This window comes from Dyella tabacisoli (assembly GCF_003350925.1).
Taxonomy (GTDB): domain Bacteria; phylum Pseudomonadota; class Gammaproteobacteria; order Xanthomonadales; family Rhodanobacteraceae; genus Dyella_C; species Dyella_C tabacisoli.
In genome coordinates, this window is sequence record NZ_KZ857185.1 from 57,429 (window position 1) to 115,099 (window position 57,671).

The 57,671-nt window shown below is 59.3% G+C and carries 45 protein-coding genes and 1 tRNA gene (2 of these 46 cut by a window edge); 25 read left to right on the top strand and 21 right to left on the bottom strand.

Translation table 11 applies throughout. The annotated features are described in order from the left end of the window. The 3 genes from DVJ77_RS19940 to uvrA all read right to left on the bottom strand — a co-directional run. Positions 1-972: the 5' portion of a DUF4139 domain-containing protein gene (locus tag DVJ77_RS19940; RefSeq protein ID WP_380038185.1), read on the bottom strand. The gene continues 489 nt to the left of window position 1, outside the view; 972 of the gene's 1,461 nt are visible here — the first part of the coding sequence; the start codon lies at positions 970-972; its stop codon lies beyond the left edge, outside the window. Positions 973-1,134: 162 nt separating this feature from the next. After that, on the bottom strand, positions 1,135-1,599 hold the full coding sequence (locus DVJ77_RS19945) for an acyl-CoA thioesterase (protein ID WP_114847289.1): 465 nt from the start codon (positions 1,597-1,599) through the stop codon (positions 1,135-1,137). Next, entirely contained in the window at positions 1,596-4,520 is a 2,925-nt protein-coding gene (gene uvrA / locus DVJ77_RS19950; RefSeq protein ID WP_114847290.1) for an excinuclease ABC subunit UvrA, read from the bottom strand. The genes DVJ77_RS19945 and uvrA overlap by 4 nt, the downstream gene beginning before the upstream one ends. Before the next feature lie 139 nt (positions 4,521-4,659). Here uvrA and DVJ77_RS19955 point away from each other — a divergent pair, with 139 nt between their 5' ends. The 4 genes from DVJ77_RS19955 to cgtA all read left to right on the top strand — a co-directional run bounded on the left by DVJ77_RS19955 (position 4,660) and on the right by cgtA (position 7,205). Then, positions 4,660-5,190 (top strand): DUF2059 domain-containing protein, encoded by a 531-nt coding sequence (locus DVJ77_RS19955; RefSeq protein ID WP_114847291.1) that lies wholly within the window; start codon positions 4,660-4,662, stop codon positions 5,188-5,190. Positions 5,191-5,356: 166 nt separating this feature from the next. Then, the gene (gene rplU / locus DVJ77_RS19960) at positions 5,357-5,671 is read left to right on the top strand and encodes a 50S ribosomal protein L21 (protein ID WP_114847292.1); all 315 of its coding nucleotides are present in this window, start codon (positions 5,357-5,359) and stop codon (positions 5,669-5,671) included. Positions 5,672-5,690: 19 nt separating this feature from the next. Beyond that, positions 5,691-5,948 carry a 50S ribosomal protein L27 gene (gene rpmA / locus DVJ77_RS19965; protein ID WP_114847293.1) on the top strand — a complete coding sequence of 86 codons (258 nt, stop codon included), beginning with the start codon at positions 5,691-5,693 and terminating at the stop codon, positions 5,946-5,948. A 177-nt stretch (positions 5,949-6,125) separates the two neighbouring features. After that, positions 6,126-7,205, top strand: a complete 1,080-nt coding sequence (gene cgtA, locus DVJ77_RS19970) for an Obg family GTPase CgtA (protein ID WP_114847294.1) — start codon at positions 6,126-6,128, stop codon at positions 7,203-7,205. 69 nt (positions 7,206-7,274) lie between these two features. Here the strand turns inward: cgtA and DVJ77_RS19975 are convergent, their stop codons facing one another. The 3 genes from DVJ77_RS19975 to rpsT all read right to left on the bottom strand — a co-directional run bounded on the left by DVJ77_RS19975 (position 7,275) and on the right by rpsT (position 13,263). Next, positions 7,275-10,259 (bottom strand): TonB-dependent receptor, encoded by a 2,985-nt coding sequence (locus DVJ77_RS19975; protein WP_162791604.1) that lies wholly within the window; start codon positions 10,257-10,259, stop codon positions 7,275-7,277. 251 nt (positions 10,260-10,510) lie between these two features. Continuing rightward, positions 10,511-12,748 carry a glycoside hydrolase family 20 protein gene (locus tag DVJ77_RS19980; protein ID WP_162791605.1) on the bottom strand — a complete coding sequence of 746 codons (2,238 nt, stop codon included), beginning with the start codon at positions 12,746-12,748 and terminating at the stop codon, positions 10,511-10,513. Positions 12,749-12,999: 251 nt separating this feature from the next. Next, positions 13,000-13,263: a 30S ribosomal protein S20 gene (gene rpsT, locus DVJ77_RS19985; protein ID WP_114847297.1), complete on the bottom strand. Its 264-nt coding sequence runs from the start codon at positions 13,261-13,263 to the stop codon at positions 13,000-13,002. A gap of 546 nt (positions 13,264-13,809) precedes the next feature. On the opposite strand from rpsT, the gene murJ reads away from it, so the two are divergent. From murJ to ispH, 5 genes are all read left to right on the top strand, one after another. After that, a complete protein-coding gene (gene murJ / locus DVJ77_RS19990; RefSeq protein WP_114847298.1) occupies positions 13,810-15,417 on the top strand; it encodes a murein biosynthesis integral membrane protein MurJ in 1,608 nt (535 codons plus the stop codon). A gap of 106 nt (positions 15,418-15,523) precedes the next feature. Continuing rightward, positions 15,524-16,477, top strand: coding sequence for a bifunctional riboflavin kinase/FAD synthetase (locus DVJ77_RS19995; RefSeq protein ID WP_114847299.1), 954 nt, complete (start codon positions 15,524-15,526; stop codon positions 16,475-16,477). A gap of 86 nt (positions 16,478-16,563) precedes the next feature. Further along, positions 16,564-19,419, top strand: coding sequence for an isoleucine--tRNA ligase (ileS, locus tag DVJ77_RS20000; RefSeq protein ID WP_114847300.1), 2,856 nt, complete (start codon positions 16,564-16,566; stop codon positions 19,417-19,419). A 135-nt stretch (positions 19,420-19,554) separates the two neighbouring features. Next, on the top strand, positions 19,555-20,055 hold the full coding sequence (gene lspA, locus DVJ77_RS20005) for a signal peptidase II (RefSeq protein ID WP_114847301.1): 501 nt from the start codon (positions 19,555-19,557) through the stop codon (positions 20,053-20,055). 123 nt (positions 20,056-20,178) lie between these two features. Further along, the gene (gene ispH / locus DVJ77_RS20010; protein ID WP_114847302.1) at positions 20,179-21,138 is read left to right on the top strand and encodes a 4-hydroxy-3-methylbut-2-enyl diphosphate reductase; all 960 of its coding nucleotides are present in this window, start codon (positions 20,179-20,181) and stop codon (positions 21,136-21,138) included. A gap of 432 nt (positions 21,139-21,570) precedes the next feature. Here the strand turns inward: ispH and DVJ77_RS20015 are convergent, their stop codons facing one another. The 12 genes from DVJ77_RS20015 to DVJ77_RS20070 all read right to left on the bottom strand — a co-directional run bounded on the left by DVJ77_RS20015 (position 21,571) and on the right by DVJ77_RS20070 (position 35,951). Beyond that, complete coding sequence (locus DVJ77_RS20015; protein ID WP_162791606.1) at positions 21,571-21,840, bottom strand: hypothetical protein; 270 nt, start codon at positions 21,838-21,840, stop codon at positions 21,571-21,573. 487 nt (positions 21,841-22,327) lie between these two features. After that, the gene (locus DVJ77_RS20020) at positions 22,328-23,803 is read right to left on the bottom strand and encodes a proprotein convertase P-domain-containing protein (RefSeq protein ID WP_162791607.1); all 1,476 of its coding nucleotides are present in this window, start codon (positions 23,801-23,803) and stop codon (positions 22,328-22,330) included. 352 nt (positions 23,804-24,155) lie between these two features. Further along, positions 24,156-25,979, bottom strand: a complete 1,824-nt coding sequence (locus tag DVJ77_RS20025) for a nickel-dependent hydrogenase large subunit (RefSeq protein ID WP_114847305.1) — start codon at positions 25,977-25,979, stop codon at positions 24,156-24,158. Then, on the bottom strand, positions 25,976-26,812 hold the full coding sequence (locus DVJ77_RS20030) for a M15 family metallopeptidase (protein ID WP_114847306.1): 837 nt from the start codon (positions 26,810-26,812) through the stop codon (positions 25,976-25,978). The genes DVJ77_RS20025 and DVJ77_RS20030 overlap by 4 nt, the downstream gene beginning before the upstream one ends. Before the next feature lie 16 nt (positions 26,813-26,828). Then, positions 26,829-27,725 (bottom strand): phosphoribosyltransferase family protein, encoded by an 897-nt coding sequence (locus DVJ77_RS20035; RefSeq protein ID WP_114847307.1) that lies wholly within the window; start codon positions 27,723-27,725, stop codon positions 26,829-26,831. Beyond that, positions 27,722-28,333 (bottom strand): hypothetical protein, encoded by a 612-nt coding sequence (locus DVJ77_RS20040; RefSeq protein ID WP_114847308.1) that lies wholly within the window; start codon positions 28,331-28,333, stop codon positions 27,722-27,724. The genes DVJ77_RS20035 and DVJ77_RS20040 overlap by 4 nt, the downstream gene beginning before the upstream one ends. A gap of 32 nt (positions 28,334-28,365) precedes the next feature. Next, positions 28,366-29,472, bottom strand: coding sequence for a hydrogenase expression/formation protein HypE (gene hypE, locus DVJ77_RS20045; RefSeq protein WP_114847309.1), 1,107 nt, complete (start codon positions 29,470-29,472; stop codon positions 28,366-28,368). Beyond that, positions 29,469-30,614: a hydrogenase formation protein HypD gene (hypD, locus tag DVJ77_RS20050; protein WP_263853837.1), complete on the bottom strand. Its 1,146-nt coding sequence runs from the start codon at positions 30,612-30,614 to the stop codon at positions 29,469-29,471. Before hypD ends, hypE begins: the two co-directional genes overlap by 4 nt. Continuing rightward, entirely contained in the window at positions 30,607-31,332 is a 726-nt protein-coding gene (locus tag DVJ77_RS20055) for a D-sedoheptulose-7-phosphate isomerase (RefSeq protein ID WP_114847311.1), read from the bottom strand. The genes hypD and DVJ77_RS20055 overlap by 8 nt, the downstream gene beginning before the upstream one ends. Next, the gene (locus tag DVJ77_RS20060; RefSeq protein ID WP_114847312.1) at positions 31,329-31,607 is read right to left on the bottom strand and encodes a HypC/HybG/HupF family hydrogenase formation chaperone; all 279 of its coding nucleotides are present in this window, start codon (positions 31,605-31,607) and stop codon (positions 31,329-31,331) included. The genes DVJ77_RS20055 and DVJ77_RS20060 overlap by 4 nt, the downstream gene beginning before the upstream one ends. A gap of 18 nt (positions 31,608-31,625) precedes the next feature. Further along, positions 31,626-34,055, bottom strand: coding sequence for a carbamoyltransferase HypF (gene hypF, locus DVJ77_RS20065; protein WP_114847313.1), 2,430 nt, complete (start codon positions 34,053-34,055; stop codon positions 31,626-31,628). Positions 34,056-34,151: 96 nt separating this feature from the next. Further along, the gene (locus DVJ77_RS20070; RefSeq protein ID WP_114847314.1) at positions 34,152-35,951 is read right to left on the bottom strand and encodes a hypothetical protein; all 1,800 of its coding nucleotides are present in this window, start codon (positions 35,949-35,951) and stop codon (positions 34,152-34,154) included. 484 nt (positions 35,952-36,435) lie between these two features. Here DVJ77_RS20070 and DVJ77_RS20075 point away from each other — a divergent pair, with 484 nt between their 5' ends. The 4 genes from DVJ77_RS20075 (at position 36,436) to DVJ77_RS21735 (ending at position 38,435) form a co-directional block, all read left to right on the top strand. Continuing rightward, positions 36,436-36,966 (top strand): hypothetical protein, encoded by a 531-nt coding sequence (locus DVJ77_RS20075; protein ID WP_162791608.1) that lies wholly within the window; start codon positions 36,436-36,438, stop codon positions 36,964-36,966. Between the two features lie 247 nt (positions 36,967-37,213). Then, positions 37,214-37,411, top strand: a complete 198-nt coding sequence (locus DVJ77_RS21255) for a hypothetical protein (protein WP_162791609.1) — start codon at positions 37,214-37,216, stop codon at positions 37,409-37,411. After that, positions 37,374-38,168, top strand: a complete 795-nt coding sequence (locus DVJ77_RS20080; protein ID WP_114847316.1) for a DUF6414 family protein — start codon at positions 37,374-37,376, stop codon at positions 38,166-38,168. The genes DVJ77_RS21255 and DVJ77_RS20080 overlap by 38 nt, the downstream gene beginning before the upstream one ends. Before the next feature lie 132 nt (positions 38,169-38,300). Next, complete coding sequence (locus DVJ77_RS21735; protein ID WP_380038166.1) at positions 38,301-38,435, top strand: glycoside hydrolase family protein; 135 nt, start codon at positions 38,301-38,303, stop codon at positions 38,433-38,435. A gap of 435 nt (positions 38,436-38,870) precedes the next feature. Here DVJ77_RS21735 and DVJ77_RS20090 read toward each other — a convergent pair. Beyond that, a tRNA-Thr gene (locus DVJ77_RS20090) sits at positions 38,871-38,946 on the bottom strand. A 230-nt stretch (positions 38,947-39,176) separates the two neighbouring features. Between DVJ77_RS20090 and pilV (DVJ77_RS20095) the strand changes: the two genes are divergently transcribed. The 12 genes from pilV (DVJ77_RS20095) (at position 39,177) to DVJ77_RS20150 (ending at position 54,541) form a co-directional block, all read left to right on the top strand. After that, complete coding sequence (gene pilV, locus DVJ77_RS20095) at positions 39,177-39,704, top strand: type IV pilus modification protein PilV (RefSeq protein ID WP_114847317.1); 528 nt, start codon at positions 39,177-39,179, stop codon at positions 39,702-39,704. Further along, positions 39,701-41,014, top strand: coding sequence for a PilW family protein (locus tag DVJ77_RS20100; RefSeq protein WP_162791610.1), 1,314 nt, complete (start codon positions 39,701-39,703; stop codon positions 41,012-41,014). The genes pilV (DVJ77_RS20095) and DVJ77_RS20100 overlap by 4 nt, the downstream gene beginning before the upstream one ends. A gap of 53 nt (positions 41,015-41,067) precedes the next feature. Beyond that, positions 41,068-41,724 (top strand): pilus assembly PilX family protein, encoded by a 657-nt coding sequence (locus DVJ77_RS21260; protein ID WP_162791611.1) that lies wholly within the window; start codon positions 41,068-41,070, stop codon positions 41,722-41,724. A gap of 522 nt (positions 41,725-42,246) precedes the next feature. Next, entirely contained in the window at positions 42,247-45,423 is a 3,177-nt protein-coding gene (locus DVJ77_RS20110; protein ID WP_162791612.1) for a pilus assembly protein, read from the top strand. 16 nt (positions 45,424-45,439) lie between these two features. After that, on the top strand, positions 45,440-45,847 hold the full coding sequence (locus tag DVJ77_RS21560) for a type IV pilin protein (RefSeq protein WP_162791613.1): 408 nt from the start codon (positions 45,440-45,442) through the stop codon (positions 45,845-45,847). Continuing rightward, complete coding sequence (locus DVJ77_RS20120; RefSeq protein ID WP_114847320.1) at positions 45,844-46,431, top strand: GspH/FimT family pseudopilin; 588 nt, start codon at positions 45,844-45,846, stop codon at positions 46,429-46,431. The genes DVJ77_RS21560 and DVJ77_RS20120 overlap by 4 nt, the downstream gene beginning before the upstream one ends. Positions 46,432-46,701: 270 nt before the next feature. Next, a complete protein-coding gene (gene pilV / locus DVJ77_RS20125) occupies positions 46,702-47,250 on the top strand; it encodes a type IV pilus modification protein PilV (protein ID WP_162791614.1) in 549 nt (182 codons plus the stop codon). Continuing rightward, the gene (locus tag DVJ77_RS20130) at positions 47,247-48,602 is read left to right on the top strand and encodes a PilW family protein (RefSeq protein ID WP_114847337.1); all 1,356 of its coding nucleotides are present in this window, start codon (positions 47,247-47,249) and stop codon (positions 48,600-48,602) included. The genes pilV (DVJ77_RS20125) and DVJ77_RS20130 overlap by 4 nt, the downstream gene beginning before the upstream one ends. A gap of 54 nt (positions 48,603-48,656) precedes the next feature. Further along, the gene (locus tag DVJ77_RS20135) at positions 48,657-49,313 is read left to right on the top strand and encodes a pilus assembly PilX family protein (RefSeq protein ID WP_114847322.1); all 657 of its coding nucleotides are present in this window, start codon (positions 48,657-48,659) and stop codon (positions 49,311-49,313) included. Between the two features lie 35 nt (positions 49,314-49,348). Beyond that, positions 49,349-53,497 carry a pilus assembly protein gene (locus tag DVJ77_RS20140; RefSeq protein WP_114847323.1) on the top strand — a complete coding sequence of 1,383 codons (4,149 nt, stop codon included), beginning with the start codon at positions 49,349-49,351 and terminating at the stop codon, positions 53,495-53,497. Positions 53,498-53,543: 46 nt separating this feature from the next. Continuing rightward, entirely contained in the window at positions 53,544-53,948 is a 405-nt protein-coding gene (locus tag DVJ77_RS20145; RefSeq protein WP_114847338.1) for a type IV pilin protein, read from the top strand. Positions 53,949-53,953: 5 nt separating this feature from the next. Beyond that, the gene (locus DVJ77_RS20150) at positions 53,954-54,541 is read left to right on the top strand and encodes a GspH/FimT family pseudopilin (RefSeq protein WP_162791616.1); all 588 of its coding nucleotides are present in this window, start codon (positions 53,954-53,956) and stop codon (positions 54,539-54,541) included. 144 nt (positions 54,542-54,685) lie between these two features. On the opposite strand, the gene recD is transcribed toward DVJ77_RS20150, so the two are convergent. Further along, the gene (gene recD, locus DVJ77_RS20155) at positions 54,686-56,626 is read right to left on the bottom strand and encodes an exodeoxyribonuclease V subunit alpha (RefSeq protein ID WP_114847325.1); all 1,941 of its coding nucleotides are present in this window, start codon (positions 56,624-56,626) and stop codon (positions 54,686-54,688) included. Further along, positions 56,613-57,671: the 3' portion of an exodeoxyribonuclease V subunit beta gene (gene recB / locus DVJ77_RS20160; RefSeq protein WP_114847326.1), read on the bottom strand. The gene runs 2,673 nt beyond the window's last position; 1,059 of the gene's 3,732 nt are visible here — the last part of the coding sequence; its start codon lies beyond the right edge, outside the window; the stop codon is at positions 56,613-56,615. Before recB ends, recD begins: the two co-directional genes overlap by 14 nt.

Consider the following 57,671-nt stretch of genomic DNA (forward strand, 5'->3'; position numbering starts at 1 on the left):
CATCGGATGCGGTGGTAGCCAGCTACCACCCGCTTCATAGAGCGCAGTGCGCTCGCAATCGATCGTGCGGGTGGCGTACAAGGGCACCTGACTCACGCTGCCATCGGGTAGATCGACGGCGGCAGGCAGGTTGTAGACGCGATAATCGGCGAGTGTGGATTGCTCGGGCAGATCAGCGTTCGCGCCCTTGGCGCGCGGTGCCGCGGCATAAGCCATCATCACGGGATGCGGCGCCGAAGCTTTGGCGAAATGAGGTTCGCCGGCAATGAGCTTGAGCTGCACGCCGCTCCAGTCGCGGCCGCTTCGGTTGGCAATGCTGGCACGTGATTCGAATTGCATCTTGCAGCTAGCGCCGGGCAGCAAGGTGCCGATGTAGGCCGCGCGCCAGCCAAGCCCGGAAGTCGGGTAGCTCAGCATGGCCTTGGCCGTACCTGCACGAGCGGCATCCACGCGTAATTCCAGGCTGGAGCCGGTGTTGAAATTGCCGCGCGCGCGCACGGCGGCGTAGTCGCGAATCAGGCTGGTATTGCCCGCGGCGTCACGCACAAGCAGGCCATTGCCCGCGCGCAGCAAGGTACCGCTGGCCAGCGGTTGGGCATTGTTGCCTAACACTTCAATGGATTGACCGACCAGACTGCCAAGCGCGGCGTTCTGGCCTTGCCCGAGACGCAGGCGCTGGGAAAGCACCTTGGCTGCATCGCCCTCGACGAATAGCGAGAGGGCCTCGGTATCGAGAAACAAGGGCAATCCGCCAATACTCAAATCTTGCACGCCGCTTTTCAGATCCAATTGGCGCGGTTCGCGTGCGACGGCGTAGCCGGCCTGGACGTTGCCTCCATCACCGGTGCCGAATAAGGCGGCGTCATCACTGCGATAGAGAGTGAGCTCGGTGTGATCGGCCGGTGCGGCCGTCGCGGTCGTGGTAGCAGCAATACAGGCAAGGGCCAGGGTGCGTATACGGAACAGGTTCACAGGCGAACTCCAGTGAGGTGGTCGCCGAGCATCTTACTGAGGCTGCATGAAGCTTCGGTATCTGAGAGCCAACAGACCCCCTGCAAGCAGGGGGAGGGGCCAAACGTTCGCCTCATCGCACCCTCCCCTGCTTGCGGGGGAGGGTTGGGGAGGGGTGAGCCTTTAGGCGACTAAGGTCACAGCCTCGCGGATCGCCTGCGGCAACGGCACGGGAGTGCCCGTAGTGGGATTCATCCACACCATCACCACCTTACCGTCACTGTAGAGGCGATCGGCCTGCTCGGCGTCGATGATGCGGTGAGCGATCGTCATGGAGCTGTTGCCCAGCCGCTCGCACGACAGTTCGATATGCAACTGTGCCGGCCATGCGATGGGCTGGCGATAATTGACTTCGCTGGCGGCCAGTACCGGCATCGCATGCTCGTTGAACCAAGGGCCAGGCACATGCCTTAGCCACTGCAATCGAGCTTCTTCGAGATAGGTGAGGAAGTTGGAATTGTTGACGTGGTTGAACGCATCCAGGTCGCGCCAACGCACGCCGATCGAGGCGACAAACAAGGGCTCGTCGCCGGTTTGAGCCAAAGGCGAGTTATCGGCCTCGGGCGAGAGGGTGCTGCTTGAACTCATGCTTTCTTTTTCCGTGCCGCTGGGCTGGCTTTGCTGTCGTTCTTGGCCTTGGCGTTTTTTGCCGTGGCTTTGTTAAGGGCTTTGGCCGGCCTGGTCATGTTGAGGTGAGGTGCGAGGAAGTGGCCGGTGTATGAGCTGGGCGTGGTGGCCACGGTTTCCGGCGTGCCGGCAACCAGGACACGGCCGCCACCGGCGCCGCCCTCGGGGCCAAGGTCGACGATCCAGTCGGCGGTCTTGATGACATCCAGATTGTGTTCGATGACCACGACCGTGTTGCCTTGCTCGACCAGTTGATGCAGTACGTCGAGCAACTGTTCGATGTCGTGGAAGTGCAGGCCGGTGGTCGGTTCGTCGAGGATGTAGATCGTGCGGCCGGTATCGCGCTTGGACAATTCCTTGGACAGTTTGACGCGCTGCGCCTCGCCGCCGGACAGGGTGGTCGCGCTCTGGCCGAGCTTGATGTAATCCAGGCCAACCGAGCGCAAGGTATCGAGTTTGCGCGCGATGGTCGGCACGTTCTCGAACAGCTTCAGTGCATCCTCTACTGTCATGCCGAGCACGTCGGCGATGGTGAAGCCCTTGTAGTGGATCTCCAGCGTTTCGCGGTTATAGCGCTTGCCGTGACAGGCATCGCAAGGCACGTAGACATCCGGCAGAAAGTGCATTTCCACCTTAATCATGCCGTCGCCTTCGCAAGCCTCGCAGCGGCCACCGCGCACGTTGAAGCTGAAACGGCCCGGTGTATAGCCGCGTGCGCGCGACTCGGGTACTTGCGCGTACAACTCGCGCAGCGGAGTGAACAAGCCGGTGTAAGTGGCTGGGTTGGAGCGAGGCGTGCGGCCGATCGGAGACTGATCGATGTCGACCACTTTATCGAACAGCTCCATGCCTTCGATCGACTTGTACGGTGCCGGCTGTGCACTGGCGCCGTTGAGCTCGGCCGCGGCGAGGCGGAACAAAGTGTCATTGACCAGGGTGGATTTGCCCGAGCCGGACACGCCGGTGATGCAGGTAAACAAGCCTGCTGGAATGGCTAGATCGACGTTCTTCAGGTTATTGCCGCTGGCGCCTTTGAGGTGCAGCCACGAATCCTGGTCGAGCTGTTGCCGGCGCTCTTGCGGCACCTCGATCGACCGACGGCCTGACAGGTATTGACCAGTAACCGAGCGGGGCGACGCAAGAATGTCTTTCACCGTGCCTTGAGCGACGATTTCGCCGCCATGCACGCCGGCACCAGGGCCGATGTCCAGCACATGGTCCGCTGCGCGTATCGCGTCTTCGTCGTGCTCGACGACAATCACCGTGTTACCAAGATCGCGCAGGCGGGTAAGCGTGCCGAGCAAGCGTTCGTTGTCGCGCTGATGCAGGCCGATCGATGGCTCGTCGAGCACATACATCACGCCGACCAGGCCGGCGCCGATCTGCGAAGCGAGGCGGATGCGTTGAGCCTCGCCACCCGAAAGGGTGTCGGCCTGACGATCCAGCGTGAGGTAATTCAGGCCCACATCATTGAGAAAGATCAGCCGCTCGCGAATCTCTTTGACGATCTTCACCGCGATCTCGCCGCGCCAGCCGGCCAGCTTCAATTGATCGAAGAAAGCCAGGGCATCGTCGATCGAGCGATGGGTGAGCGAGGGCAGGGCATGGTCGGCGACAAACACATTGCGTGCGGAGCGATTCAGGCGCTGGCCGGCGCAATCGGGGCAAGGCTGATCGCTGATGTATTTGCTCAGCTCTTCGCGCACCGCCGACGATTCGGTTTCTTTGTAGCGTCGTTCCAGGTTCGGCAAGATGCCTTCAAAGGCATGCTCGCGGGTAACCTTGCCGCCACGTTCGGTGAGATAACGGAACTGGATTTTGTCCTTGCCGCTGCCATACAGCACCGCCTGTTGCACCGGGGCGGATAACTGTTGCCATGGCGTATCCACTTCGAAACCGTAATGGTTGGCCAGCGACAGGATCAGTTGAAAATAATGCGCGTTACGGCGATCCCAGCCACGCACCGCGCCGCCCGACAATGGCAGTTCGGGGTGGCCGACCACGCGGGCCGGGTCGAATACCTGGGTTACGCCCAGGCCATCGCAAGTGGGGCAGGCGCCGACCGGCGAATTGAACGAGAACAGCCGCGGTTCCAATTCAGGCAGCGAGTAATCGCAGACCGAGCAGGAGTAGCGCGAGGAAAGCAGTTGTTCGGGAGCCTTCGGGTCGTCCATATTGACCACGATCACCAGGCCGTCACCCAGCCGCAGCCCGGTCTCAAACGATTCGGCCAGGCGTTGCTTGATGTCGTCGCGCGGACGGAAGCGGTCGATCACCACTTCGATGGTGTGCTTCTGACGCAACGTCAGCGGCGGCACCGCATCCAGGTCATAGACCGCGCCATCGACTCGGGCACGCACGAAACCTTGCGCGCGCAGTTGTTCAAACACCTGCACATGCTCGCCCTTGCGCCCACGGATCACCGGCGCCAGCAGCATAAAGCGCTTTTCCGCATCCAGCCCAAGCGTGGCGTCGACCATCTGGCTGACTGTTTGGGCTTCCAGTGGAATGCCGTGGTCCGGGCAGCGTGGCGTGCCGACGCGGGCGTAGAGCAGGCGCAGATAGTCATACACCTCGGTAATCGTGCCCACGGTGGAGCGCGGATTGTGCGAGGTGGATTTCTGCTCGATCGAAATCGCCGGCGACAGGCCTTCGATATGGTCGACGTCCGGTTTCTCCATCATCGACAGAAACTGTCGGGCATAAGCCGATAGCGACTCGACGTAGCGCCGCTGTCCTTCGGCATAGATGGTGTCGAAAGCCAGCGACGACTTGCCTGAGCCCGACAGGCCGGTGATGACGATCAGCCGGTCGCGGGGTAGGTCCAGATCGATGTTTTTAAGGTTATGCGTGCGTGCGCCGCGGATGCGGATGGTGTCCATAACGCCTGGGGACGGGGGAAAAGTGAACTATACCAAACTAGACAGGTTACTTATTGCCCGGTGTCAGGAAAGTTTGTCTATCGCGGGTATGGCTTAATAAGCCCGCAGCCACCTGGGCTGCGATAACTAAAGGATAGTTATGACCATCCACCCATGGACCAAATACGGTGCCGGCTTGATGCTGGCGGTGTGTGCCGGGCAGGCGATAGCGGCACAGCCTAGCGAAGATCAGGTGCGTCAGCTCATGGATGCGGTTGGCGTGGGCAAGATGCTCAGTCAGATGAATGGCCGCATGGCCACCATCATGCAGCAGTCCTTGCCCTGCGTGCCGGGCAGCTACTGGCAAGGCTTTGTCGACGCCAATGGCACCCAGCAATTGATCGGCCGCATGATTCCCATTTATCAGCGTAACTTTACCGCCGAGGATGTCGACGGCTTGCTGAAGTTCTATCGCTCGCCGCTGGGTCAAAAGGTCATCGCCAAAATGCCCGAGACCATGGCCGAGGGCATGCAGGTGGGTAACCAATGGGGCCAGGAGCGCGGCAAGGAGATGATTCTGCAGTTGCAGCAAAAGGGTACACTCGGCGCTGATGGCCGTTGCCCGGCAACGGCTGCGCCAGCCAATACCCAGCCGCAAAAGCCAGCCGCACCAGCCAAAGGTAAGCGTTAAGATATTGTTCTAAGGCAGGTTTTTCGGGCGGTCGAGGCCAGATGGCCTGTACTGGCATTGGTCAGGATTTGACCAGCTTGGCTGTGGGTCGTTATACTCCCGCGTTCGTTTTGGCCTGATTGGCTGAGCGAACCCCAAGAGAATAACGACAGAAGGGATATTCCCAATGAGCTATGCAGTCATTAAAACCGGCGGCAAGCAGTACCGCGTTCAGCAGGGCGATGTCCTGCGCGTGGAGCTGCTCGAAGCCGAAGAAGGCGCCAACGTGAGTTTTGACCAGGTGCTGCTGGTCGGTTCCGGTGAGTCGATCACCGTGGGCGCGCCGGTTGTGGCCGGTGCCACCGTCAGCGCCACTGTGCGTAAGCACGGCCGTGCCGATAAAATCCGCATCATCAAGTTCCGTCGCCGCAAGCACCACAAAAAGCAGCAGGGACATCGTCAGCACTTCACCGAAATCGAGATCACAGGCATCAACGCCTGAGTAACTGGAGCAAACAGTCATGGCACATAAAAAAGGCGTAGGTTCCAGCCGCAACGGTCGCGATTCCAACCCGAAATACCTGGGCGTGAAGATCTACGGCGGCCAGGCTATCGAAGCCGGCAACATCATCGTGCGTCAGCGCGGCACCCAGTTCCATCCGGGTACGGGCGTTGGCCTGGGTCGCGATCACACGTTGTTCGCCTTGGTCGACGGTACCGTCGAATTCAAGCGTCGCGGTGAGAAGAACCGTAGGTTCGTCAGCGTCGTCAAGGCCTAAGCCTGGTCGATGTTGTATCGAAGGCCCCGCTTCGGCGGGGCTTTTCGTTTGTTCGGGGCGGCGATGGAGCCGCGGGAATCGGCCATGGGTAAACCCCCGGCCTGTACTCCCGTACCATGTCCAAGCTTGCAATTCCCCGATGTGCTATTCCCGATTCACTATGCACTGGCCTAAACCATGAAATTTGTCGATGAAGCCATCATCAAGGTACTTGCCGGCGACGGCGGTAACGGTTGCATCAGCTTCCGGCGCGAAAAATTTATCCCGTTCGGCGGTCCCGACGGCGGCGACGGCGGCGGTGGCGGCTCGGTCTGGCTGATTGCCGACGAAGGGCTCAATACCTTGATCGACTTCCGTCACCAGCGCAGCTTCAAAGCGCAGCGCGGCCAGAACGGCATGGGCAGCCAGATGTACGGCAAGGGCGGCGATGACACCGTCGTCCGTGTGCCCGTCGGCACGGTGATTACTAATGTCGATACTGACGAGACCATTGGCGACCTCACCGTGCACGGTCAGCGCCTGCTGGTGGCGCTGGGCGGTAAGGGCGGCCTGGGCAATATCCACTTCAAGAGTTCGGTCAATCGCGCGCCGCGCAAGTCCACGCCAGGCACGCCGGGCGAAGTGCGCGAACTGAAGCTGGAGCTGAAGCTGCTGGCCGACGTCGGTCTGCTGGGCTTCCCCAATGCCGGCAAATCCACCTTTATTCGTGCGGTTTCCGCCGCGACGCCGCGCGTTGCCGACTATCCGTTTACGACGCTGCACCCGAATCTTGGTGTGGTCAGCCTTGGTACCGACCAGAGCTTTGTGATTGCCGATATTCCCGGCTTGATCGAAGGCGCTGCCGATGGTGCGGGGCTGGGCATTCAGTTTCTACGCCACCTGGCGCGCACGAGCTTGTTGCTGCATTTGGTCGATGTCGCGCCGCTGGACGGTGCCGACGTGGCTGAGCAGGTGCGGGCGATCGAGCATGAGCTTTCCAAGTTCGACGCCGAGCTGCTGGATCGTCCACGCTGGCTGGTCTTGAACAAGGCCGATGTGCTGCCCGAGGAAGAGCGCCAAGCCGTGGCCGAAGACATCGTCAAGCGCTTGGGCTGGACCCAGCCATGGTTCCTGGTCTCGGCGATCGCGCGCGAGAACACCATGGAGGTGTGCCAGAAAGTACAGCGCTTCTTCGTATCGCAGCGCGCCGAGCATGCCGGACGTACCGAGATGCATCCGGGCGATGTGCGGATGCGTGGCGACGGCGAGTCGATCTAAGCCGCAGGTAAGACAAGTATTTAGCCGTCCCAAAAACCTCCCCTGGAAACAGGGGAGGTTTTTTTTGGATCAGTTGTACTGCCAGCGGAACACCAGCATGGTCGAACGCGGCGCCTGGAACAGGTTGGGCGTCATATAGGTCGGCGACGGCGTCGGGTCGTTGACGTTGGCGTTGTAGACCTGGTTTTTCTGCAGCACGGCGTTGCGGTTGAAGACATTGGTCATCTTCAAATCCAGGCTGAGGCTATTGCTTGCGAGCTTCCAGTCGTAGCCGATATCCATGTCCAACTGATCCCAGAACCCGGTTTTGCCGGCGTGACCGCGCGAGATCAGGCGGTTGCCGCAGTAGTAGCTGTCCTGCGAATTGCCGTTGGCCGAAAGACGACCGTCGTCAGGATAGGGATAGTTGCTGTAGCAGCTAAGCGGGACGCCGGACGACGCAGTAAACATGCCGCCCAGGCGCAGGCCGTACGAGAACCGGTAATAGCCATTGATCTTGAGCGTGTTCTTCGCATCCGACTGCAAATTGCCGCCAGCGCCGTCGAGGAAGGCGGGCGCCTGCCAACTCTGGTCATAGCCGTTGCTCCAGACGTTGCTGTTGGCCGAACCGGTGGCGTTGACGGCGCCGGTGGTGTTGCCGAACAGATGCCGCCAGGTATAGGAGACATCCAGGAACCATGGCTCTTCGGCGGTGGCTGCGTGATCGAGGGTAAAGGTCAGTTGATAGGTTTTGCGCTCTGGCTTGGGCATGCCCAGGTAACTATTGGGGATGACCACCCGCTGCAGCGCGCCGCCGGGACCCGACGGCAAGGTGAGGTCGAGCGACTTGCCTGGATTGTAGAGATAGCCCAATCCATTAGCCGGGAGCTGATAGTTATAGCCATTGGCGCTCAGGTAGTTATTGACCAGCGTGGCGCCGTTCCAATATTCCATCAGATTACGCAGCTTGCTCACGTAGAACGTGGCACCGGCGGTCCAACTGTTATGGAACTGCTGCAGGGCGTAGATCGACGCACTGTCCTGATAGCTGGGCCTGATGTTGTGCGAAACCTGGCCATCCACCGTGGCCGGCAGATTGCCGACGACACCGGTAGGTGCGCCGGCCTGCTGCAGGTTCTGTGGGAGATAGCCATGGTCGGCGCAATTGGCGCTGGCACAGTTGTAGGTGTAGTAGTACATCTGCGAGATATAAGCCGCACCCGCCAGATCGTTGTAGTTGACGCCGAGTCCTTCTGCGTAACGCCCCAGGGTTGCGCCGATCTTCAGGCTGCTGTCGCCATGCACGTCCCAGGACACGCCAAAGCGCGGCGAATTGTAGGGCATGCGCAAATAGGTCTGTCCGGTGTCGAGCTTGGACACATAGGTGTCGTGGCGTAGTCCGGCATAGAGCAGCACGTTATTGCTGACCTGCCAGGTATCGTCGAGATAGATGCTTTTGTTGATATTGCGATTGACGTCGTTTTGATAGGAGATCGCCGAAGACACGTACGGTGTGCCGTTGGCCAGCAAGGCGCCATTAGGCAGCGCGCAACTGCCTTGGCCAGGAGGGCAGTTGTTGATGTTGTATGCCCAGGCACCCAGAGGATTGGTGTTGGTGACGATAGTGGCGACGTAGTTGTAGTGGTCTAGGCCGAAGCTCAAATGATGCTGTTCGACCGGGTACCAGTCGAAATCCAGCCGATAGCCCTTTTTGTCGTAGACGAAAGGCGAGTTCACGGTGGCCGGCCCGGTACCTCCCGGCGGGACCACTATTTTCTGAGTAGCTGGGTCAAAGTACGACACGGAGGGCAGGCTGCCACCTTGATCGTCGCTCAATGTATGGGTGTAGTAACGCGTACGCAGATAGCCGTACATCGCCGACATGCTGAGCGTATCGGTAATCTTGCCGGTGTAATTGAGCACGCTCAGCCATTCGTTATTGATGCCATGGCTGTAGTTGTATGGCGTAGCGCTGGCGCTGCCGGGGTTATACGGATCGCTGAGTGCGTACTGGGTGTGGCGACTATTGTCGTTCTCCCGGTATAGCAGCCAGTCCAGCGTGTGATCCTTGTTGATATTCCAGGTCAGGTTAATCAGGCCGCCATGCGAGGGGTTCTGATTGAACACATCCTTGGTGGTGCCGCTGTTCTGGTCATAGGTGGTTTGCGGAGAGCCGCCCTTGTTGGTGAACAAGGCGTAATAAAACAGTTGATCCTTCAGGATCGGGCCGGAAGACCATAGGTTATTGGTGATCTGACTCTGCGTATGAGTCGCCGAGCTGAAGATGTTGTACTTCGACGTGTCTTCTTTATTGCGCGCATTGGGCGCATTCGGGTTTAACCAAGACGAGGTCGGTGGGGTGAAATAAATGCTGCCGCCCACTTTGAAGATGTTGCTGCCTTGCTTGATCGTGCCGGAGGTAACGCCGCCGGTGGTGCTGCCGTATTGCACGCCATAGCCCGTGCTCTTGATTTGGATGGTGCTAATGGCTTCGTCCGGCACGCCGGTAGGTTGCAGCATGTTCGAGCCGTTGGTGGTGTCGAACTGGTTGATGTAATAGCGGTTCTCGTCGGGTGCGGCACCGTTGAACTGCACAAAACCACCTGAGTAGCCTTGCGCGCTGCCGAGTTTGCCGGCGGCGCTTACGTTGGATTGCAGGGTGGCAATGCCTTCAAGATTGCGCGCCGAAACGGGCAGGTTGTTGACGTCGCTGAGATTCCAGATCTGGGTGTTTTCCACCGTGCTTACGTCGATCGTATTCACCGACGTGGTGGTGCTGCTGACCGAGATGACATCCAGATTCTTGGCGTTGACCTCTGCTGCGGAAGGGGTATTGGTCGCTGCCGCAAAAACCGCGGGCGAGGCGGCGCCTGCGCGCACACTGAGCGCCTGCTCGGCGGTAGCGCTGCCATTTCTAATTAGCTGCACGGTATAGGTGCCCGGCGCCAGATTACTGACGTTGTAGTAACCGGTCTTATCGGGCGTCAGCGTGTTTTCATAGCCGGTAGCGGGGTTCTTTACCACCACGGTGACACCTTGCGCATCTTTCAATTTGCCGTAGATGCCGCCGGTCATCGATTGCGCCCATAGCGGGGACGTGCAAAGCAGTGAAAGCAATACCAGGCTGATTCGTGTGTGGCGAAACCCGTTTCGGCCTGATCGGCTCTCGTTACATGGATTCGACTTCGTGGTGTGTGTACGCATGGACCCCTCCGGCGTTGAAAAGAGAAAACATCTGAATGTTTTGTTGTTGGGATGCTTGATGCTGGCTCGATGTATTCGAGCTCGAATGATTCTTATGAGATGACTGCGGGCTTGATGTGACGTCAGTGCACGAGAATTTCGTCGGCGAACGTCCAGCTCTCGTTGTTATTGAATTTTCCGTAGCGGTCGGCGATGACACGGATAAATCGTGCAGTCAGCGGATGCTCGGCTGTGTATTCCACCCCGCGAATGGGCGAAGTGCTATCGGACGGAATCAGCGCCACATCGCTGGTGTATTGGCGCTGCCAGTGCCGGCCGTCGTCCGAGGTTTCAAACGTCACCCGTTTCGGCGGCCGTATCCATGAACTTTCTTGCTGCAAAAAGCCGATGCTGATCGAGTGGATGATGTGTGCCTGTTGCAGGTCGATCGTGGCGTCGAGATTCGCCCCTTGCCAGCCGAGCCATGTGCCGTCTTTGAAGTCATCGCTGCCGAGTACGCCATCGACCAGGGCGGTCGCGCTGTTCTTGCTATAGCGAGGGTGCGGCGGCGTAGCGAAGCGGATCGGCTTGCCCAGCGCGAGGTTCTGCACCAGGGTGAAGCTGTGCGCATGCTCGTAAGGGCGATCATGGCGAAAAGGCGCGATTTTCAGGACTCCGGGTGTGCGGATGTTGAGCTCATCGGTGAATGCCAGCGAGGTCTGATCTGGTGTATCGCCGTTGATTGTGTAGTGGTTCTGCAGATCGTCGAAGCCGCGCCGTGCATGCAGGCGCCAGCCATCGCGCTGTGGGTTCAGGCTGGCCTCGTACTCGACCAGATTCCTGTCTTCAGGGCCGTAGGCAATCTGCCAGGCATCAAGCTGGTGGTAATGCGCCTGTAGGCGGCGCCTGAAGTCGGCATAGGCTGCGTCGTCGCGCTTGCCGGCACTCCATAGCATCTCTGCAAATGCCTGCAGGCGCGGATACAGCTTGGCTTCGGCATTGAGCGGGTCGGCGCGCTCGCTCCACAGCGGGGCTTCGGCGCCCCATACCAGTTCGCGATGTGCGGCATAGGCAGGGTCGGCGAGGGGATCGGTGCGATAGACGTCTTCAAGCTTCAACTGCAGCAGCGGTGAGTCGAGATAGAACGGCCCCGCATTGATGATGCGATTGCCGTTGGCGAGCGCTTTGCGCCCTTCGGCTTCGCCGCGCCAGACTTCGATGACAGCGGACTGGTCCGCGCCGCCTTCGAGAATTTCGTCCCAGCCGATCATGGTCTTGCCCTTGCTGGCGAGATAACGCTGGATCCGCTTAACGAAATAGCTTTGCAGTCCTTCCTCGTCGCGCAAGCCTTCGCGACGCATCAGTTGCTGGCAGGGCGGGCAGTCTTTCCAGCGATCCTTGGGCGCTTCGTCACCGCCGATGTGTACATAAGGGGCAGGGAATAGCGCGGTTACTTCGTCCAGCACGTTTTGCAAGAAGGTGAAGGTGTACTCATTACCTACGCAGAGCACGTCTTTGAAAACGCCGCCTTCACTGGGGATCTTGATCGGCTGTTTGGTGCAGGACAGTTCGGGATACGCGGCCAGTGCCGCTGAGGCGTGCCCTGGCATCTCTATTTCCGGTATCACCATCACGCCACGCAAACGGGCGTATTCGACCACGTCGCGGATTTGCTCCTGGGTGTAGAAACCGCCGTAACGGCTGCTATCGGCTTCTGTGCGCCAGGCGCCGACGTCGGTGAGTTTGGGGTATTGCTTGATCTCGATTCGCCAGCCCTGGTCTTCGGTGAGATGCCAGCGAAAGGTATTGAGCTTGTAATACGACAGCAGGTCGATTTGCTGCTTGATGAAGGGGACGGGGTAGAAATGGCGGCCCACATCGAGCATATGGCCGCGATAAGCGAAGGCGGGCGCATCTACGATGCGTACCGCTGGAATATTTACGTGCGCGTCGTCGGCTTTATCCGCGGTGGTCTTGTCCGGCGCGGGTGGCAGCAACTGACGTAAGGTCTGTACGCCCCAGAACAGGCCCTTGTCGCTGGAGGCTGCAAGCTTGACGTACGCCGGCGTTACCGTGAGCCGATACGCCTCATCGCCCTGTATGCCTGGATCGAGCTCCAGTTCGATCGAGGTGCTCGTGGGTGGTTGCTTATCCGATAGGGTGATGCCGCTTTGCTCGGCAATCGACGCGCGTAAGAAAGCGGCAATTTCTTGTGAGCGCGTATCTTTTGGCGCATGGATCCGCGTATGCCGGTCCAGTACGAAATGCCCTTGTTGGGATTCAAGCTGCTGCGGCCTCGGAATGATCGAGACCTGGGCATGGGCGAACGTGACCGCCAACAGCGCAAAGCTGCCGAGCAGTGATCGAAGATTTTTCGACAATGTCACATTCATTTAACGGGTAGCTGTTATTGGAACGATCTAATTAGATCGTTCCATATGCAACAACGCATCTTGCTAAGCAGCACGAAAAATCTTGCGATGCCGGTACTGACGGTCAATACGCCGGTTTGTCCGGGGTGAGTGCCGGGCATAAGAAAGGCCGGCTTTGCCGGCCGGCCTTTTCTGTTGGGCAACAAAAAAAGCCGGCAATAGCCGGCCTTTCTGTCAACCCGAATCGCGTACTAGCTGGCTTACGCCAGTTCGCGGATCTTCGCGTTGAGGCGGCTCTTATGGCGAGCAGCCTTGTTCTTGTGGATCAGGCCGCGGGCGGCGTAGCGATCCATGATCGGCTGAGCGACGGCAAAGGCTTCAACGGCAGCGGCCTTGTCCTTGACCTCAATGGCTTTGACGACCTTCTTGAGGGCGGTGCGCACCATGGAACGGGCGCTGACGTTGCGCAGGCGGCGCTGCTCAGACTGGCGCGCACGCTTCTTCGCGGACTTGATGTTGGCCAAGGTAGAACTCCGAAATCGCTAGGGTTGGAAAAAGGCGGTAATTATGCGGCTAATGCGCCGTCACGTCAACAGCTTAGCCGCGAATCGCAGGATTCTAAGCCGAATGTCACGCCAGTATACGCTGCATGGGCGAATGCCGCTCTATTGCCATATCAGAGCTGTCATATAGGCCTAAGAGCCTGTTCAAAGCCTCCCCGTAGCCCGCGTTGAGTTGCTGTGGCCGCCACGTGGTAGCGCGTGGCGCAGCGCCTGACTGGCCGTCAGGTCAAGCCGCGTGCTGGCGCGTGGCGGCCACAGCAGCTCAACCCTTCGGGCCGGGTCTGTTTGCGCGCAGGACCGCGTTATCACTCAGTCGTGTACTGACGTACACTCCATCGTTCTTCCTTGTCCTGCGTGCAAACAGCTCCCGGCGCGGGCCACGGGGAGGCTTTGAACAGGCTCTTACGGCTGTCAAACTACGCCGCTCGCGAGAGCCGGCTTCGCCTGCGCTGCTTTTTGCGATGCTTGATTTTTAACCCCCTATCACCGGCAAAAGCGGCATAAAGCATGAAGTCCCCCAGCATGTTCCGAGGGCTGCTTTCGTTTAGCAGCATGACCATGATTTCGCGTGTACTCGGTCTGGTCCGGGATATGTCGATCAATGCGGCTTTCGGCGCCAATGCGGCCACCGATGCGTTTTGGGTGGCGTTTCGTATTCCCAACTTCATGCGCAGGTTATTTGCCGAGGGCTCGTTTTCCACCGCCTTCGTGCCAGTGTTCACCGAGGTCAAGGAAAAACGCAGCCACGCCGAGCTGAAGAATCTGATGTCCCGTGTGTCCGGCACCCTGGGCGGTGTGCTGCTGCTGGTTACTGCGCTCGGGCTGATCTTTGCACCGCAGGTCACCACGCTGTTTTCGCCGGGCGCAATCGATGAGCCGGAGAAGTTCGATCTCACGGTGAATCTATTGCGGCTTACGTTTCCGTTTTTGCTGTTCGTTTCGTTGACGGCGCTCTCGGGTGGCGCGCTCAACAGCTTTCATCGTTTCGGCTTGCCGGCACTGACCCCGGTCATCCTCAACCTATGCATGATCGCGGCTGCCTTGTGGCTGGCGCCGCGACTGCATACGCCGATCATGGCGATGGGTTGGGCGATTCTGATTGCCGGCGTGTTGCAGTTGCTGTTTCAGTTGCCTGCGCTGCGCCAGCTCGATCTGTTGACCTTGCCGCGCTGGGGCTGGAGCCAGCCCGAAGTGCGCCGGATCATGAAGCTGATGGTGCCGACCTTGTTCGGCTCATCCGTGGCGCAGATCAATCTGCTATTGGATACAGTCATCGCCTCGCTGCTGATCGCTGGCTCGCAAAGCTGGCTGTCCCAGGCGGATCGCTTTTTGGAACTGCCGCTTGGCGTGTTCGGCGTCGCCTTGGGTACGGTGATTCTGCCGTCGCTGTCGCGTCATCATGTCGCTACCGATCGTGCCGGTTTTTCGATGGCGCTCGATTGGGGCTTGCGCACCACTTTGTTGATTGCGGTGCCGGCGATGTTCGGCTTGATGCTATTGGCGGGGCCGTTAGTGGCGACGTTGTTTCAGCATGGCCAGTTCACGCCATTCGATACGCATATGGCGACGCTGTCGATCTCGGCATTGAGTTTCGGCTTGCCGGCGTTCGCACTGGTCAAGGTAGTGTTGCCGGCGTTCTATGCACGGCAAGACACCCGCACGCCAGTGCGTGCCGGCGTGGCCTCGCTGATTGCGAACATGGTGTTGAACGTAATTTTTCTTGCCTTGCTGTTTTGGCTCTGGGCACCGGCGAACTTGAAGCAAGGCCCGTGGTTGCATGGCCTGTCGCAAGTGCCGGGCCTGCATATGGCGCTGGGCATGGCCAGCGCCTTGGCCAGCTACATCAATCTTGGCTTGCTTTGGCGCTGGCTGAAGCGGGCTGGCGTGTATCAGCGCCAGCCGGGCTGGGCGCGGCACATGCTGCGCCTGGCCTTGGCTTGCGCGGCGATGATCGTGGTCTTGCTGCTGGGCCTATGGTGTTGGCCAGATTGGACCGAGGTGCCCAAGTGGACTCGGGTCTGGCGGTTGGGGGTACTGGTTGCCGCTGGCGGCGGTGCTTATTTGGCAACCTTGTTCGCGACAGGTTTTCGTCTGCGCGAATTACGTGGCGTGTGATGGCCGTACTCGCCGACGCCATGCCGGGTAAGGCTAAGCCAGATAAGGCCAGGCTAGATAACTTCTGGCCGGATAAGATCGGCGATCCAACCGTTATACTCGCGCGATGATGAGACTTTCCAGGGATGTCGCGGGCCCCTGTCTGGCCCCCGGCGGTAGCGTAGTGGCCATTGGTGCCTTCGATGGCCTGCATCGCGGGCACCAGGCGCTGTTGGCGCAGGTGCGCGAGCGGGCGCAGGCCATCGGCTGTACGCCGGTGGTGGTGAGCTTCGAGCCGTTGCCGCGCGCTTATTTTTCCAGCGAGCCGGTGCCGCGGTTGTCCAGTGTGCGCGATAAGCTTTTGGGTTTTGCCGCCGCCGGTATGGAGCATACGTTGCTGCTTCGCTTCAATGCCGGGTTGACCGCGATGCCGGCGGAAGCCTTCGTGCAAAAGGTACTGTGTGAGCGATTGGCTGCTCGCGAAGTATGGGTTGGCGGTGATTTCCGTTTTGGCCATAAGCGCGGCGGCGATGTCGCCTTGCTTGAACAGATGGGACAAACGCTGGGTTTCACCGCCCGAACGATGCCGCCGGTATCACTGGATGGCGCCCGCGTTTCGGCGACCCGTGTGCGCATGTTGCTCGCTGCCGGCGAATTCACCGGTGCTGCGCCGCTGCTTGGTAGGCCTTTTGTGATGGAGGGGAAGGTGGAGTACGGCAACCAGCTCGGTCGTACGCTGGGCTACCCCACCGCGAATATTCATCTGCGTGAGCGCGTCAGTCCGGTCCATGGCATTTTTGCGGTGCGTGTGGGGCTGGGCGAGTGCGAATGTAGCTGGCCGGGTGTAGCGAGCCTGGGCGTGCGGCCGACCGTGAATGAGGTCAGCGAGCCTTTGCTGGAAGTACACCTGTTCGACTTCGATGGCGATCTTTACGGTCAGCGCATGGCGGTGGAGTTTGTCGCCAAGCTGCGCGACGAACAGAAGTTTGATGGATTGGACGCGCTTACCGCGCAAATGCATCGCGACGACCGCATGGCGCGCGAGCTGCTCGGTATGAATCCGCGTCTGCTCGATGCGTAAGCCGGTGATATCCCGGCGCGCAATACCTAATCAAGGCAGACAGTCCTGCACTGTCCGCTGCTGAATAACCCGATGGCACCTAAGCAATGACCCAGGATTACAAAAGCACCATCAATCTGCCGCAGACGGAATTCCCGATGCGCGGCGACCTACCCAAGCGCGAGCCCGATTGGCTGGCCGAGTGGGAGCGCGTGGGGCGCTATGCGCAGATTCAGGCCAAGACCGCGGGTCGGCCGATGTTCGTGCTGCATGACGGCCCGCCGTATGCCAACGGCGTGATTCACCTGGGTCATGCGATCAACAAGATTCTCAAAGACGTCGTGGTCAAGTCCAAGTTACTGGCCGGCTTTCATGCGCCGTATGTGCCGGGCTGGGATTGCCACGGCATGCCGATCGAGATCCAGATCGAAAAACAATTCGGCAAAGGCTTGTCAGCCAGCGAAGTGCAGAGCAAGGCACGCGCCTACGCCAGCGCGCAGATCGATAAGCAGCGGGAAGACTTCAAGCGTCTCGGCGTGCTCGGTGAATGGGATCGCCCCTACCTCACCATGAATTACGCGAACGAGGCCGGCGAGATTCGCGCGCTCGCCGAGATCTTGCGCAAGGGCTACATCTATCGCGGCCTCAAGCCGGTCAACTGGTGCTTCGACTGTGGCTCGGCCTTGGCCGAAGCCGAAGTGGAGTACGAGGACAAGACCGATATCACCATCGACGTCGGCTTTGCCTTCGACGACCCGGCGGCCGTAGCCAAGGCTTTCGGCCTCGCCACGCTGCCCAAGCCGACAGGCCAGATCGTGATCTGGACCACCACGCCCTGGACCATCCCCGCCAACCAGGCACTGAATCTGCACCCCGAATTCAGCTACAGCCTGGTCGATACCACGCGCGGCCTGTTGATCCTGGCTACCGAGCGGGTCGAGGAATGCTTGAAAACCTATAGCGCCGAGGGCCACATCGTGGCATCGGTGCCCGGCGAAGCCTTGGGCGAGCTGCGCTTCCGCCATCCGCTCTACGCGGTGGATCCGGGCTACGCGCGCACCGCACCCGTGTATTTCGGCGACTACGTGACGTTGGATACCGGCACCGGCGTGGTGCACTCCTCGCCGGCCTATGGCGTGGAGGATTTCGTCTCTTGCAAAGCGCACGGCATGCCCGATGCCGACATCATCAATCCGGTGATGGGCAATGGTGTCTATGCAACGTCGCTGCCGTTGTTCGGTGGCCAGTTCATTTGGAAGGCCAATCCCAAGATCGTCGAGGCGCTGGAGCAGGCAGGCTCGCTGCTGCATCACAACAAGTACACCCACAGCTATATGCATTGCTGGCGGCACAAGACGCCGATCATCTATCGCGCGACCTCGCAATGGTTCGCCGGTATGGACATCGTGCCTCATGGCGGCGGCAAGACCCTGCGTGAAACAGCACTCGAAGGTATCGAGGCAACCCAGTTCTTCCCGGCCTGGGGCAAGCAGCGCCTGCACAGCATGATTGCCGAGCGTCCCGACTGGACGTTGTCGCGCCAGCGGCAATGGGGTGTGCCCATGGCCTTCTTCGTGCATCGGGAAACCGGTGCACTGCATCCGCGTGCAGCCGAGTTGCTCGATCAAGTGGCCGAGCGCGTGGAGCAGGGCGGTATCGAGGCCTGGCAGAGCCTGGACCCGCGCGAGCTGCTGGGCGATGAGGCCGATCAGTACGAGAAAAATCGCGACACGCTCGACGTGTGGTTCGATTCCGGTACCACCCACTGGCATGTGTTGCGCGGTTCGCACGCCGATGTGCTGCGCTTCCCGGCCGATCTTTATCTGGAAGGCTCGGACCAGCATCGCGGCTGGTTTCATTCCTCGTTGCTGACCGCGTGCATGCTCGACGGCCAGCCGCCGTACAAGCAGCTACTCACCCACGGCTTCACCGTGGATGCGCAGGGCCGCAAGATGTCCAAGTCGCTCGGCAATGGCATCGAGCCGCAAGACATCATGAATCGCATGGGCGCCGACATCCTGCGTCTATGGGTGGCGTCCACCGACTACCGCAACGAGATGTCGTTGTCGGAAGAAATCCTCAAGCGCGTGGCCGATACTTATCGGCGTATCCGCAATACCGCGCGTTTCTTGCTCGGTAATCTCGACGGATTCGATCCGGCAAAGCATCTGCTCAAGGTAGAAGACAGCCTGCCGCTCGATCAGTGGGCCATACAGCAAGCCTACGATGTGCAGACGACGGTGAAGGCGGCCTATGACCGTTACGACTTCCCCGAGATCGTGCAGCGCGTGCAGAACTTCTGCACCAACGAGCTGGGTGCCCTGTATCTCGACATCACCAAAGACCGCCTCTACACCATGCCGACCGACAGCATCGGTCGGCGCAGTGCGCAGAGCGCGATGTACCGCATCCTCGAAGCGCTGGTGCGCTGGCTGGCGCCGGTGTTGAGTTTTACCGCTGAAGAAATCTGGCGCCATATGCCGGGCCAGCGTGAGGACAGCGTGCTGTTCGAGACCTGGTACGACGGTTTGGCCGCGACCCAGGGTTCGCCGGAACAGCGGCGCTACTGGTCCGATTTGCTCGCCATTCGCGACGCCGCTTCGCGCGTACTCGAAGGTATGCGCAAGGCCGATCAGATCGGTGCGGCACTTGAGGCGGATGTGACGATTCATGCCGATCCGGCCATCGCCGCGCGTTATGCACCGGCGGCGGATGAGCTGCGCTTCTTCTTTATTACCTCTGAATTGCGCCTGCAGGCCGCCGGCGGGCAACCCGGCGATGCAGCACTCGCCGAGCTGGACGACGCCAAGGTCTGGGTCACGGCCACCGTCAGCAATGCCACTAAATGTGTGCGCTGCTGGCACCGTCGCGATGATGTGGGCAGCCATGCCGAGCATCCCGAGCTGTGCGGCCGTTGCGTGAGCAACGTCGAAGGCCCAGGCGAATCACGCCACTGGTTCTAGCCATAAAACCCCTCCCCCTGTGAGCAGGGGGAGGTTGGGAGGGGTGACGCCCTTGCCGTAGCGCCAGGCAAGAACCTCACCCCAACCCTCCCCTGGCAGGGGAGGGAGCAAACGTATTCAACATAGAGTTCCGCCATGACCATCAAACCCAACGCACTGCCCTGGCTATGGCTATCGGCCGTAGTCATAGCACTCGACCAGCTCAGCAAAATCTGGGCACTGGATGCGCTGCAGCCCACTGGTCTGCCGCATGCGGTGATTCCCGGCTGGTTGAACTGGACGTTGGCCTTCAATACCGGCGCAGCTTTCAGCTTTCTCGCCGATAGTGCCGGCTGGCAGCGTTGGTTCTTCGTGCTGTTGGCGCTGGTGATCTGTGCTGTGCTGGTGGTATGGCTGGCTCGCACTTCGCGTCACGATTGGCGTACCGCCTTGCCGCTAGCCATGGTGGTGGGGGGCGCGGCAGGCAACGTGATCGATCGCCTGCATGCAGGCAGGGTCACCGACTTCATCCACGTGCATTACTACGACGCATGGAGCTACCCGATCTTCAACGTGGCCGATTGCGCCATCAGCGTGGGCGCCGTGATGTTGATCCTATTTGGACTATTCGCCGGCAAATCCACCCCAAAGCCCTAGCTTCTGCTCCTCCCCCTGCCAGCAGGGGGAGGCTGGGAGAGGGCAGCTCTTGCCGCATAACCTTCATTTAAACGCCCGCATGCGATAATTCGCGCGTTTAGAGCTTTTCAGCCTGGAGCCTTAGTGGACATCCTGCTCGCCAATCCCCGTGGATTCTGCGCCGGCGTAGACCGCGCCATCGCTATCGTCGAGCGCGCGCTCGAATCCTACGGTGCGCCCATCTATGTGCGGCACGAAGTGGTGCACAACCGCTACGTGGTCGAAAAGCTGCGTGCCGACGGCGCCGTATTCGTGGAAGAGCTCGATGAAGTCCCCGATGGCGCCACCGTGATCTTTAGCGCCCATGGCGTTTCCAAGGCCGTACGCGAAGAAGCCGACAAACGCCGGCTCAATGTCTTCGACGCCACCTGTCCGCTAGTCACCAAGGTGCATATGGAAGTGGCGCGGCTTGGTCGTATCGGGCGCAGCGTGGTGTTGATCGGCCATGCCGGTCATCCCGAAGTGGAAGGCACCATGGGGCAGTGGAACGCGGCCAATGCGGGCGAGATCCTGTTGGTCGAGTCGATCGAATGCGTGACCGCGCTTACGCCCAAGTTCCCGCATCAGCTCTCCTACGTCACCCAGACCACACTTTCAGTCGATGACACCAAAGCCATCATCGCCGCCTTGCGCGAGAAGTTTCCCGACGTCGAAGGCCCGCGCAAAGACGACATCTGCTACGCCACCCAAAACCGTCAAGACGCCGTACGTCGCCTCGCCGATGCGGTAGACCTGATGCTGGTGGTCGGCTCGGTCAACAGCTCCAATTCCAATCGTCTGCGCGAACTGGGCGAGAAACAGGGCGTACGCGCCTATCTGATCGATGGCGCCGAACATATCGAACGCAGTTGGCTGGACGGCGTAACCCGTATCGGCCTGACCGCCGGCGCGTCCGCTCCCGAAAAACTCGTGCGCGACGTGATCGCCCGCCTGCAATCGTGGGGTGCGGGTGAAGTGCGGGAGCTGGACGGTGAAGCGGAGAACATCACCTTTGCATTGCCGAAAGAGCTGCGCATGATTGGGGGTTCGACCGCTACGTTGTGAGTTGCCTTGTAAGTGCTATGCCAGAAAAGCTAAAGGGCTCGCAGCTATGCGGGCTCTTTGCATATGGGCACTGATTTAGGGGGCGGCACGCAACCTCCCTGGCGCCACCATCATGAAACTGCTGTTATGCAGCATCCGAGCCCTAGGAATTCTACGTATTGCACCGGGCTGTGATAGACCGCACTATCGGCGGACAAGAAATCACGTCGGGGGGCGTATGGAACCGTGGGAAGCAATGTTCATCATTGGGGTGGTGATTGTTGGATGGGCCGTAACTTTTGGGCCCGTTATCCACGATAGGTTTATCAGACGAAGGTAAAGTCATACTCGGCTACGCCATGGTCCATTCCCTGAACTCGACAGGGTGGCCGCGCATGGGTTCTCAAACATCTATGGTGATCGGCCGTTCCAAGGAATAGGCGGAATAGCAGTCTATTGCTTGGTTTGCTTGGCTTGTCTGGCTTCGAAGATCTTCTGCTCCTCGATGGCCTTCGCGAATGTCGTGCCTTCTGGAATCGGGTCGCCAAATGCGCCGCCTAAATGGCGGGTCGTATAGCGCTCCACCATGGTCCGCTCATCTGACGTGAGCTTCTGCAACTGGTCTTTGGTGTTCTGGTCGAACTCAGTGACGTCAGTGGGCAGCACCGCGTTATGTGGGTTTTGGCAGGCAGTCAGTAAGAGCGCTGTTAATAGCGCACCCATGTGTTTACTCGACATAGACTTTCCCCGATTGAATGGAAATGATCTTGCGGCCTGCGATTGGGTTCGCGTGGTGAGTCAAGGTATCCACGAGGTTTCATAAAAAAGGCCCTGGATCTCTCCAGGGCCAGCAATGAATCGGTGCACGACTCACTGCTTGGGGGCCGCCCAGATCATCGGTCTTGGCATCCACGGCCGGTCTGACTCACTGGGCGCAAGTACTTTGAGGCACTTATCGCGGGTGCACTATCAGCCAACGCCTCGTAATGATGTAGGCCGATGCCTACGGTGGCCGTCCGAATGCGAAATTTCAGTCGCGAGTTCAAGCTTGCGGTCAACGAAAGGGCGCGCTGATATCTTGGACGGCCGAAGGTTGGTTATATGTAGCCGTTGGGTTGGACCGGCATTCTCGCTGCGTCGTCGACGGGTCATGCAGCCGCAGATGACGATATCGCTGGTCGGCGCGCGTCCTTGCGCACCGCGCTTGCTATCAGAAAGTCAGGCTCCACGAATTCAATGTGCCGCTATCGCCGGTATAGCCGGAGTCGTTATCCACAACCTGTAGCTGCCATGCGCCATTGGCTACGGAGGATGAGGCATCCACCGTATAGGTCTGATCGATATTGCCGTCGTCATTGTAATCGGGGCTTTGCAACACGGTGGTGGTTCCATCCGGTGCGATCAGCGTAATGCCCAAGTCACCCGACCAGTTGTGGGTGATGCTTACGTGTACCTTGAGCGTTGAAGAAGCATTGCCGCTCTTGCCGGTGACAGCGATCGAGCTATTCACCGTGACATTGTCGTCAATCTGCTGTGATGAGTTATTGCTGAAAGTGGCATTGCCGCCGCCGCCGCCATTGACGATCGGGTGGACGAATTCGCATTGGGCGGTGTCGTTGGACCAGGTGCCCTGGACGGCGAAATTGCCTTGGTCATCTGCCATATTCTTCACGGCGCCGCCCGAACCCAGGCCGCAAAGATCGCCGTTTTCGGTTGAACTATTGCCGCCCACAGTCCAGCCCAGCCCGCCACCGCTGAAGTACTGGTCGGTAATGGTTTCAGCGTATTCGTGACCTGCGGTAATCGAGAACCCGTCGAGCGTGCCTGCTTTGGCATTGACTGACGATTCGCCGCACGTGTACTGCCCACCAGCGTCAATGTCGTTCACGTAAGGCATATTGGTGTAGGCGATGGCACCCAGCGTGGCGTCACTGGTTGCGCTGTGCCAGGCGCAAAAATTCGAGCTGGCCGTGTTGAAACCATCGGGATGGGTGCCCGTGGGCGACACGATGACGTATTGCACGTAGCGGTTGGATGCCGGGGTGTTGTTGCCAAAATGCTTGGCGGCGGCGATGGCCTCATTGGCAAGATCGTCACTTGTGGCATTGCTCGGTGCCGCGGCCGAGTTGTCGTACCAGATGCCGGCATAGGCACCATCGGTGGGATAGCCAACGAAGTTGGCATTGGACGGGCATGACGTAGCCCCTTGAGAAACATTCGGGCCATCGCAGTACTGGGTCATGGTGCCGGACCACAGCTCACCCCCGGTGCCCAGACCTTTGAAGAATTTCTGCAAGTAGGGCGCTACGCCATTCGTGTCTTTGCTCAGAGAAATCAGGCCGGTAGTGGCGTCGGTGGACAACGTGCCCCATTGGCTGCCGTAGACCACAAGGTATACGAGAGGCTTGCCGCTGGTGACGCCGTTACCGTTGGCATCGCCGCCGCCGTAACTCAGCGTAGTCGTGCTGGCACTTGCCGCCGCGGTCCTGGCAGCCGCAGTGATCGCGCTCAAGCCGCCATGACTCTGGCGATATTTGATGACGTCCACCTTCGCGGGAAGGGACACGCCGTGGCGATATGAGTAGTCCTTGGCGGACGAATCGGATGCTTGCGCGTATGCAGTTCCGATACCGGAAAGTGCAAGCAGGGCAAAAGTGATTTTCAATTTCACTACGGACAATTTCACTACGGATCTTTCTGAAATAATCATTTCATGGTCCCGTGGCTGATAGTGAGGACGGCATTGTGCTCACTTGAATAACAACGCCACGGAGGCGCGAAACCCTACCTATACATAGGCGCTGCGTAGTTTCAGCGCTGTGATTTCAATCATTCGCTGAACGCGATGGCGCCTCGCAAATTCTTTCGTCCGTATTTGGTGTGCCGGCATGAAAAAGCCGCTGTTATGTGATGCTCGGGTCTTGTATGAGTCTGGCTAGTACTTAGCGAAACTCTTTTAGTGGTGCGGAAAGAGACATGGAATAACCAGCCATCAGGCGGCTTGCGACAGGCATTGTTTAGAGATGCCGGTAAATTCATCAGCGCGCGCGCGTATCGACGGTTCGTTCCAGCACCGTCGCGCCATCACCGATCAGAATGTAAACCGTGCAATCCATGCATGGATCGAAGCTTTGAACGACACGCCGGATATCGATGCCGACGAAATCATTCGCATCGTTGTAGCGGCTTTCAATAATGCGTGTATTGCACAAGGCTTGCTCGAGCGGCCCTGGCGTGCGATCCGGCATGCGCGTTCCGACATTGATGCGTGAGGGGATGGCGATCTGGTAGTTGTCGATCACCTGCTCATCCAGCACGGCCCAATGCGCAAGGAAGCCGCGGCTGGCGCCCCACAAGCCGACGCCAAGGCGCTTTCCAGTCGGCACGTTGTCGAGCGATACACGCGTTTGGGTGGCGCCTGAGGCAATGGCCGCCTTGGCCAACGCGATATTCTCGCGCGTGACGCCGACATTGAACGCGAGGGAGTACGCACGGGCGCGGTTGCGCTCGAATGCGTTCCATAGAGCGGGGATGTTCCAGCGCAATCTGATTTCGTTCGCTTGTTCATCCGGCAAGCTGAAATCGAGTCCGGTGCCGTCGGCCGCCACGTACTTGCTGGGCGGCAAGGCCTGCGCCGCTGCGCTCAAGTAGAGCCGCGCGTAGGCGCCGACCTCGAAATTATGGCCGCGCCAGGCAAGGCTAGAGCCCCAGCTATAGGCGTGGGGATTGTGCGCCTTGGCCGGTTCGGTCCTTTTGTTCCATGGATGGAAGCGGGAGATGGGGTTGCCGTTGGGGTCGGTGCCGATCATGGCGCGCGATTGCGCAGCGCGTTGCTGATAGGAGTAGTCCAGATGCTCTTCCATGCCGGCATTGAGCAGGCTTAACGCGGTGCAGGCTAACTGACCGTCGATCAACGCACCGGGCGTGGACCAGCGCCGCGCGCCCCACATGTCGCAGCGTGCATAGCTGCCATCGTAGTAATCAGGATGATCCCATTGACCAAAGTCAAGCATCGAGGCGGGCGCCCGCCCGAGTTCGGCATAGCGTGGTTCGGCCTCCAGCAGGAAGTCGAACACGTCGTCCCAGACGGCTGCGGTCTTTTGGCTATAGGCGGCAAATGGCTGCAATACGGCGCTGAATTCGGCCAGCTTGGCCGCGTCGGCGGGGAGTGCCACGCCGCCGGGGACGATCGACTCCGAGTGCGGGTATTTGCCGCCCAGCAACGTGTAAGCCTGGCGTGCGCGTGCGGCCATTTGCAGCGCTTCCTTGTACAGCGCACCTTCGCCTTTATCGAGTGCAGCCATGAGATCGCCGACACGTGTGTAGCCGTGCTGCTGCGCGCGGCGGCACGGTGCCTTCACCGCACGGCTCCAGATTTCAGGATTGGTGCTCTCGAATGCCTGGCGCGAATAGTCCGGTCCGGCCAGCACGAACAGATGCAGGCAACTGTCGTTGAGGTATTGGCAGCTCAAAAGCAGATTGCGCAAGACGATGCCCAAGGGCGGCGGCGTCAGACCAAGCGCCATTTCCAGGCATAGCGCCGAGGCCGTGGCGTGCACTCCGCCGCAAATACCCGAGGCGGTCGCGCTAATCAGGCCGACCTTGCCCAAGTCGCGTCCTGGCAACAGCGCCTCGTATCCCTTGAACAAGTTGGCCATCGACGCACTTTCCAGCACCGTGCGGCTCGCAAGATCGACTCGGCAATGCACGGCCAAACCACCCTCGAGTCGTGCCAGCGGGTCGGTCTGTGCCGCCGCGGCAGCCAGGTTTGCGCGATTGCGCGCACGCATCTCACGCATCATCGCGGCACTCAATGCACCGGCCGTATCCAGGCTCTCTTCCCCAGGCGTCTTAAGATTCATACGGTGCTTGCTCCTTCAGTACGGGGTGTGGCCTGGGGCAGGGGGGGAGCGTCGACGTAGCCATACCATGCCGCCTCCAGTGCACCGCCGTAGACCGCTCGCTTGATTTTGATCCAGATCTGGTTACCCCAGTCGTGGTGCCAATACAGCAGCGGGTCGTTGGTGATGTCTTCGCTCGATAGTGCCCAATGCAACAGGCGCCGGTTCCACAGCCGGTGGTCGTCCTGGCTGATCGCACCCTGCAGCAGTTGGCGTTCGAAATAATCGGTGACGCTGACCTCGGTGTATTCGTCGAAGCGCGAGCCCATATCGAGCCAATGCCCTTTCGAGCGGCTGCGCAGCACGACGTCGATGGATGCACCGGTGCTGTGGATGGGGAAGGTGCGCGCGTCGTTGCGGTCAAAGGCGCGCGGGTCGCGCAGATAGCGCGACGCATATTGCCGCAGCTCTTCGTCGCTCGCTGCGGGGTTCGCCTGGCGTCCAAGCTCCCAAAAGTATTCCCACAGGCCATGCTGGCATTCGATCGAACGGTAGGCGTCGAGTATCAGCAATTGCGCATCGTAAGCGGCAAGCATTCGGTCGGCGCGCGCGAGCTTCTCGGCGAAAGTCCTGCGCAGCCAGCCGTCGATCCTGCTGCCCGCGATCGGCTTGCCATAAGGCGCATTACTGCCGTCGTCGATGGCATGCCAGGACAGGAAGCTGAGGCCGTAGTCGCGCACGTCGACGATTTCCTCGCTAAACAGCCGGGAATCGCGGTCAAGCGGAATCTGGTAGTGCGGCTTGCGGACCTCTGCCAGGTCGACCTGGGGGATACGATAATCGATGCCGTACATGATTGGATGGGCCTCTCTAGTCGCTACCACTCAGCAGCCGCATTTTTTCGCCGAACAAGGGCGTGTCGTAGCGCCCCTCGTCCTTCGCCAGGCGGTAGACCCGTTCGCGTGCTTCCGGCTGCAGCGTGGCGACCAGGTAGCGGAAATTGTCGGGCTCTTCATTGAACAGTCGCGACAGGCAGCGCGCTGTGTGGCGTGTCGCCGCATCGGACAGTATGGCCGCATAGCTATCGAGATCAGCCAGGGTACTGTTGTTGATGCGGTGCTCGATTTCAGGGCAGGTGCGTGCCAGTTCGCCGTCGATGTGGAAGATATACAGCCAATGACACTCACTTGCGCCGGCCGCCGCCAGTGAGCGTTGCATGAAGCGCTGCTGCGTGCCGGTTACATGGATATCGTTGACGACGATGACGTTGCGCTTGGCGAAGCGGAGCCAGTTTGGGTCGGGAGGTGCCGTGTCGTGCAGGCGCTGCCGCTCGATAACACGTTGCGCCAGCGGATTGCGGCCGTAATCGTAAGACAGCCGAAACTCCTCCAGGCTGCGCACGGCAATCTGTTCGGACGACAATCGCAATGCCACGAGCGGCAATGCGATGCCTCGACTGCGCAGCATGGTTTGCATGCGCTCTGCCAGCAGGTTGGCAGCCGAGGGGAGGCGGTAATAGGCCGGCGCGGTCAGCACCCATGCGTCGGTCGTCACGCTTTCTGCCAGTATTTGCGCAGCCAGGTCGCATAGTTTCTCGGCGAAAAAGTCGACATCGGGCAGGCGCCCGAGCTTCATGCCGGGATAACGCTGAAACATATCGCCGTCGTAAACGGGCGGCGGCTCAACCACGCGTGCCAGCGCCAGAGTCCGCGCCGGGGTGCTGTCCTGCGGGATGTCCGTTGCGCCGGGGAATGGCTTTTCCGTCATGCAGGCTCCTTGACCCAGGCATGACCAGCAGGCAGTTCGCCTCGCGCCATTGGCGGCAGCAACTCGACCGAGAAGCTTTTGTCGAGCGGTGCCACCCAGATTCGCGAAGACAGGTTCACCTTGTACAGCTCGAAGAGCTTGTCGTCGTCGTCGCGGGTTTCGCTGTACACGCGGCGGTCGATCAGTGCATAAAACTCGGGCGGAACGAAATTTTCGTCGAGCATGACGTGGGCGGTCCGGTCGCCGTCGCTGACCCACCACTCGAATTTCATCTCGCTATTGCAGCGATTGGTGCAATGGTCGTTCTGCATCACGGTCAGCGTGCCGCGGTCGGCGCAAAGCGTCACGTAATTCAGTGAATCGAGTACACCGGGTCCGGGATGGCCACTGACGACCACCAGGTTGTCGCGCCGCCACAGGCTGTCTTCGGAAAGCGCGATAGCCGCGACTTGCATCGCGCGATAGCCGACGGCGGTGCCCCACCAAAGCGAGCGTTGATGGCGGCGTGTGGCCTCCTGATAGTCGAGCGTCAATACCTCGTCGCGGTCGACGATACGGATCAGCAGGTCTTCTGCCGGGGTGTACTGCTTGGATGAGAAGGTGTGCATGAAGAGCCTCGACGGAGATTGAGAAAATACGTTCAGCAGATCCGTGGCAGTTGTTCGCCAATCAGCATGTCGACGATGCGCCTGCCGCCGAGGACGGTCTGCATGTACACGCGCCCGGCCCGACCGTTGGCGAGCACCGCGCCGATGTCGGCCGCTTCCTGCCCAAGCGGGTGTGCACGCATGGCTTGCAGCGCGGCTTCGGCTTCGGCCTCCGGCACCACGGCGACCAATTTGCCTTCGTTGGCCAGGTAGAGCGGGTCGAGGCCGAGAATCTCGCAGAATCCCTTGACCTCCTCTCGTAATGGTGTGGCCGCCTCGCTAATTTCGATGCCGCAGGCCGAGGCTTCGGCGATTTCGTTCAAGACCGACGCAATGCCGCCGCGCGTGGCGTCGCGCATGAAGCGTGTTCCCGGCGCAGCCGCGAGCAACGCGAAAATCAAGCCGTGCAGTGCGGCGCAATCGCTCTGAATTGGGCTGGTGAGGTGCATGTCGCCGCGCGCATTCAGGACGGCGGCGCCGTGGTCGCCCAGATAGCCGTTGACCAGGATGCGGTCGCCAGGGCGTGCCCGGTTTGCACCGAGCTGATAGTCCTGGCGAATCACGCCGATCCCGGCTGTGTTGATGAATATTTTGTCGCAGCTACCACGCCCGACGACTTTGGTGTCGCCGGTGACGATGCTGACGCCGGCCGCCCTGGCTGTCTCGGCCATGGAGCTGACAATGCGACGCAGCGTTTCCACCGGCATGCCTTCCTCAATGATTACCGCGCAGGTCAGGTATAGCGGTGTGGCACCGCCGACCGCCAGGTCGTTCACCGTGCCGCAGATGGCCAGCTTGCCGATGTCGCCGCCGGGGAAAAAGATCGGATCGACGACGTAGGAATCGGTCGTCATGGCGAGGCGGTCGCCGTGCCGCGCCAGCTCGGCCAACGGAACGCGCGCCTGATCCTCCAGCGTGTTGAGTGTCGGGTTGCTGAAAGCGTCGATGAAGACGTCATCGATCAGCTCGCGCATCGCTTTACCGCCGCCGCCGTGCGCCAGCGTGATGAGCGGTGTGGCCAGCTTGCTGCGCCGGATGCGGGTATCTTCCGGGGCGTTATCGGCCAATGCCGCCGAAGTGTTTTCTTGCCTGGTGTTCATGCGGCGTTCTCTCCCACCAAATCATCGTGGCTGGCTTGGTGCGGACCACCGCCATACTGGTAGTAAGCGGCGCACGCACCTTCGCTGGATACCATCAGTGCGCCCATCGGTGTCTGCGGGGTGCAGGCCTTGCCGTAGACCTTGCACTGCCAGGGCTTGATTATGCCTTTGAGCACTTCACCGCATTGGCAGGCTTTGGGATCTGCGATGGCGACGGCGGGCACGGCAAATTTTCGTTCCGCGTCGTAGGCGGCATAGCGCGCATTGAGCTGAACGCCGGAATGGTCGATCGAGCCAAGACCGCGCCATTCGAAGAACGGGCGAAGCTCGAAGACACGGCTGATCGCCTGCAGTGCCGCGTGGTTGCCGTCCTCCGGGACGACGCGGCTGTACTGGTTCTCGATGTACGGATGCCCCGCATCGAGTTGCTTCAGAACCATCCACAGCGATTGCAGTATGTCCAGCGGCTCGAAGCCCGATATCACGACGGGGCGCCGGTAGTGCTCGGCGATGAAGTCATAAGGCCGGGTGCCGATAACCATGCTGACATGACCAGGGCCGAGAAAGCCGTCGACTTGGAAGTCTTCCGAGTCGAGCACTGCCTTGATGGTCGGAATGATGGTGATGTGGTTGCAAAAGAGCGAGAAATTGCGGATTCCCGCTGCCTCCGCCTTGAGTACGGTCAACGCCGTGCTAGGCATGGTGGTTTCGAAGCCGAGTCCGAAGAACACTATTTCCTTGTCCGGATTGGCGCGTGCGATTTTGAGTGCGTCCAGTGGTGAATAGACCATGCGCACATCGGCGCCCAGTGACTTCGCTTGCAGCAGGCTGCGCTTCGATCCTGGGACGCGCATGGCGTCGCCGAAGGTGGTCATGATGGCCTTCTCGTCTTCGGCGATCGCCACGCAATCGTCGACCCGCCCTATGGGCAGCACGCATACCGGGCAACCCGGTCCGTGGATCAGCTCCACACTCTGCGGCAGCATGTTCTCGATGCCGTAGCGAAAGATCGAATGAGTGTGGCCGCCGCACACTTCCATCACATTTACCGGGCGGCCGCGTTGCTCGGCGAGAGTGTCTGCGAGTCGTGTGATTTCCTTGATTAGCTTGTCGGCTTTCGTCGGATCGCGGTATTCATCCACATATTTCATGGTCGGCCCCTGTTTGTTCCTGGGTTTTACAGCCCGAAAATCCGCGCTCGTCGGCCAGCAGCGTGTGTACCAAATCCCACAGCACGTGGTAGATGGCGACGTGGCACTCCTGCACGCGGTGGATGCTGTCGGAGTCGACCACCAGGCAGTGGTCCAGTCCGGCCTTGGCCATTTCGCCGCCATCGCCGCCGCATAGACCGATGGTGGTGGCGCCGATTTTCTTTGCCTGGATAAATGCGCGCAGCAAGTTGGCCGAATTGCCACTGGTCGAAACGCCGATCAGCGCGTCTTCCTTGCGCACCAGGCTCGCGACCTGGCGCGCGTAGACGTGCTGGTAGCCGACGTCGTTGGCGATCGCGCTCATGACGGTCTTGTCGCAGCTTAGGTCGATGGCTGGAAGCGCGGGACGACCGGTCGTCACGGGATGCAGAAACTCGACCGCAATATGCGAGGCATCCGAGCTAGAGCCACCGTTGCCCATCGTGAACAGCCGGCCCTGTCTTCGATAAACGTCGGCGACTGTGCGCGCGCACCCGAGCACTGCCTCGTCGTGCGTCGAAAAGAATCGCCCGACGATATCCAGGTGCTGGGCGATTTTTTGTTGCACCGAAATCAACAGAGCCTGATCCATCGCGGCGGCATCGGTTTTTTTTGCGCTAAGAAACGGATATAGCGCCTGCAACTGCTCGTCGTTCTGCGCGGTGCTCATGACTGGCCTTCCTGCATGGCTATCAGCTCCTCTTGGACTTGACCCAGTTCAGTCAGGACCGCGAGGGTAGCCTGGGCTTCGGCTTCGTCGATGACGCTCATGGCGAAGCCTACGTGGACCAGCACCCAGTGGCCGATCAGCGAATCAAGCGACGCGAAATCCTGGGCGACGCAGCTTAAATCCACGGAGCGCTGTATGCCGCCCACGTCGACGATGCCGAGCAATTGAACGGCATCGCTGATGGCGACGATTTTTCCGGGTATGCCTAGGCACATATGCCTTTCCTTTTTGGGTTACGCATGAGGATGGGGCCTCGACGCGGCGGCTGACGGTTGCCCGGCAACACGTGCGGCGGCGACCACGGCTTGGCCAAGGGCTACGCCGCCATCGTTGGCCGGTACGAGCGTATGGGTCAGACAGCGCAGGCCACGGGCAGTAAACGCGTCGATCAAGCTCCCGAGCAGCAATGCGTTCTGCATGCAGCCGCCAGAGAGCACCACGTCATCGAAGCCATAGTCGCGCCGCAAATGCTCGGCCATGTCGACCATGCTCAGGATCAATCCCGCATGGAAGCGTGCGGCGATGACAGCGGGTTGCACGCCATGCAGCAGATCGTCGCAAAGCCGCGGCCAGATGCTGCCTGGGTCGAGCACCAGCGGCGCAACGTCGGGCACGATATCCAGGCGGTAGTCATCGCCATGGCGTTCCATGCCGACAGCGAGACAGGTTTGCATCGCGGCATGGTCGACCAGCATTTCGAGCGCAATCGCAGCCTGTCCTTCGAACTGCGTCTGCTCGGTGTGCAGGCCAAGCGCGCCGGCTACGGCGTCGAACAGGCGGCCGGCGGAACTCGCTAATGGGCAGCTCACGCGTTCGCGCAACATGGCACGCAATGTCGGTATGGGTTTAGCCAGCAGTACCCGGCCAATTTCCGTATCACCGTAGCGTGCGGCGAAATCCTCCCACTCCATGCAGGCCAGAAGCTGGGCGAGGGTGTTGCGCCACGGTTGCCGGGCGGCCTGTCCGCCGCCCAGCATGGCCACCGGCTTCAGGCAGGCCAGGCGGCGGTAGCCCGCGTAGTCGGCTAAAAGAAATTCGCCGCCCCACAGGCTGCCGTCGTCGCCCATGCCCAGTCCATCGAATGCGATGCCAAGCACCGGGCGATGCGTTCTAGCCAAGCTGTTTTCCGCCATGGCGCAGGCAATGTGCGCGTGATGGTGCTGAATGGCGATGGCAGAATCAGGGGACTCGCGGCGTGCCAGCTTGCTGCTCAGGTATTCGGGGTGCAGGTCAAAGGCGTGATGGCGCGGCGTGAACTCGAATAATCGGTGATACAGGCTGAGATTGTGCTCGTAGTCTTCGTAGGTGTTGACCTCTTCCAGGTCGCCTTGGTGTTGCGACAGGATGGCTGCGCCTTGCTTCACCAGGCAGAACGTGGACTTGAGCTCGCTGCCGTAAGCCAGGATGCTGTCGGCTTGCTCGAAACCCGCCGGCAACGTGATCGAGCGCGGTGCATAGCCGCGCGCGCGCCGTAGTAGGCGAGGCTGGCCGGCGACGACACGCACCACCGAATCGTCAATGCGGTTGGCGATGTCGCGATTGTGGGTCGCGATCAGGTCGGCGATGCTGGCCAGTTTGAGCAAGGCTTCGGCATTGTCGATCACTTGCGGTTCGCCGGAGGGGTTTCCGCTCGTCATCACCAATGGTCGGCCGAACTTGCGGCACAGCAGGTAGTGCAACGGCGTGTAGGGCAGCATGAAGCCGAGCAGGCGGCTATCCGGCGCAATGGCCTCCGCGAGCGTCGGAGTGTGGGGGGCGGGTTCGTTACGCGCCTCAAGCAGAACGATGGGCGCGGCGGGGCTGCCGAGCAGTTGCTCTTCAAGCGGTGAAAGCTCGCAATAGCGGCGAACCTCGGTCAGGTCCGCCGCCATGAGTGCGAACGGTTTGGCTTCGCGCGCCTTGCGCCGGCGTAGCGTGGCGACCGCCTCGTGACTGGTGGCATCGCAGCACAAATGGAAGCCGCCCAGGCCCTTCAATGCCACGATCTTGCCGGCGGCAAGTGCACGGCACAGGTACTCAAGCTGGCGTGCCATCGTCTCACTCGCATCGCCGTCTGCGCCGAACTGAAGCGGCGTGCCATGCTCGTGGAGCGTCAGCGTCGGGCCGCATGCGTGACAAGCGATCGGTTGCGCATGAAAGCGCCGGTCCAGGGGATCGCCGTATTCCCGAGCGCACTGGGGGCACATCGCGAAAGCGGCCATCGTCGTCGTCGCGCGATCGTAGGGAATGCCGCCTACGATGGATAGTCGCGGTCCGCAATGGGTGCAATTGGTAAAAGGATAGAGATAACGCCGCTGCTGCGGATCGCTGATCTCGCTAAGACAGCTCTGGCAGACGGCGGCATCAGCGGCCACTTCGGTTCGGCCCGCAGCGTGGCGTGAACTGGTGATGCGAAAGCCGTGATATTCGCGGGCGGCTGCACATTCGGTCGCGGCGATGGAATCGATCTTCGCCAGCGGCGGAGCTTCGCCAGGTAGCCGGTGAAGAAAATCGCTGACATCGTGCGGCGTGCCGGCCAGCCGGATCAGCACACCGTCGCTGTCGTTCAGGACTTCGCCGTCTAGACGGCAGTCGAGAGCCAGCCGATACACCGTCGGGCGAAACCCTACGCCCTGTACCGTACCCGTAACGCGCACTTCGATGTGTTGCCACACTGTCGACATGTGCCAATCCCAACATGTGATGCATGCGGTCGGCCCAAATACGGGTCCGGTATTGACGATGCCCCGCGGCGCCAGCGGCGCCGCGGGGCCGTACGGCTAGTTCGACTTGGGAAACAGCGGGATCAGTGAGGTGAAAATATGGCTCACTGCGGTATTGGCCGGCTGTCCGGCCGGCTGTCCGGGAGCCGGTGAAGCGTTGGAGTGGCAGCTAAAGCAGTTCGAGCCGTTGCTTTGGCTGTTGATGCCCTGATCGTAAGTCTCCATGGTCGTGTTGTTGAGCAGGTTGGTGCCGATCTGATTGTTGGGTTGCACCGTCTGCCCGCGGATAGTCCACGTCGCCCCGGTCATGATGTAGTTGGCCCGCACGTCACCTTTGGCGAGATTGGTGAGCACACTGCTGTCGGACGAAATGACCTCGGTATTTTCCAGGATGAAGTTCGGCGAGTCCGAGCCAGTACCCCAAGCCTTCAGCAGCATGGTGTCGCTAGGCTTGATCGTCTGGCCTTGGGCCGCCTGGATATTTGGTGCGGCCAGGTAGTTAGCCATCTGGACGTTGTAGGTCGTCGCGGTGGGTGAGGCGAACACCCACTTGCCGGCGCGGCCTTGCTGCACCGTGGAAATTCCGCCCTGGGTATTGGTGTATGTGTAACCGGAGCTCGGCGTATTGTTCGTGTGCTCGAAGGTCGCCCAGACCATTTCCGGATGTCCCGCGACACTGCCGACCACATGCATGCCCACCATGGCCAAGGTGACCGGCCTGGTCCGGCCGGTAGGGATCCATAGCACCGGATTGTTCCGGTTGTAGTCGGGTACCGTGGTCTTGACGGTGATGAAGTCGCTTGCCCTCAATCCCAGCGCGGGTAGGCCGGCGGTGTCGATCCACGAGGTCTTCAATTCGATCGCCAACGCAATACGGTCCGGCAACTGCGACTTCTTCGAGGCCGCGTAGGCGATCACCGGGTCGAGCTGTTTCTGCGTGGTGGGAAAGAAACTGTAGCCGCTCGGGTTGGATGGGAAGGTGCCATTCTGGGTGCCGGTCTGAAAGAAGGCGTAGACGTCGTTGACCATCGTGGCGTAGTAAACCAAGGAGCGGTCTTGCGCCAGAAGCACGCCCGACAGGTTGCCGGCCTGGCCCTGGGTCGGCTCGATGGCGTTGCCGTTGCTGTCGACGAATACCACCTGGCCGTTCGCTTGGAACGCTTGCACGAAGTTCTTCGTTTCCTCCGGGGTAACCTCGAATAGTTCCGGCGCGACGCGCAGAGCCAGTGTGGTGTCGAGCACGGGAGTCTTCGGTAATACGATCTCCTTGTTAGCTGCATCGAAGAACTCCGGCTTCTTGCCGGGCTGCGCCTCGATACGATTGACCTTGGCTAAATTACCCGCCGCGTTCCGCACCAGCGAATTGCCGTCCTCGGCCTGCAACGCTGGCAGCACTTCAAACAGATGTCCCTGCTTATCTATAACAAGCTGCAAGTCATGCGGACCGGTCTGGGCATTGCGCACGGCAAGCAGAGGAAGCGGATTATCCGGTTGATTTTGCGTGTAGGTGCGCCGACCCTGCGCATTTTTGCCGGAGACGTTATAGAAAATCGGCGACGTGAATACGAAACCATTCGAGCCGTACGGTCCTGAGGCTGAAGAGCTGAGCCAGAGGAACATCTGCGCACTCCAGTTATAGAAGTTGCAGTCGTTCTGATTCGGAAACGTGATGCTGTTTGCCGGATTGACCGCACCGTTCAGGCTTGGCCTGCCGCTGACGAACCAGCTAGCGAAGGTTGCTGCCGATACTGCGCACATCGGTCTGGCATTTGACGGCACCACGGTTTGCGCATCGGCGAATCCCACCGGCGCCAGTGCTAGCGCCAGCGCCGAGGCGCCAAGGAATTTGGAAAACACACGCTGGTCCCGCTTCGTTGCAGCTAGCTTTCTCATTGCCTCTCTACTCCTGTGGAAAGTAAGAAAAGTCGATCAGGCTACTGTCTTGCGTGAAGTGACAAATCGGTGCGCGCCTTAGTCTTCGCAAGCGATTGACACGCAGGCAGCATGAACTTGCTTTGCAGCAAATTCGAACAAAGCGATTGCGAATCGCGACCCACTTGCTGGCGCGACTTTCTGAAAAACGCGATGTAAACGCGATGTAAACGCGATGCAATAGATGAGTTACGCGTCTCGGTTGCGACCAAGCGCGTGAAAATCGAAACTCACTCCCCCCTCTAGATTCCCCCAAATCTGTATGCCGATAAAACAATGTGTCCTGTGAAAGCGGCGTGAGGAAGGTTTCCGCTATGCGTCGTCGTTGGGGACTTTGGCTGAGTGAGTTGAGGGACTGCTGGTTATCTATGATTTTTCTACGCGCGTACGGTGCAGCGCACGCGCCACCATGCGTCAGTTGCTTATGGGCGCAACTGACGTTGATGCGTTATCGGTGCGCTCGGACGGCATCTACATGCATGGCAAGAGATGGCGCGTGCAGGTCTATGTCGATACCGTGCGCGAGTCTACGGTCAAACCTACCAAGCAGGAAGCCTCTGCGTGGGCCGTGGAGCGCGAGGCGCAGCTATCCGGCAAGAAGCTACCAGATAAGACCTTCGGCGACGCCATAGATCGCTATCAGAAGGAGGTGTCCACGGAGAATGCTGGCGCTAAATGGGAAATCGTCCGGCTCAACTCAATGGCTTCGGACATGATTGCGGATCGCAAAATGAGTGCCCTGAAGCCGAAGGATATCACTGCGTGGCGTGACCGACGCCTAAAGAAGGTTTCGCCGGCGAAGCAATTAGGCGGCTATCGAACGGTGAGGGTGCTGCCTGCAGAATATTGGATGCGAAACGCTTGTGAGAAGCATAAGCTCGACGCCCCACGTCGTACCGGCATACAGCTCGGAAGGACTGCTTACTATGACCAGCTCTAGCTTGGCCACGTACATGTTGCTGCTTGGCTCAAGATCCCAGCGTCAGTGGATTTGCCGCAATACGCCTGACAGAGAATGAGGGCACTTTAGTATCCTTCCGAGGGGATCTTTGAGCCTCTTTCTATGTCTTGAAGTGTCTGTTAAATATAGTAAAATCATGCACATATGACTATGTTGGCGCGCTTGGACATGAACGTTAGTAAGGTGGTACATTGAATCCCTACGCAATCGGCGCAAAATAACCATCATGCGTAAAGACCTGAAAGAACTCGCAACAGCCGTTACTGACGCTTCCAGCGGTAGCGAAGTAAGGCTTGTACGCGCTGTTGGCAAATTTGCCGAATCCCTGCTCAGGCACAGTGAGCAACAGGAGCGTGAAATTGAGCGGATCAAGGGAGATATCAAGCGTGGCGCAAGAGCAGGCTCAGGACGATTCCATCTTTGATTTTCTCTATGTAGATAGACAGCGGCTCGCGTCTCTTCTTGCTCAATTAAGTGATGATGGGGTTATCACTCTTGCCAAGCGCACATCATCATCAAGCACAAGCAACAACGGCAAATTCAAGGTAGGTCCATCCGCGATTGCTTCAGCAGAAGGCGGAGTCACTGATGGCGCCTCTGAGGGGCTTGAACGTCAGTTCGATTCAAGCTTTCTCCTGCCTATTAATGCGCTTACGATCCTGCAACAGACAGGTCGCATAAAGGACGAGAGTCAGTTAACTCTAGGGAGCATCGTACAGATATCAGGAAAGGTGAATCTGCGCGACCTAGATTTGATTAAGAGGCTTTGGGATCCTTTTACAAAGACCATCATCGGGAATGCCCCGAGCCATAAGAAGGCAAAAGTAAAGCATGAGATCGATATCGCCGGCTCGGTCCTGAAGGAGATTCCTCCAACTGTGCAGGTGAAGCTTCGTACTGCTACTAATGATTTTTGGGGCATGCTCAACGACTCAGATCCCACATTTAGCTCGCACTTCATTGCTCTGAAGCATGGTGGAACCCTGCAAGGTGAGTGGTACATCGTTGGAATCCTCGATGCACTTCCTGACCAGGCCCCAAGCGAAAGTGATGAAATGTCTGGCAACCTGATCGCTGATATGGCCGAGGTTGTCAATGGTCTTCGTGAGCTTGTTGGACGGCCATATTCAGCTTTTGGGATCACACCACTAGCCATATTCAGGCCGTGTGGAGAAAAATGATCTTGCAAACTGTTGCGTCCGGACATTTTTTGATGTTTTTCTACTAGCCTAGAAGTTCGATGCTCAAACAAAGCCCTGCCATTCGGCGGGTTTTTTTCGTTTCTGTTGCGCGCCCCTAGGTGGATATGCCGGGTGCGTAAACTTAACGCAGGCGATTATGTCGGCGCTGCCAACGAGATCGATCGCTGGAATAGCACAGGTGGAGTCGTCCTGGGCGGCTTAGTTAAACAACGTGCTGCTGAGCGCCAACTCTTCGAGGGCGTATGACTGAGCCAGTTAGCACGACGCTCGGCATCAAGCTGAGCTATGCCATCGCTGGCTTTATTGGTGGCGTTGCACCGCGATATACCTAACCCCAGCAGCCGTCGAGTGGTGGAGAAGGCCCAGGGGCACGCTGAGCGATGGATTAAGAGTCGTTATGGGAAGCTCAATAGAGCGCCTCCAGGTCCGCGCTATTGCGACTTCTACACTACACTCATCGCCAGTTGTAGGCTCATAGTCACCAAGCCCCCTAGGATCGATGTACGCGATCTTCGACGACAGGCCACGGCCTTTCTTACGAGCACCAGCTTGCGGCCTAAAGTTGATGCGGTCCATTGCTTGGAGGATAGGCCGGGGCTGTCTTACGGACTGATAAACAAAGAAGCGCGGCCCACAAATTGCCCATGGGTATCTGTGAAACCGCGCTACTAAGCCAAGTATTGGTGCCGGAAAGAGGAATCGAACCTCCGACCTACGCATTACGAATGCGCCGCTCTACCAACTGAGCTATTCCGGCAAAGAGCCGAGAATTCTACGGTGCGATATGTCAGTGCGCAAGCTCGACTTGGTATGCCGGCGGGGCTGTCCTTGCCGCCTCCGTCAGGGCGGGTGTGAGCATTCAATGTGACGCCATCAGGTAAAACCATAATAAGCAGTTATATATAAAAGAATTTTCAGAATTTTCTCATTGCCTGGGGGCGGGCGACTGGTCAGAGTTTGACGGCTAGGAAGTTGGAAAGGATCTCCATGCTCGTCGTGTCACATCAGCGTGGAATTTCGCTGATCGAGGTGTTGGTGGCGGTGCTTATTTTCAGCATCGGCCTGATCGGTCTGGCCGGGTTGATGGTCATGGCTGCGCGCTCCAATCAGGCGGCTTATCTGCGTACCCAGGCGACGTTTCTGGCCGGCAACATGGCTGACCGCATGCGCGCCAACCCCGTGGGCGTATGGAGCGGTAGCTACAACGCCTCCTATTCTTCGGTCAGTAACCAACAGGTTTGCAACGCCAGCAGTGCATGCTCGCCAGATCAAGTCGCCGCGCGCGACCAGCATGTGTGGGGCACCATGCTAAGCGCTACCTTGCCTGATGCCGTCGCATCGATCAGTTGCGACAAAAGCTCGGTAGGTTTCGCGCTCTCGCCAGACCAAATCAATATGCGTCCGCCCTACGGCGGCAGTTGCGCCATGACCATCCGTTGGGTCGAGCGCAAGGCCGGCGATAAGAATCATCGCGATGCCGATTGGCAAACCTACGCCTGGGAGTTTCAGCCGTGATCGGCGCGCGTTTTACGTATTCGCAGCAGGCGGGTATCACCTTGGTGGAGTTGATGGTGGCCATGGTGCTTGGCTTGCTGGTTACTGCCGGCATCATCAGCGTTTTTCTGGCTACCGCTACCGGCAACCGGGTGCAGAAGCAGCTTGCCAACCTGCAAGAGGACGGGCGTTATGCCATCACCCTTCTTGCCAGGGATCTACGCATGGCCAATGCGCAGTACTGCGCCAGCACCGGCGGTGTAAGCAAGAGCATGGGCGGTGTCTATGTGTCGCCTTTGCGCGCGCCTACGGTGCAGGCAAAAACGCTTATTCAGGCGTTGGGCGACGTCACTACGCCATGGGGCCTGACGCCGTATCCGGCAGCGCCCACGGCGCCTTATGACTTTCCGTCGTTCTTATCCATGCGTGGCTACGATTGCGATAAGCGGGGCGGCTGTGTGCCAGTCAGTCCAGGCATGTTGCCGGCGGCAGGGAAGGGTGTCGGCAGCCGTGTGGTGGGGGCTGGCGTTATCACCTTGCGCTATATGAATTCATCCGGCGGCTGGGCTTTGGGTGTCAACAGCAAGGTAGTCAACGCCGATGGGGTCATCAGCCATATCCGCATCGTGCCGGGCATGGGCGAGCCGGCCATTGCCGACTACTACAAAAACAGCGGCGATCTGATGCTGTTGGCGGACTGTTCTCATGCGCAGATTTTCGCGGTCAGTTTGCAAGGCGGCAACGAGTTCTACCCATCAGGCACTGGGGCCAATGAAAACCTTGCTGCCCCGGTGGCACAGCACGATTTATCAGGGGGCAGGCTGTTCAATTTCAGCAGCGACTTCAACACGGTCACCTATTACTTAAAGGTCGTCGACAACGGTAGCGGCCATACCGCCGGGGCATTGATACGCAGGCTCAACGGTACCGATCACGAAGTGGTGCGCGGGGTCGAGCGGCTCGATTTTCTCTACGGCATAGAAGACGCCGCCGGCACTGTTCGTTACCTCACCGCGAACGAGGTGGATACACGTGCAGGCGGCAGCATTAGTTGTCCGCCGTCCACGCCCGGGCCATTGGGCAGCGATTACGGCTGTCTATGGCGGGCAGTGAAAAGTATCGAGGCGCACGTGTTGATGAGTGGCCAGCACGCTATCCATGCATTGGCCGCCAAAGACATCAATTACCTCTACAGCATGGATGGCGACACCTCGCCGCAATCCGCAACGGCAAGCACACGCAAAGTGCAGCCAGGCGACCAGGGCTTTGAAGAAACCAGGCTGCGACGCGAATTCCACACGCTGATTTCCGTGCGCAATTACAACCCCTGAAACACTTGCTGCCCACTCAGGACAGGGTATGCGGCACCACCATGGAGCAAGTCATGTCGAGGCCAAACAGTCATCCATCGATGCATCGGTCAAGGTGCGCCCAGCGCGGCGTTGTTCTGGTCGTTGCCCTGATTTTTTTGCTGCTGATAACCCTTCTGGCACTCAGCGCATCGGGGCATACCTTGTTGCAAGAGCGCATGGCGGGCAATCTCCGCGACGCACAAAAAGCCGAGATGGCAGCCGAGATGGCGCTGCGCGGCGCCGAATGGCGGCTATGGAAGGCAAGTTCGGACAGCGCCGCCAGCAACTGCGGCACCACCGTGATTGTCGGCTGCTATAGCTACGACCCAGCCAACCCGATTGCCCATGTCGAAAACTTCCGCGCCAGCGCGGGCTGGGTCATCGACGGAGCTACCGAATACAAAGGCAGCAGCGGCAGCTACGACTACACCACGCTCAACGGCAGTAGCTTGAGCGCTGCTGAAAAGAAGCTTGCCGCATTGGCGAAAAATCCGCGCTACATCATCGAAGACCTGGGGCCGGAGGTGCCGCCGGGCGCGGGCGCCGCCCATGAATCGGGCGTCACCAGCAGCGCCGGCGCCGGCCCCACCAGCACCGGGCGTCGCATCTACCGCATTACCGCGCGTGCTACCGGGGGCGGCCCGAGTATCCGTGTGCTGGAAAGCACGTTTGCCGGTAAAGCCCAATAAAGCATGGAGGCTATCGTCATGCGCAGCGCATCTTTATTCCGTAAGCATCGCGTGGCGGTGGCTGCCGGCTTGCTGTCGGCACTGCTGGCTGGGGCTTGCGCCACTTCCATGGCGGGCACGCTGGATTTAAGCGCTGGTCCGCCAGCGGCGATGATTGCGGTTGCGCCCAACGTGGTGCTGACCTTTGATGACTCCGGTTCGATGGATCGTCAAAGGATGCCGGATAATCAGCCCTATATGCAGCATCCGTATGGTTCATGGAATAACTGGGATCCTGTCTTTGCCTGTGCTGGGGTCATTACACCAGGTATTTCCCCCGGTGTGGCCGACCCTGCCGATGCGCGCACGTGGAGCATGAACGGTGTTTACTATAATCCGGATATTAAATACGATCCACCATTGAGAGCCGATGGTGCGGCTATGCCTGATTCACCATATAACAATGCATGGGTCAGCGGCATATTGAGCAATATACCTCTCAATAGTCATCGGCACCCGGCTCGTTATTATAATAGGTACAATTTGTCGACTAAGGTAAGCTGCAATAATAATATCGGAGGCGGATATTACAAATACACGGGTAGTAAAGACAGCCTGCCACTCGATGGCTATGGCGCGCTTACCGCCACGGCCTTGAGTAATCTCTATCTGCAGAGTAATTGGGTGTTCGTTCCCCTCGGTACAGATGCGGAGAAACAGAATTACGCCAACTGGTATTCGTATTACAGTACTCGACTGATGTCGGCGATTACCTCGATGTCGCATGTTTTTTCGTCGCTCAATGGTAATGTTCGAGTGGCATGGCAAGGACTTAATGCGAACCATCTGCGTAACGATACGGCGATATATAAGTTTGTCGACGATGCCGCGACTAACCATGTCCGTACCCGATTTTACGATTGGCTATTCAATTTAGAAGCACCAGGCGGGACGCCTAGTCGAATAGCGACTATGCGGGTGGGAGAGTATTTTACCAATCGCCGCGGCGCGGTCGACAGCAACCCCTATTGGGATAGGGATGCCGGCAAAGAACTCGTTTGCCGTCAAAATTTCCATATCTTGATGACCGACGGCTTGTGGACTCGGGATCTTTCTCTGCAACCGTCGGGGCATGATCGCAGCGTCATTCCCAGCTTGCCCGATGGTTTGCAGGGGTTTTCAACATCGGATCGCGAGAGCAGTATTTTCTGGAACGAGCCTGATAACAATATAGGTACCATGGCCGATATTGCCTTCCATTACTGGGCAAGGGATTTGCAAGCCGGGCTTTCGTCGGATAAAAACTCTTTGTTCGCGGACGAAGCTAATCGGCGGAAAGTGCCGCCGTATTTCCCAGATCAATCGACTACGCTGTTCGGCAAGCCGTTGGCATCCGGGGCAGATCCGCGCAGCAACAAGGAGGTCTACTGGAACCCCGCCAACGATCCGGCCACCTGGCCGCATCTGGTGCAATACATGGTTGGCTTTGGTGTGTTCGGCACGCTGCCTAATAACGAGGTTACCTACAACGGGTTGCGCAAGGGCAGCTTATCCTGGCCTGTGCCTATACCTTGGGATGGCGCCGACGGCAGAAAAATCGATGATATGTGGCATGCCGCACTCAATAGCCGGGGTAAGTACATCTCGGCTAACAACCCGACTGCCTTGGTCGATGCGATGACGCGCATCATTAGCAGCATTGCTTCGCGCAATACCACCACGGTGGCCGGTAGCCTGAGCAGCGCCGTACTCGGACCGGCGTCGGTGATCTACCAGGCTGGCTTCGACACCACTACATGGAAAGGGAGCGTGCAAGCCAGGCCAGTGGATGCGGCGGGCATGGTTAGCTCCGGTGTGTTGTGGGATGCCGCTGCTTTGCTCGACGCCCGCGCAGCAGGCAACGACACGCGGGTTATCCTGACCAGTACGGGTAGCGGCCCAGGTAAAGGCGCTACATTTACCTGGGCCACGGCGGGTGCGGCATTGAAGGCCGCCGACCCTGATTTCGATGCCAACGGCCGCGGTGCCGATCATGTCGCCTGGTTGCGCGGCAACCGCAGCAAGGAGGGCGCGCTATTCCGGCCGCGCAGCTCCGTGCTTGGCCCGGTCATCAATGCGCAGGCACTTTATGTCGGCAGCCCTGCCAGCGGATATCGCGACAACTGGCCCGCGGGTTCGCCAGAGGCTCAGGCTGCAAGCCATGGAGCCAGCTACGAACAATTCCGCGCGGACAAAAGCAAACGCGCACCGACGATTTATGTGGCCGCCAACGACGGCATGCTGCACGCTTTCGACGCCACCACGGCCAGCACCGACCCAGTCCTGGTGGATGTTGCGCCGTCACCCGGTAAAGAGCGTTGGGCCTATGTGCCGTACTCGGTCTATGGGCGGCTAAGTCAGTGGTCGTCACTGGCTGATTTCAATTTTATGCCTACGGTGGACGGCACGCCGGTGAGCCGCGATGTGTACGGCGCAACCGGTCATGCCAGCGCATCCTGGCGCACCATGCTGGTGGCCGGTTTGCGCCTGGGTGGGCGTGGCGTCTATGCGCTGGATATTACCGATGTCGATGCTGCAGTCGGGCCCGTCGAAAGAGCCATGTGGGAGTTCAACAACACCAGTCCTGGCGGCGAAAATCTCGGTTACACCTATGGACGCCCCAATATCGGTCGGCTTGCCAATGGCAAGTGGGTAGTGCTGGTGTCATCGGGCTATTTCCCGGAGGGCAGCACCGCCCCCGCGGCCAGTCATAATTTCAGTTCTCTATTCGTGCTGGATGCGCTCACTGGCGCCTTGATTCGCGAGATCAAGACACCTGCCCAAGTGCCAGGCGTCGGCAACGTGGTGAGCTATGGCCTGACCACGCCGGTGTTGGGTGACTACAACGGCGATCAAATCGACGACGTTGCTTTTGCTGGTGACCTGCAAGGCAATATCTGGCGCTTCGATTTTACCGATGCGTCGCCGGCCAACTGGAAGGTGGAGTTGTTGTTTCGGCCTAAACACCCCGGCGACCGCCCGGTGACGGTGATGCCACGCTTGTTTCCCACGCCATTGAGCGCTGGCTTCACGGTGGTGTTCGGCACCGGCAAGTATCTCGGTCGCAGCGACAATGTGATTAGTGCACAAACCAAGACGCAAGCCGTCTACGGTATTCGCGATGTTGGCCGCGCGGGCCAGCCGGTGGTGATTGAAGGCGATATCGCCACGCCCTTGGTACAGCAAAGCATGATCGAGGTGAATGGCATCCGTGGCCTTACCGATAACCCCATGCCAGCCACCAGCACGGGAGGTATGGCCGTCAGGGGCTGGTATTTCAATCTCGATATCGACGGCGCCAAGGGTGAGCGCATGGTGGTGGATGCCACGGCTTTGTTCGATAGCAACCGCGCTGTCATCAATACCTTGATTCCGCAAGGCGACGATCCTTGCGAGCCGGAGCTGAAGGGCGCGGTGATCGTGATCGACATCGCCACTGGCAGCGCAGGTGCCAGTATGAGTTTCGGAGATATTCCCGGCTGGCCGGCAGACTATGAGCAGGCCGGTGGACGGGTAAGCAACCCACCGACGGGCGGCTATTTGCCGGTAGCAACTGGCATAGGAGGAGGGCGGTTGTACGTACCCGGCGTGAAAATGGAAAAGGATCCCAGCAAAGCTTTTTCCTTTGGCGATGCGATCTGGCGTCGGCGCTCGTGGCGGGTATTGAACAATGATCAATAACAGGGAGCGTCAGGTCATGCGCGTGTTTGGTTTTTCCTTGATCGAGTTGATGGTGGTGGTAGCTATCGTCGCCATACTCGCGGCCATCGCCATCCCCGCTTATGGCCGCTATGCGGATCGAGCGCGACGCGTAGACGGACAAGAGCTGCTGTTGCGTATCGCCCATGCGCAGGAGCGTCATTACGCGACCTACAACACCTATGGCGCGTTGGCCGATATTGGCTTCGTCGATGTGATGTCCGAAAAGGGCTACTACAGCGCTCGCGTCACGTTGGCAGCATCGATAGGCACGGCCGCGCAGGGTTATGTCGCTATCGCTCAACCGCAGGGTATGCAGGCGAACGATGCCTGCCTTGAATTGACGATCAGCAGCAGCGGGAAAAAAGACGCCAGCGGCACCACTTCAAATGGCAACTGCTGGTGACACCGTTGACTGGACGGCCACGAGACCAACGCGCTTTCACCTTGGTTGAACTGATGGTCACCGTCGCTGTGCTGGCGATCTTGACGATGGTGGCTGTGCCCCATTTTCGCGATCTCACCCGCCGTCATCAGATCAGCTCGGTCACTCATGTGCTACTTACCGATCTTGCCTACGCGCGTACCGAAGCCATCATGCGGGCTATGTTCGTTTCGGTATGTCCCAGTATTGACGGCACGCGCTGCACGGTCACCGCCGACTATGCGCCGGGCTGGCTGGTTTATGCGTATCCCGTGACCTTGGGCGCGAACAAGGCCTACGTAGGTGGAACGACCGATTTCACCTTGTTGCGTCACACTACCGCTCGAAGCGGTGTCGTCGTGATGGCAGAAGACAGCAAGATCATTACCTACGGCCAGCAGGGTCAGCTCAAGCGTCCCGATGCTGACGTGCCGATCCGTTTGGTCATCTGCACGGCCACCGCTGAGAATACGGCGGCGGTGCCTGGCTCACGCTTGGAGGTGAGCGGCTCTGGCAGCGCCAGCGCCAAGGTGTTGGCGCTTGGTGATGGTTGCTCGCCTGCTTAAAGCACTATTGCTTTCCCTTGCTTTTGCTTTGCTCCTCTTGCTGCAAGTGTGCACCCCTCCCCAACCCTCCCCTACTAGCAGGGGAGGGAGTTGAAGTGCAGGCAAAGCCCAAGCGTGATGCCAATCACGCCCGCCGCCGCCGCTTAACCGCTCATCGGCAGATTACCGCCGCTCGTCGGTGGGGCACTTGGCGCATCCCGTGCGATGGCTAGAGTGCGTCCAGGGGTACCAGTGGGCAAAGTGCCAGGGCGCACATTCAGGGGCATCGATATGCAAGTCTTATCGCGTCAGCGAGGCGTCTCGTTGATCGAGGTGTTGATGGCTGTGCTGATTTTCAGCATTGGCCTGATCGGCCTGGCCGGCCTGCTGGTCATGGCTACACGTTCCAACGAGGCAGCTTACCTGCGCACGCAAGTGACATTTCTCGCCGGCAACATGGCCGATCGCATGCGCGCCAATCCCATGGGCGTATGGAATGGCAACTACAACACCGATACCAACGCGTTACCCACCACAGTATCGAGCACCGACGCTTGCCTTAATACGGCCTGTTCACCGGCACAACTGGCCAAGCGCGACCAGCAGATATGGGTCAATCAGCTAAAGACGTTTCTGCCCAATCAAACGGCTACGGTCATTTGCACCAACACCTCCGCCGGCTTCGATCCGGTGGCGGGCGGCCAGGTTGCGATGCGCCCGCCTTACGGCGGCAACTGCTTGATGACCATCAGTTGGGATGAGCGCAAAGAAGCCGAGGCTCGCACCACTTCCGGCCGAGGCGTTGGTACGCAGAAATTTGCCTGGAATTTTCAGCCATGACGCACCGCTTACTTTTCACGCGCCGCTCAACAAGCCATCAGTCCGGCGTTACCCTGATCGAGCTGATGATTGCGATGGTCTTGGGCCTGTTGGTCGCCGCCGGCATCATCACGGTGTTTCTATCCACCTCTAACAGCAACCGGGCGCAGACCCAGCTTGCACGGTTGCAGGAGGAAGGGCGCTTCGCAATCACGCGTTTGAGCGAAGACCTGCGCATGGCCAACGGCCAGTACTGCACCAATAGCGGCGGCACGGCCAAGCTGCAGAGCGCCGGTACCTATCTGGATCGTTTGCGCGCGCCTACCGTCTATGCCAAGGGCACCAACCTCACCGCAGCGATATCGGATGTGACGACGCCGATGGATGGCGTCTCATACCCCGCTGCCGCTTCAAGCGTCGGCTCGCCGTATACCTTTCCCTCGTTTCTTTCGATGCGCGGCTACGATTGCACCGCGACCGCCTGCACAAAGGTAGATCCAAATACCAGTGTTACTGCCATTCCAGCGATGGGTAAGGCTGTGGGCAGCCGTGTGGTCGGCGCTGATGTCATCACTGTGCGCTACGTAAACTCATCACGCGGATGGGCTATCGGCAGTGGCACCGTGGCCACCACCAACGGCGCCGCCAGCGGCAATACCATCTCCAGCATCGCGCTCACCCAGGGCACGGGTGAGCCGCCGATAACCGATTTCAAATCGGGCGACCTCGCCATGTTGGCCGACTGCTCGAACGCGCAGATCTTCGTGGCGGATGCTACCTCGGCGGGTGTCATTACCCCCAACGCCAGCAAAAACTACAGCATGCCGACGGCGCAGCCGCCGCAGTCCGCGCCCAAATTGTTCGATTTCAATCGCGACTTTCAAACCGTGACCTATTACTTGAAGGTCGTGGATATGGGCGGCGGGCAGACCACTGGCGCCCTGATCCGTCGAGTCAATGGCAACGACCCCAAGAAGGTGGGTAGCTCCGAGGACGAGCTTGTCCGTGGTATCGAGCGCATGGATTTTCGCTACGGCGTGCAGGACGGTAATGGCAACATCAGTTACCTCACGGCAGCGCAAGTCGACGCCGGCACCAATTGTCCGCCTTCTGCGCCTAACCCCTTGGGTACCGACCCGGGCTGCATGTGGCGGGCCATCACCAGTATCGAGATAAGCGTGCTGATGGACGGCCAGGTTCAGTTGGGGTCTCTGGCGGCTACTGATTTGCTTTACACCTACAACATTGACAAGAAGTCGACGCCGACTGCGCCAGGTAATTTCACCATCAACCCCAGCGACCAGGGCTTCAGCAATCAATTGATTCGTCGTGAATTCGTTGCCCTGGTGTCGGTACGCAACTTCAACCCTTAAGTGCAGCGATGGCGCCCATGCGGTGGCCGCTGATAGTGAATTCTGGAGTCGGCTATGTTGATGCCAAGTAAGCAATCCCTACATCGATCGGCACATGCACAACGTGGCGTAGTGTTGGTGATAGCGCTGATTTTTCTGCTGCTGCTGACCATTCTGGCGATCAGCGCCTCGGGCCGGTCGCTATTGCAAGAGCGCATGGTCGGTGGCCTGCGCAATGCGCAGCAGGCGGAAATGAGTGCGGATACCGCGCTACGTGGCGCCGAGTGGAAATTGTGGACCACTACCAGCACCGTGGGCAGCCAGCTCAATTGCGGCAGCGGTGTTTTTACCGGTAGTTGCTATCTCTACGATCCGAGCAGCGCGGTGTATGGAGCCACCGGTACGGTGACTAATTTCCGTACTAGTCAGGGTTGGTTTACCACGGGCGCGCAGGCATATACCGGGCCATCCAATACCTTGGATTACACCTCAAGTTCCAGCGCTAACTATTCCCAATTAGCAAAAAACCCGGTTTACATGATCGAGGATCTCGGTGTGGAGTTGCCGCCAGGTATCAACGGCGGTCTGCACGAATCTGGCGCCACCGGTAGCACGGGCACCGGCTACACCAACCCAAGCCGACATATCTATCGCATCACCGCGCGCGCCACCGGCGGCAACGTCAATACCGTGCGCACGCTGGAAAGCACGTTCGCGGCCAAAAGTAATTGAGCCAGCGCTACCCCTTGAGTCGGAGTTACCGCGCCATGTTTAGCCGTCGCCTGATGTCCAAACACATGATTCTCGAACGCATGCGCCAGACCTCGCTGGCCATGATGCTGACCTTGGTCGGTGGTTTTGCCGCGCCAGTGCAGGCGGCGACGACTATTCCGGTCGGCGCGGTGGAGCTTAGCCCAACGCCGCCGAACATGACCCAGGCGGTGGCGCCGAATATCGTGATGACATTCGACGATTCGGGCTCGATGCAGTCGACCCGTTTGAACGATAACCCGCCGTTCACCACCGATAACCAAGGCAACACCATCAATGGTTTGCCGGACTGGAGCGATGGTCCCTGGCGCTGCGCCAACGTGGTCGATCCCGATCATCTGACCGCCAGCGATAAGGCGATGCGCGCCATCGCGATGAACGGTGTTTATTACAATCCCAACATTACCTACCAACCGCCGTCCAATGCCGACGGTACGGATTTCAAGGCGGCGGACAGCACCCTGAAGAACGTGTGGGTGGATGGTATTGCGGTCAATCGGCCGATGGGGGCAGTGGCGACATCGACTACCGCATACAACAACAACCCCGACCTGGACAGGCCAAGCTCCGGCAGCGTGACCAATCTGACGGGAACGAATGGCGGCCAAACAGATAACCGCTGGCTGTGCGGCACGGGGTCGGCAGCGGGTGGCGGTGGTGGCGACCAGTGGAGCGGCTCCAGCCCGATGGATGGGAATACCTATACGTTGAGCGACGGCACTTCCGTTACTTATCCAGTCGGTGGTCCGTACTACTACCGTCTGATGACGGGAGTGACGGTCAACCTCAACGCATATGGATCACCGGCTAGTACTGCTGATCTCAATACACTTTATACGGCCAGCAACTGGGAAGCGGTGCCAGTGCCATCTGCCCAGTATCAGAACTTCGCCAACTGGTATGCCTACTACCGTACGCGTAATCAAATGGCGCGCACATCTATTTCGCGGGTTTTTAGCGCACTCGCCGCAAAAACGACAGATGGCGGCTTCGGCAGCAACATTCGCGTGCTTTGGCAAAATCTCAATACGTCGACATATAAGCTGCCAGCCGCGGCCATTATCAGTAGTTTGATCGACACCAAGAATTGCACCAGTGGCGCCACAGCGAGCCCGTCAGGTTTGCAATCGCCAACTGGCGTCAAAACGCCACCGGATTGTTACCGCAGCGCTTTCTACAATTGGTTGTTTCAGGTGCCTGCCAGCGGTGGTACACCGACACGCAGTGCAGTGACTCGCGCCGGCAAGTTCTATACAAGAGGCAATGGCAATACCGGCGCCAGCGGTAATCTCAAGGATCCATACTGGCAGCCGCCACAAACCGGCACCGGCGATGGTAATGAGTTGGCTTGCCGGCAGAACTTCCACATGCTGGTCACCGATGGTCTGTGGAACGGTGGCAATGATGGTCCGGCGCGATCCACTCTCACGCTGCCTTCGACGATAAGTACGCTACCCGATACCGTAGCTTTTCCGAGTGCTGCAAGCGCGGGTGTCACCTCAATTTATGCCGACGTGCTGGATGGAGGAGATACTGGTTATGCCTCCCTGTCGGACATTGCATTCCATTACTGGGCAACCAACCTTCGTAGCGATCTTTACGTGCCCGCAAGCGGTAAGTTTGTTGCGCCATATATGCCGGATAAAACCACCGGCGTGGTTACTACGTCGACGCTTTCAGGATCCAAGGTAGGGGCGGCCAACGTAAATAATGAGATTTACTTCAACCCCGCCAACGACCCTGCCACTTGGCCACATATGTCCGAGTATTTGGTTGGACTGGGTGTGAACGGTCAGTTGAACTTCTCGACCGATACCAATTGCTCGTCAGGTGCAAGCGACTCGACGGATGCATGTTTGCTGCGCAAAGGCCAGAGCAACTCTTCCGGCTCTGCCGGTTGGCCGACACCAGATGGTTCCGGTGGCGGTATCGCGGCCAATATTGACGACACCTGGCATGCGGCGCTTGCCGGCCGCGGCCAGTTCTTCAGTGCAGGCAGCCCTAAAGATCTGGTCGATCAATTGACCTCGATCTTGGCCAGCATCACGGCGCGCAGCGTGCCTGCGGTGACCAGCGCGCTCAACACCAGCGTGCTGACTCAGGGCGCGCTCGGTTTTGCTACCGGCTACAGCACGGCCGACTGGAGTGGTGTGCTGATCGCGCTCACCGTGAACACCGATGGCACTGTATCGACTACGTCGCTATGGGATGCCGGCGCCATTCTGACCGACTCGAAGCAAACGGATCCAACCAAACGGCAGATCCTCAGCGCTAAAGAAAAAGCCGATGGCAGCTTTGACACCGGTGTTGCATTCAAGACGTTTGCAAATTTGGATAGCGCTGGGCAGACCTTGATAAAGGGCACACCAGCCAGTACCGACGCCACCAACGACACCGGTCAGGCGCGCGTCGATTGGCTGCGTGGCGTGCGTACCCTTGAAACCAGTGGCGTATTCCGCTCGCGTAACACCCTGCTTGGCGCCGTCATCAATTCGCAGGCAGTCTATGTTGCCTATCCGGCCAGCGGCTATCGCAATACCTGGCCCAGCGGCTCGCCCGAAGCCAATGCGGCGGCGGAGACGCCGAGCCGTTCCTATGAGCAGTTTGTGTCCGATAACCTCTCCCGCAAGGCGACCGTGTATGTGGGCGCCAACGACGGCATGCTGCATGCGTTCGATGCTTCGCAGGTATCGGACGGCGGCACGCCGCCCAAATTGATTCCTACGAGCACTGCAGGTCAGGAGCTATGGGCGTATGTGCCACGTTCGGTCTATGCCAATCTAGGCGGCCTCACCAGCAAGACGAAGTTCAGCTTCTCGCCTACGGTAGATGCCACGCCAATCACTCGCGATGTGTTTTTCAGCAGCGGTACGAATACCGGCTGGCATACGATTCTGGTCGGTGGTTTGCGGCTTGGTGGCCGTGGCGTGTATGCGCTGGATATCACCGACCCGACCACAGTCACTGAGGCCAATGCCAGCACTAAGGTGCTATGGGAATTCAATGCCGATGCACCGGTTGCTACCAACGGGGCTGATCCATCCCATCTCGGTTACACCTTTGGCCAGCCGAACATCGGCCGCCTTGCCAACGGTAAATGGGTGGTCTTGGTGCCGGGTGGTTATTTCCCTGACTGCAGCAAGGGCGATAAGCCAGTCAACTGCGCTACGGCACCTGCGGCATCCAATACCTATAGCTCGCTGTTTGTGCTCGATGCGCAAACCGGCGCGCTGATCCAGGAGCTGAAAACGCCGACTACGCTTACCGACGGTGCCGGCAATACGATCAATAGCTATGGCCTGGCTTCGGTCGTGCTGGGCGATTACAACAACGATCAGGTCGATGATGTGGCTTTTGCCGGTGACCTGGTCGGTAATCTGTGGCGCTTCGACTTGACGGATGCCGATCCGACAAAGTGGACGATTTCGCTGGCCTATCAACCTGCGACAGCAGGGGCGCAACCGATCACGTCTATGCCTCGTTTGTTCCCGGATCCGGCGACTAACCGCTTCATCGTGGTCTTCGGTACTGGCAAGTATCTCGGTGCCGGCGATAACAGCAGTGCCAGTGCGATAACCCAATCGATTTATGGCATCCGCGATTTCAACACCGGCACGCCAGTGAAGCATGCCGACTTGGTAGCGCAGACGTTGGTCGAAGCCGCCGGCACTACCAATGCGAACACGACGGCGCGTGGTCTTACCGACTATGCAGTGGATTCCACCAAAGGCGGCTGGTACATCGATTTGAATCTCACCACGGCCGCAGGCGAGCGTGTGGTGGTAACGCCCAGTGCGCTGTTCGATACCAATCGCGCGATTGTCACCACGTTGATCCCGAGCACTGCCGATCCATGCAATGCCAGCATCCAGGGTGCGGTGATGGTGTTGAATGCGGCAACCGGTGGTTCGGGTGGCGGTCTTTCGAATCCCACAGTCAGCACCTGGACGGGTACCAGTATTTATCGGGTCGTGGGCGGTATCGTCAATAATCCGCCGACTAGCGGTTCAGTACCGGTGGCTACCGCTGTCGGTGGTGGCAAGCTGTATACCCCGGGGCTGGGCTTGGCTGGTGGTGGCGTGTTGTCGATTGATGATGCGATCTGGCGTCGCCGCTCATGGCGCAAATTGAATAATGACCAGTAAGCCGGAATCAATCGGCGTTGATGAGATGAATGACGGGGAACGTTTCATGAAGCGCATACGCGGATTCACCTTGATCGAGTTGATGGTGGTGGTGGCGATCATCGCCATCCTCGCCGCCATCGCGGTGCCGGCTTATGGCCGCTACGCGTATCGTGCGCGGCGTGCAGAAGGACAGGAGTTGTTACTACGTCTGGCTAGCGCGCAGGAGCGCTACTATTCGACAAATAACGCGTACTTCGCGCTAGCGACTGCCAACACTGGGTTCAGTAGTACGACGACGTCAGAGAAGGGTTATTACTTGTTATCGTCGATTACGCTAGCGAATGGCGGCTATACCGCATCGGCTACACCTCAGAACGCGCAAGCCACAGATAAGTGCTTGGTGCTTAGTATCGCTGACACCGGTGCTAAGACCTTCAGCGGCGATACAACGAACGGCAATTGCTGGTGAATACCATGACCTCGCAACAACGGCCTGATAACGGTTTCACCCTGATCGAGCTGATGGTCACCTTGGCTGTGCTGGCGATATTGATGATGATCGCAGTGCCCAGTTATCGAGACCTGACTCGCCGCAATTACGTTAGCTCCGCCAGCAATGCGTTGTTGGCCGACCTCTCTTATGCGCGCACCGAGGCGGCGAATCGCGGCACTTTCGTTTCAGTGTGTTCAAGTACGGATGGCAGTACTTGTGCGGGCACTACGACTTATGAAGGTGGCTGGATCATCTATACCTATCCGATCGGCACGAAAGGGGCAGATCAGAATTTCAACAATGCCGATGCGACGTTCAAGCTGTTGCGCTATACCACGGCTAGAAGCGGTGTGGGCATTGCGGCGAAAGACAGCAAGGTCATCAGCTACGGTCAGCAGGGGCAGCTCAAGCGGACAGCGACGACCTTGGTCAGTTTTGTAACCTGTGCGATGAGCAGTGGCGGCACTGCTGAAAATACCACTGCTGTGACTGGTTCGAAAATCAGCGTCACCGGTTCCGGCGGAGTGACCAGTGCGGCATTGGCGAGCGGTGACGCCTGCACACCTTGAGTACTCTTGCTCTTTTCCCTGCTTGTCCCGGAAAAGGGACTCCTTTCGCAGGGGAGGCTGCGAGGAGGTTAGCTCTTTATGGCTTACGGCAAGACCGTTACCCCTCCCCAGCCCTCCCCTGCGAGCAGGGGAGGGAGCAGGCTGCTACAGCCTGTCTGCCAATCCCGAATGTCGCCGCGTGAGCCGCGATGTCGCCAACTCGATCACTTCTTGTCGCCCGACCAGACTGAACCAGCGGCGTGCGCGGGTGATGCCGGTGTAAAGCAATTCACGACTCAGCACGCCATGGGGCTCCGCCGGCAAGATTAACGCCGAGTGTTCGAACTCAGAGCCTTGCGATTTATGCACGGTCATCGCGTACACGCTGTCCAGTTCGCTCAGGCGTGACGGCAAGACGAAACGGATGTCCGAATCGGTGCCGGTCGCGACATGGAAGGCCACGCGCAAACGCAATTCGCCATCGTCATCGGGAATTCGCAGGGCAATGCCGATATCGCCATTCATCAGACCGAGGTTGTAGTCGTTGCGGGTTATCAAGACCGGACGGCCTTCGTACCAGCCGTGGCTGGTTTCGATCAGGCCGGCCTGTTGCAGGATCTCGGCGATTTGCCGGTTCAGTCCCTCGGTGCCGTAAGGGCCTTGGCGCAATGCGCAAAGCAATTGAAAACGATTGAAGTCGGCCAGGACTTGTCGCGCCCAAGTCACATAAGCGGTGTTGTCGGCCTGGCTTGCGGGGCGCATGAGGCGCAGTTGTTCGAGGTAATGACGATAACCTCGCCGTTCGCCGTGATTATTGAGCACGAGTGCGCTGAGTTGGCGAGCGTCGGCGTTGGTGTCGGTCCAGGCGATGTCCGGTGGCGGGTTGCGCAACAAGGCCTGTACTTGGGCGAGATCACCGGCGTTTACTGCGCGCGCTAACTGGCCGATACCGCTGCCGGCGCCAAAACGATGGCTATGGCGCAGCATCGCTACATGCTGATTGAGATCGGGCTGATTTAAATCGGGCGATATTTCATCGATCCATGCACTGATGTCGTCGCCGGTGAGATCGCGCAACCAGATCGCCGTGGCCTTGCTGTAGTGACCGGTTTCAGCGTTACGGCAAAGATCGCCGAGTACCGCACCGGCCTCTACAGAGGAGAGCTGATCTTTGTCGCCGAGCAGGATCAAGCGCGCTTGCGCAGGTAGCGCGGCAAGCACGGCGGACATCAGCTCCAGGTCGATCATGGACGCTTCGTCGATGACCAGGACATCCAGATGCAGCGGATTGCCGGCGTGATGCCGAAAACGGCGAGTATCCGGGCGCGCGCCAAGCAGCCGGTGCAACGTATCGACCTCGGCAGGGATGGTCGCGCGCACGTTATCGTCGACTTGCAATTGAGCGAGCTGCGCGGCGATGGATGCATTCAGACGTGCGGCAGCCTTGCCGGTGGGCGCGGCCAGACGAATGCGCAGTGGGCGCGGCTGCTCGCTTAGTTGCAGTGTCTGCAACAGGCCGAGCAGACGTACTACGGTGGTGGTTTTCCCGGTGCCTGGCCCCCCCGTGATGACAGTGAACGCACCACGCGCAGCCAAGGCGCAGGCGATGCGTGGCCAGTTGGGTGTATTGGCGGCGGTTGGTGGAAACAGTCGCGTCAGTTCGTCGCCGAGATGCGCGGGCAGGGCGAGCGGATTCGCCAGCCGTTGACGCAGTGTCGTTGCGATGAACTGCTCGTGGTTCCAGTAGCGGCGCAGGTAAAGGCGCAGACCATCCAGGACCAGGGGCGATGCTGGCTTGTCGCTGCCGGCGTTGCTTATCAGTGGCGAGCTGAGTAAGCGATGTCGCCATTCATCATGCGCAACACCCAGTAGCGATTGTCGCCAAACTGGCGACCAATCGTGCTGGTCGGCCAGTTCGACTAACGCACTTAGATCCAGGCATAGATGGCCGTCGGCGACCTGTCGGCTGACCAAGGCACCGAGCAGCAGCACCGTTGGATCGGCTTGAATATCGAGCGTGCCGAGAAAATGCGCGAAGCTCACATCCAGGGCGCGCAATCGGCCCGGATGCGGATTACTTTCGGCGAGCAAGCTATCGAGCAGCATTGGCGTGGCCTCCGCTGTTGAATAGTCTGTCCATCGCGTCGATCAGCTCGTAAGACAGCCGTTCGCGATGTACGCCATGGCCGTTAGCGTCTACGCCGCGCAAATAGAGGTATAAGGCACCGCCCATATGACGCTCATAGTTGTAGTGCGGTAGGCGTGCGCGCAATTGACGATGCAGGGCGAGGGTGTAGATGGCGTATTGCAGGTCGTAGCGTTCACGCAGTATCGAATCGCGCATCGCGTCGGCCGTATAGGCGCTGGCATCGTCGCCGAGCCAGTTGGATTTGTAATCGACCACGTAGTAGCGCCCCTGGTGTTCAAAGACCAGGTCGATAAAGCCTTTCAGCATGCCGTTGAGTTGCTCTTGTAGCAGCGGCACGCGTGGGCGGGCGTCGAGGGTGTGTTGGCTGACAAGCTTATCCAGCAACAGCGTGTCGACATGTTGCGCTTCGATCCAGAATTCCAGCTCGGCACGGTAGCTCGTGGTATCGGCAAGCGCGGCTAGCGCTATGGTGTGTGTACTGGTGCCGGGCAAGGCCAGCGGCGTACGCAGTAACTCGGGCAGCCAGTGCAGCAGCGGTTTGCTCCAGGCCTGCCAGCCGCGTCGCTGGCAACGTTGTGCGATGGGTTCCTCCAGCATCGCTGGCGTAGCGGCGACAGTGGCAAAGCCTTCCTCGGCAGCCCATTCAAATAAACCATGCAGAAAAGTGCCAGGTTCGGCACCGCGCGGAAATGCATGCATGCCGACAGCCGTCTTTAGCATGGGTGGCAACGTGAAAGGCTCGCTCAGCTCGGCACGTGCTTCGGCAAGTACATCCTGGGTGGCCGTTTCGGCAGCGCTCTGCGCTTGCTCCGACATGGTGTCGGCATATTTGAGCGCACTGTAGCTGGCAATCCACCAGCGTTCGGGCGATGCGCCGTGATAGTGGCGCGCGGGCTGCAGTGTCGCTTGTTCGCTGTCGGTCGCGCGAAAACGGGTCGTGTCTGATACATCCGGCAGCGTGACGATATGAATGTCGGCTTGCCCATCTTGCATCTCGCGCAG

Excerpts from the sequence above, each read along its gene's own strand:
- DVJ77_RS19945 (WP_114847289.1), bottom strand. The coding sequence starts at position 1,599 with ATGAGTTCAAGCAGCACCCTCTCGCCCGAGGCCGATAACTCGCCTTTG.
- uvrA (WP_114847290.1), bottom strand. The coding sequence starts at position 4,520 with ATGGACACCATCCGCATCCGCGGCGCACGCACGCATAACCTTAAAAAC.
- DVJ77_RS19955 (WP_114847291.1), top strand. The coding sequence starts at position 4,660 with ATGACCATCCACCCATGGACCAAATACGGTGCCGGCTTGATGCTGGCG.
- rplU (WP_114847292.1), top strand. The coding sequence starts at position 5,357 with ATGAGCTATGCAGTCATTAAAACCGGCGGCAAGCAGTACCGCGTTCAG.
- rpmA (WP_114847293.1), top strand. The coding sequence starts at position 5,691 with ATGGCACATAAAAAAGGCGTAGGTTCCAGCCGCAACGGTCGCGATTCC.
- cgtA (WP_114847294.1), top strand. The coding sequence starts at position 6,126 with ATGAAATTTGTCGATGAAGCCATCATCAAGGTACTTGCCGGCGACGGC.
- DVJ77_RS19975 (WP_162791604.1), bottom strand. The coding sequence starts at position 10,259 with ATGACCGGCGGCATCTACGGCAAATTGAAAGATGCGCAAGGTGTCACC.
- murJ (WP_114847298.1), top strand. The coding sequence starts at position 13,810 with ATGAAGTCCCCCAGCATGTTCCGAGGGCTGCTTTCGTTTAGCAGCATG.
- DVJ77_RS19995 (WP_114847299.1), top strand. The coding sequence starts at position 15,524 with ATGATGAGACTTTCCAGGGATGTCGCGGGCCCCTGTCTGGCCCCCGGC.
- ileS (WP_114847300.1), top strand. The coding sequence starts at position 16,564 with ATGACCCAGGATTACAAAAGCACCATCAATCTGCCGCAGACGGAATTC.
- lspA (WP_114847301.1), top strand. The coding sequence starts at position 19,555 with ATGACCATCAAACCCAACGCACTGCCCTGGCTATGGCTATCGGCCGTA.
- DVJ77_RS20015 (WP_162791606.1), bottom strand. The coding sequence starts at position 21,840 with ATGGGTGCGCTATTAACAGCGCTCTTACTGACTGCCTGCCAAAACCCA.
- DVJ77_RS20025 (WP_114847305.1), bottom strand. The coding sequence starts at position 25,979 with ATGAATCTTAAGACGCCTGGGGAAGAGAGCCTGGATACGGCCGGTGCA.
- DVJ77_RS20030 (WP_114847306.1), bottom strand. The coding sequence starts at position 26,812 with ATGTACGGCATCGATTATCGTATCCCCCAGGTCGACCTGGCAGAGGTC.
- DVJ77_RS20035 (WP_114847307.1), bottom strand. The coding sequence starts at position 27,725 with ATGACGGAAAAGCCATTCCCCGGCGCAACGGACATCCCGCAGGACAGC.
- DVJ77_RS20040 (WP_114847308.1), bottom strand. The coding sequence starts at position 28,333 with ATGCACACCTTCTCATCCAAGCAGTACACCCCGGCAGAAGACCTGCTG.
- hypE (WP_114847309.1), bottom strand. The coding sequence starts at position 29,472 with ATGAACACCAGGCAAGAAAACACTTCGGCGGCATTGGCCGATAACGCC.
- DVJ77_RS20055 (WP_114847311.1), bottom strand. The coding sequence starts at position 31,332 with ATGAGCACCGCGCAGAACGACGAGCAGTTGCAGGCGCTATATCCGTTT.
- DVJ77_RS20060 (WP_114847312.1), bottom strand. The coding sequence starts at position 31,607 with ATGTGCCTAGGCATACCCGGAAAAATCGTCGCCATCAGCGATGCCGTT.
- hypF (WP_114847313.1), bottom strand. The coding sequence starts at position 34,055 with ATGTCGACAGTGTGGCAACACATCGAAGTGCGCGTTACGGGTACGGTA.
- DVJ77_RS20075 (WP_162791608.1), top strand. The coding sequence starts at position 36,436 with ATGCGTCAGTTGCTTATGGGCGCAACTGACGTTGATGCGTTATCGGTG.
- DVJ77_RS21255 (WP_162791609.1), top strand. The coding sequence starts at position 37,214 with ATGCGTAAAGACCTGAAAGAACTCGCAACAGCCGTTACTGACGCTTCC.
- pilV (WP_114847317.1), top strand. The coding sequence starts at position 39,177 with ATGCTCGTCGTGTCACATCAGCGTGGAATTTCGCTGATCGAGGTGTTG.
- DVJ77_RS21260 (WP_162791611.1), top strand. The coding sequence starts at position 41,068 with ATGTCGAGGCCAAACAGTCATCCATCGATGCATCGGTCAAGGTGCGCC.
- DVJ77_RS21560 (WP_162791613.1), top strand. The coding sequence starts at position 45,440 with ATGCGCGTGTTTGGTTTTTCCTTGATCGAGTTGATGGTGGTGGTAGCT.
- pilV (WP_162791614.1), top strand. The coding sequence starts at position 46,702 with ATGCAAGTCTTATCGCGTCAGCGAGGCGTCTCGTTGATCGAGGTGTTG.
- DVJ77_RS20130 (WP_114847337.1), top strand. The coding sequence starts at position 47,247 with ATGACGCACCGCTTACTTTTCACGCGCCGCTCAACAAGCCATCAGTCC.
- DVJ77_RS20135 (WP_114847322.1), top strand. The coding sequence starts at position 48,657 with ATGTTGATGCCAAGTAAGCAATCCCTACATCGATCGGCACATGCACAA.
- DVJ77_RS20140 (WP_114847323.1), top strand. The coding sequence starts at position 49,349 with ATGTTTAGCCGTCGCCTGATGTCCAAACACATGATTCTCGAACGCATG.
- DVJ77_RS20145 (WP_114847338.1), top strand. The coding sequence starts at position 53,544 with ATGAAGCGCATACGCGGATTCACCTTGATCGAGTTGATGGTGGTGGTG.
- DVJ77_RS20150 (WP_162791616.1), top strand. The coding sequence starts at position 53,954 with ATGACCTCGCAACAACGGCCTGATAACGGTTTCACCCTGATCGAGCTG.
- recD (WP_114847325.1), bottom strand. The coding sequence starts at position 56,626 with ATGCTGCTCGATAGCTTGCTCGCCGAAAGTAATCCGCATCCGGGCCGA.